Here is a 57,671-nt window from a genome sequence, read left to right as displayed (position 1 = left end):
ACAATTGCCTGTCCTGCATCACCGACACGGTCGCGTTTGACCAGCACGCCATCAAACCGCAACAGATCGCCGGACACGGCCATGACGGCGGCGCCTGCGTCAAGCACGCCGACGGGTTCATGCCCGAGAGCGGCCAGCATTTCCTCGATGCGCTCGAGTTCTGCCGGCTCATCGCACAGCACCAGCCAGGTCGCATGTCGCGAGCGCAACGCATGCAGGGCCGTGGGCTGCGGTGCAGTGTGGTTGATCGAGGAAACAGGCAGCTCGACTACAAACGTGGTGCCTACGCCCAAGGTACTTTCCACAACGATCCGTCCATCATGGTTGTCGACGATCTTCCTGACCGTTGCCAACCCCAGCCCGGTGCCGCCAGTGCGCGTGGTGAAGAACAGATCGAAGATCCGATCCAGATGGTCGGGAGCAATACCGATGCCCTGGTCGCTCACGCGCAGCTTTGCGACGCGGCGGGGGATGCCATCTGCGCCGTGCTCCTGCACAGCGGACAGATGGATTGCGATCGTTCCGCACATGTCCATGGCCTGTGCAGCATTGGTAGCCAGATTCAGGATCACCTGTTGCAGTTGCGCCGGATTGCCCAGTGTCTGCATGGGCACCGGTTCCTGTCGAAGGTCGATTGCAATCGTCGACGGCAGCGACACCGACAACAGCGAGGCAGCTCCTTGCAGCAAGGCGTTAAGTTCGACCGGCTGCATGTGGTAATTCTGCACGCGCCCAAAACTGAGGATCGATTCGATGAGCTCGTAGGCATGCGCAGCCGTCGCGCTGATCTCAAGCAGATGTTCCAGTGCCGGCGACTGCAGGTCCAGCTTGGCAATTGCGATCTCGGCATTGCCCCGGATTGCACCGACGATGTTATTGAAATTGTGCGAGATGCCACTGGCCATCGCACCGATGGTTTCCATGCGTCGGGCCAACTCCAGCCGATGCTCCAACGCCTGCGCTTCTTCTTCCAGGCGCCGCAGCTCGAGTGCGTCGAAATAAGTGTCAAGGGCGATGTGCAATTGCGGCAGATACTCAATCAGCGCTCTCACCCTGGATGACCTGCGCCGTGGTGCCAACGGCAAGCGGAAGCAGAGCAGGGCGACGATGCCGGTTTCTGTGTGCTTTCGCAGGCATATCCACTTCGCCGGGCAGGCATCTACAGGCTCGCGCAGCGCATGAATGGAGTCATCGACATCAACAACCATCAGGTCGCTTGCTGCCCCGTGGTTGGCGCGCGCCACTGTGGCAACGGTGGTCCGGAATGCGTCGTCCTGCACGTCGGGCCAGATGCGTATGGCGCCGCTGGCAAGTACCAGGCCAAGTCTGGCGCTCGGCACTTGCATCCAGTCGGTCAAACGCGCCAACCCATGCTCGATTCCTACATCCAGGCGCCGGCGATCGCTGACCACAAGGCTGCGTGACACCGCGACCATCAACCGATCGAACTTCGACCGCCGACGCAGTACGCGCGCGCGACGTCTCAGCAACTTGCCCAGGTAAAGCAGGGCAATCAGCATAACGATGGATAAGCCAAACAGGACGATCCGCACTTGGCGTGCGGTGTCCTGCAGAACCGTCTGGTGCATCTGCAGGTAGCGCTTGGTGTGAATGTGTGATGCCAATGACGACATCGGACGCATGCGCCGAATCGTGGCATCGGTGTCAGGCAGCAGCTTCAGCAACATGCGACCGTGCGGGAGCAACGGTGCGCCGGCGTTGCGCTGTGCTGCTTCATCCAGGCGCCTGCGTGCCTGTTCGACAGCATCACCAGTGGTATCCAGGCTCAAACGGTTGACCGCGCTTGCCAGCATGCTCGCTACGCGGGCTGCGCCGGGATCCTTGCTTTGCCGGATTTGCGCGCTACTTTCGCTCCAGAAATACGCCAGCGAATTGGACAGCAGCGAATTCTGGGACTTGAACAATTCCAGCTGGACGGACTTCGCGGTGTAGTCAGCCGCCAATGCGGCGATGGCCTGCTGCAACGGACGCTCGTCTCCGGCCAGTTGCTGCAGATGTTGCAGCGTGGCGCGTGCGCGAACATCTCCGGCTACCAGCGAGTCGTAATCGCGGACTAGTCCGATGCGTGCCTTCAGCACGTCGTTGTCGATACTGGTGTCGGCTAGTTCCAGTGCGTCCAGTGCATCGAGCGCATTGCCATACCGCTGCGTGTCACGATCGAGCACTCCCATACGCATGCCGAAGAAGATCAGCCCCGCCAGCAATAAGGCGCTGAGGATCGTCGCCCACCTCACGGATCGGGGGCCGTCAGCGGCCGGCCCTGGCTCTTGCCCGTGAGCGTCTGCAGGAACGCTGCAATGTCGGCGATGTCAGCAGGACTCAGCGTCACACCAAGTTGCGACGTGCCCATCGCCTTGATTGCCTGCGGCAGCGTGGCGGCGCTTCCGTCGTGGAAGTAGGGCGCGGTTGTCGCGACGTTACGCAAACTCGGCACGCGCAAGATGGGCGTGCCGTGGCGTGCAGCAGGGGCGAAGATGCCACTGCGCTGGAACAGGTTACCTCCCACGTTGACGCCCTGGTGACACGAGATGCAGCCAGCAGCCTTGAAGGTGCGGTAGCCGCGTAGTTCCTGTGCAGTCAATACAGTGTCGTTGCCCTGCAGCCAGAGATCGAAGCGACTGCCAGGGGTGACCAGCGAACGTTCGTAGCTGGCAATGGCATCGAGCAGCGCCGCGCGATCCGGCGGCTTGCCGTACGCTGTGCGAAAACGCTGGCTGACGACCGGATCTTGCCGCAGTCGTTCCACCACCGTTGCGATATCTGCCTGCATGACGCTGTGGCTTTCGAGCAGTGCTGCAGTCTGTACCTCCAGGCTGCGGACATTGCCACGCCAGCCCAGTCGGAAGTTCGCCGCGGCATTGAACACAGTGGGCGTATTGAAGGCTGGATTGGCGCGTCCTGCTATCCGGGTCATCGCATCGGCGGTCGCGCCGTTGCTGGACATGTCGTGGCAGGACGTACAAGCCAGGCGATGATCGCCCGACAGCCTGCGATCGTTGAACAGCGATGCGCCCAGCGCCACCTTGTTCGCATCCAGGTCCGTAGGTGGACGGATGGCGTGGATGGGCTCGCCGGTACGCGCAAGCGGCGGCGCTGCCAGCCCAGGCGATGGCATGCACAGTGCAAGAACTGCGGTGGCCGCACAAAGCGCAAGTGCCGTCGCTGTCGCGGGCGAACCGGATCGGCAGCCACGGCTGCCCAGGCCGGACTCTGGCCGTCGACTCATCAGGCGTGTTCCACCGACGGCGTGAACACATAGCCTGCGCCGCGCTGAGTCACAATCAACTTCGGATCGCTCGGGTCATGTTCGAGCTTGCGGCGCAGCCGCAGGATCTGCACGTCGATACTCCGGTCGAACACGTCCTCGTGCAGACGCGTGGCACGCATCAGGTGTTCCCGGCTCAGCGGTCGACCGGGTGCGTCAACGAAAGCGCGCAGCAGTCCATATTCGCCCTTGGTCAACGGCACGGCAGACAGACCCGCACGCTCTACCGTGCGCGCCTGCAGATCGAACTCCCAGTCATCAAAGTGCACACGGCCTTCGCCTGCTTCGCGCGTCATGGCAACCCTGGAGGCCGTATGACGGCGCAGCACGGCACGAATCCGCGCAGTCAACTCATGCAAGCCGAAGGGCTTGGGTAGATAGTCATCGGCACCCAATTCCAGCCCGACCACCCGGTCGATCTCGTCGCGGCGATGGCCGGTCATGATGATCACCGGGACGTCGGACTCCTTGCGCAAGGCGCGCAGCAGGTCCAGTCCGTCCTCATGCTTGAGCATCAGGTCCAGCAACAGGATGTCCGGCGCGCGCCGCTGAAGTGCTGCAGCGACCTCGCTGCTGTTGGTCGCAACGAACGCTTCCATGCCCTGCGAGCGGATATGCCCCATGACTACCTGCGCCATGGCGTGGTCGTCGTCCACCACCAAGACTTTAGCTGCCTGGCTCGAACGTTGAGCGCTTGTGGGGAGGGGGGAGGGGGAAATGGAAGGGAACTTCATCATCGACTGTCGATCCTGCATGCCGGCGGTCATCGCCCCGTTCCAGTAGCTGACGACATGGAATGACTGATTTTCCGGCTAAAAAAACCATCGCATCCATGCGTCGCGTGCAGCCACGTGCCGTCCAGCGGACCGCACGTGGCATGCATGAGGTTCGATGCTCAACACGCTGTCACGTCGGTATCGACGGTGACGTTGAACCGTTGCTCAAGAGGCTTGTTTCGTGTGGCAGGTACTGGCTCTGCGCAGACGATGGCGTGACTTGCCGCCGGCCATGCCCGTTCGGCTTCCCGATGCGGGGAGCTTTCGCAAGTAGCTGAGCGCTGTCATCGGTCGGCAATCTATCTAGCCTCAGCCCGCTTGCGAACTTGCTTTCGCATTGGCCTTCGCTTTCGATGTCACGCCACGCGCGGCACGATCAATGACCTCGGACACCACCTCCGGCTGCGTCATGAACAGTGCATGGCTTCCCGGCACCGTGGTGATGTCCGCGCCAATCCGCTTGGCCATATGCAACAGCATGGCTTGATCGAACGCCTTGTCCTCGGTAGCGATGACTGCCCAGCTGGGCTTGGTCTTCCAGGCGGCGTGCTGGAGGCGTTCGCCAAACACCGACATCTTGATCGGCACCTGCGAGGCGGCCATGAACGCGGCGTCGGCATCGCTGACATCATGCGCAAAGCCGGCCTTGAACTTCGCAATGCTGATGAAGCCGAAGCCATCGGGCTGGGTCTCGATGACGAACTCTGGCGTGGGTGCAAAGCCCTGATATAGCTGCGCGGTGGTCTCGCCGGCATCGGGCGCCAGTGCCGACACGTAGACCAGACTGACGACCTTGTCGTGCACGCCAGCCTCGCTGATCACCGTGCCGCCCCAGGAGTGCCCAACCAGCACGGTCGGACCGTCCTGACGGTCGAGCGCGCGGCGGGTGGCGGCAACATCGTCGGCGAGCGAGGTGAGCGGGTTCTGCACGATAGTGACGCGGTAGCCACGCTTGACCAGCCGATCGTACACGGCGCGCCAACCGGAACCGTCAGCGAAGGCGCCATGCACCAACACCACGTTGCGTGCTGCATTGGCCGGAACGGTCTTGCCGGGAGCCGCATTAGCCGTGCCGATGGCAGCGATGGCCATGGTGGCGGTCAACAGGAACGGAAGCGAGAGGTGCATGTGAATCTCCTTTGGTGGGCGGATGAAGCGTCTTAGATGCGATGGGCCGCTTTGATGATGTCGGCGGCGCGTTCGCCGATGACCACGCAGGGCGCCATCGTGTTGCCGCTGGTGACGTTGGACATGATTGAGGCATCGGCGATACGCAGGCGGTCGATCCCGTGCACACGCAGCTGGCCATCGACCACCGACATCGCATCGCGCCCCATCTTGGCGGTGCAGGCCTGGTGCCAGAACGTGATGGCCGAGTTGCGCAAGTACTCCTCCATGGCAGCGCCGGACAGCACGCCAGGCAGCGCTTCACGCTTGAGCAGGTGCGCACCGGCGGGTGCGTGAGCAAGCTCCCGGGCAAGCGCCACCGTGGCATGTGCAGCACGTAGGTCGTCGGGATGGGACAAGGTGTTGGCCTGGATGCGGAGCGGGGCGCCAGGATCGGCACCGGTCAGATGCAGGCTGCCGCGGCTCTTTGGATGCGACAGACCTGCAAACACCATCCAGCCATTTTCTGGAACACCCATGTGCGTGGTTTCCGGTGTCGCAACCGGAAACTCGAGTTGGCAATGAAAGAGATCGGGCGCGGGTAGGGACGGGTCGGTCTTCCAATAGAGCGTCGCCTCCGAGCCACCATGGCCCACCTCCACCGGCGCGGTGGATTCGAAAATGCATCCGAATGCCACATGGTCCTGGTGGTTGCGTCCCACGCCAGGCAGGTGCTCAATCATCTGGATGCCATGCGGACGCAGTTCTGACTCAGGACCAATCCCGGATTGCATCAGCACCTTCGGCGTATTGATTGCGCCAAGCGACAGCACAACCTCGCGCTCGGCCATGAATTTTTCTGCACGGCCAGCGACGATGGCCTCGACGCCAATCACAGCCTTGCCTTCGAACAACAGCCGGGTCACTGGTGTCTGCAGCAGTACCGTCAGGTTAGGCTGGTGGCAGCGGGGCCAAACATAGGCGCGGAAGATCGATGCGCGGCGACCGTCCTGGACAATCAAGTCGGTCAAGGCGGCGCCGCCATCGCCTTCCATCATCTGTCCATTGGGGCTGTCGAACGTTGGTATGCCGCTCGCTGCTGCGGCCTCGACCATGGCGGTCGCGACCGGGTGCGGATTACGTGCGGGTGCAACGTGGACTGGGCCACCGCTGCCGCGGCGCTGCGGATCTGCAATGCCCTGCCAATCTTCGATGCGACGGTAGACATCGAGCACCGAACGGTAGCTCCAGCCATCGTCGCCCGCTTCCTGCGCAAAAGCGTCCCAATCCGACTGGTGGCCGCGTGCCCAGACCATGACATTGATGGCTGAGCCGCCGCCCGCGACCTTGCCCATGTTGAGCGGGATCGCACGATTGTTCAGATGCGGATTAGGCTCTGCCACGAATTGCCAATCCCGCTCAGAACCTAGATTGAGCGGCCATTGCCCCGGCATCAGCACCTCCGGAACGTCGTCGCTACCGCCTGCCTCGATCAGCAGCACACGGACGTGTGGATTTTCTGCCAGGCGTCCAGCCAGGGCGCTACCTGCAGGGCCGGCACCACACACGATAAAATCGTAGCGATGCGTGAGATTGGGCGTGTCGCCCACCGTGCGGAGCGAATTTGAAAGAATCGGCATTCAAGAATCCAAGGTGATCAGCAGCAGGACACACGTTCGTGCGCGGGAAGAGGGAAGCAGTGCATGCATAAACGTCGGCACACACGTGCCGTGCGGGTGTCATAGCGTGTGGCGATCGAGCGTTCGCACGTGCGTGATCAATACGTCTTGACCGTAGAAAAAACACTTGCCGACATCGCAAGCGACCGCCACTGGTACAGCTACTTCAGACGCACTGCGATAGGTCTGCTGCATCAGTATCAAGCGGAAGAAACAACTGCCATATTCGATATTCATCGTACAAATGCGCTACCGAACGACATAGCCGCGGTTACTCCAAAGGGATAAACGCCTCGATCAACTTCGGAGCGATGCCTGGTGTGTTGTGCGCATGTAAAGTGCGCGTCCGCTGCATCGCCGTGACATGCCGTGTGCAGGCAGCGACAGAACATTCTTGCGCGCAAAGGGTAGGACGACCCGCATGGCCGCGCCCGCTTGGCGCCGCCAGCGCGCTGCTGCCGTCTTATTTGCTGGACATCTGCACTGTCGACGGATACAGCGCAACCAACACTCACTTCTAGCTCCCGCAATCCCTGCCAGAGATCTCCAATGCAGCACCCATTGATATGCAATAGCGCCGAACTGCAGACCAGCCCCCATGCCGTTTTCAAGCATTTCCGCCCGCTGACGCCGCTGCTGCAACGTGAGGACGGGCTCTACATCGCGATCCGCGCCCTGGATGTGCAACAGCTGCTCACCGACCCGCGAACCAGACAGATGGAAACCGAAATCGCGGCCGCGCGCGGCGTGACCGATGGGCCCTTGCTCGCGTTCCTGACGCACACCATGGTGCTGAGCAACGGGCAGGCGCACCGCCACCGGCGCCTTCCGTTTGTCCAGGCGTTTGCATCGCGCTTCGTCCAGGACGTGCGGCCTTATGCGCGCATCGTTGCCGAGCAATTGATAGACGCGCGGTATGACGCAGGCGCGATGGACGTCATTGGCGACTTCGCCAATTGGCTTCCTGCGCATGTCATCTGCCACATCCTGGGCCTGCCCGAGACGGACATCCCCGACTTCACTCGTTGCGTGTACAGCCTGTCGCGCGCTTTCAATTCGACGTTCACGTCCGACGAGGTACCGGAGCTGCAGCAGGCGGCAGCAGAGCTTACTGCCTATGTGGAAGGCTTGATCGCACACCGGAGGCGGCGTCCGTGCCAGGACTTCATCACCAGCTGCATCGCTGCAAGCGATACATCCGGTCAGCTCTCTTCCACCGAGCTTGTCGTCCAGCTGATGTCGATCCTGCTTGCGGGAAGCGACACCACGCGCAGTGCCCTAGCGATCCAGGCCTCGTTACTGCTGCAACATCCTGCGCAGTGGCAGGCGGTGTGCAGCGACCCTGCACTGATTCCCGGTGCGGTGCGCGAATGTTTGCGGTTCCAACCAGCGGTCGCATCGGTGCCGCGCGTCACGCTCGAAGACATCGTGCTAGATGACACTTTGTTGCCGGCCGGAAGAATTCTGTCCCTGTCCACACTATCGGCGCTGCGCGACCCGGCGCTCTATACGGATCCAGAGCGTCTTGATATTCGACGTGCCGACGTGCCCAAACGCCAACTCGTGTTCGGCGGTGGCGTACATCGCTGCCTCGGTGAGGCATTGGCCATGATCGAGCTCGAAGAAGGCCTGGCAGCACTGACGCAGCGACTTCCGGACATGCAATTCGAAGGAGATCCGGTCGTGGTCCAGGGAGGCTTCGGCATCCGTACTGCGTTGGACTTTCGTGTCCGCTGGAACGCGGGCTAGATCAGCCGCTGCAGCGTGTTGCGCGCGGTGCAGACAATCACCTGCCTGCGTGATCCAGCGCCGTTACCCTAAAGTGTAAGACGATCGCTCGACTTGGGAGCATTGTGGAGGCAGGGCACCCGCCGGTACGTTAGTGCACGCACTAGATTGGGACTCATCCACATGCCGCATGCTCCCATGATGTTTGTCCTGGTAGACGTCAGCCACTGGCAGACACAAGCGCAGGCGCCATCGCACGATGGCGTTGCGGACCGCAGCGCTGCGCTGTCAGGCAATGCAACGCTGGTGATGGGCGATGGCATGCAGTCTGCCTGTGTCCTGTTGCGCCCTAACGATCTCGACAGTATCGATGCGCAGCTTGACGCGTGGATTACGGCGACAGCTGCCAGGCTTATCGATGTGCGAACGCGTTATGCCGCATTGACGCCGCGCGAGCGGCAGGCGCTACCGCTGGTCACCGATGGCCTGCTCAATAAGCAAGCCGCCGCGGCCATGGGCATCAGCGAGGCGACACTGCAGATCCATCGCAAACGTGTCATGGCCAAGATGGGCGCGCGTTCGTTTGCCGATCTGGTGCGCATCGCTGATCTGCTAGGTCTGTCGCGCCACGCATGCCAAGCCCCCATGGCTCGCCCAGGGCATAACAAAGTGCCGAGCCCACGTCCACACAGGCTCGGTGCGCACGCGGCGTGAGCGTGGCTCGCATCATCATGTGGGCACTGTGGTGTGTAATGGCGTTGGTCGGATGCCTACCTGCATCCGCTCAGCCGGCGGAGGTGCCGGTCTCGCAGTTACACCATATGCAGTGGACGGTCCAAAACGGCGCACCCAGTGGCATGGCCGGCCTGGTACAAACTCGCGATGGCTATCTCTGGGTGATGGCCAACGGAGGCGTGTTCCGATTCGATGGGGTGGAGTTCGAGCACATCCGACGGGTAGCAGGTACAGCCCTGCCGGTTTCCCCTGTCTATGCGTTATGGGCACGGCCGGCCGGCGGTCTGTGGATCGGATATCTGTTCGGGGGCGCAACCTTCATTGGCCAAGATGGGACAGCGCATCACTACTCCATCAAGGACGGCTTGCCGCCCAACACAGTGATGAGCTTTGCCGAAGACGGTGATGGTCGTATGTGGGCCGGCACCACCGTTGGGCTGTTCCGACTCGATGGCCGGCGCTGGACGCAGGCGGAAACAACGTGGCAGTTTCCCAAATCGAGAGTCGAAGAGTTGGAACTCGATGAAGAAGGGACTCTTTGGGCCTACACCCACGGTGCGCTGTACTTCCATCGACGTGGCGAACTGCATTTCGGACTAGCGCTGAAGGCAGATCGCGAACTCGCATGGGGCAACTTGCTGAAGGCACCGGATGGGCGGGTCTGGCTGTCGCGGCAGTGGTCAGGGCTCACCGAGCTGCGAGCCCCGCACCTGGGTGCCAGCCTGAAAACAGATTGGCTCGACTTTCCGGGCGCCGACGAGAGCATGTTGCAATTGATGATTGGCCGAGATCGGACGCTATGGCACTTCTCTTCAAGCGGACTCAAGCGTTTTTCGCTAGATAGGACCAATCGCGCTACGTCGCCGAACATTGGTCGGGACAATGACTCCTCGCCACCGCTTCGCCTGTTGGGTGAGACTCCGGTCTCACTGATGCACGATCGCGAAGACAATGTCTGGGCCATCTCCAATGGTGGTCTGTCACGCTTGCGTGCAGCCGCGTTCTTGCGGGTTGGACTGGAACGAGCTGCGCGTGGCGCGGCAGCGATTGCCGGAGGAGACGGGGCGGTCTGGGTCAGCGATTCGGACCATGGGTTGCACCGGCTGCAGGACGGGTTCAAGCGCGAATCGTCGCTGTCCATGCACGATGATTATTCGGTTCTGCACCGAGATCGCCGCGGTAATTTGTGGCTGGGCGGGCGCGGCAATTCGATTTATCGCAGCAGCGGCAACAAGCTCATCGAGTGGCGTCCCGCCGAGGCACAGCCCAACACTGGCATTCAAGCGATCACAAGCCAGCAAGACGGCGCGCTGTGGGTGTCGGTCGTCAGGGCCGGGGTATACCGGGTCGTCAAGAACCGGTGGACATTATGGGGAGGCCTGAGTGCGCTGCCACGTGAGCCGGCGACATCGATGACGGTGGATGCGGCAGACCGCCTCTGGCTTGGCTATGTGCAAAATCGCCTCGCCATCGTCGATGGCGGCCAGGTAAGCGTGTACAGCCCGGCGGATGGATTGGCTGTAGGCGCGGTGCAGGTCATGTCTGTGTCAGGTCGCAATGTCTGGATCGGAGGGGAGAAGGGCTTGGCGCGCTTCGATGGCAGGCGGTTTCATTCGGTGCTCAACAGCGAGGGGCTCCCGTTCGGAAGCGTCACCGGGCTAATTCAACAGGCTGGAGGAGCGCTGTGGTTGAACACCAGCGACGGCGCCGTATTGATCGATGCAGGCCAAGTCCGCAACGTCGTATCCAAGCCTGCACATCTGGCACGCTTCCGCCTGTTCGACCACCTCGATGGCTTTCCCGGTGCCACCCCGTCTCTTGGCCCTTGGCCGACGGCTGTGGAGAGCACCGACGGGCGTCTGTGGTTCACGACCTCCAACGGCGTGGTCACGCTTGCACCACATCTGCCGCCACCCAATACGGTGGTGCCGGATGTGTACATCAAATCGCTCACGGTGGATGGAAAGCGCACCAGTGTCGAAGGAACCAAGCACGCGGTGCTACAGCTTCCCACTACGCCATTGGTGATACAGATCGCCTACACCGCACCAAGTTTTACCATGCCCGAGCGTGTGCATTTCAGGTACCGCCTGCAGGGATCAGCGATGGGATGGGAGGATGTCGGGACGCGGCGTGAAGCGTTCTTTACCAGCCTTCGTCCAGGGAATTATCGCTTCCAAGTGATCGCGGCAAACGAGTCGGGAGTATGGAACGACACCGGTGCAAACGTGGACTTCGTCGTCCCGCCTACCTTCCTGCAATCACGTACCTTCCTGCTCTTGTGCGCGCTCGCGATCGGGGGCGCCTTCTGGTTGTTGTTCGTCCTGCGAATGCGCCAGGTCAAGGCCACACTGCAATGGCGGAGCGAGGCGCGACTGCTGGAGCGTGAGCGCATCGCGCGCGATCTGCACGACACGTTTCTGCAAGGCGTTCAAGGATTGATGTTGAGATTTCAATCCGCCGCCGAGCGGATCCCGGACGGGGAGCGCGCCAGACAACTCATGGAGGATGCGCTGGATCGAGCGGACCGGATTCTGGCAGACGGGCGCGACAAGGTGGCGGAGTTGCGAACGTCGGTTAGCCTGGAGCTGCCGGATGCGCTGGCAATGTCGGGCAACGAACTGGCTCGCGATTATGGCGTAGCCTTCCATGCATCGGTCGAGGGTAGCCGACGCGAGCTGGATCCGCTGGTGCTGGAGGAAGCTTTCCGCATCGGGACCGAGGCACTGACCAATGCTTTCCGTCACGCGTGTGCCACGAGGATTACTGTGGTAACGGTGTTCGGACGACGGCACTTGGAGGTCCGTGTCAGCGATGATGGATCCGGCTTTGATCTGTTGGGAGTCAAGGACGGGCGCTGGGGTTTGAAGGGCCTGCATGAGCGCGCCAACAGGGTCAAGGGCAAGCTCGTCGTTATGAGCAAGTCCGGCGTTGGGACCACCGTCGGATTGCAGCTGCCGGCCAGCTGGGCGTATAAGAAAGCCCGACGCCGCCGCTGGAACTGGCGCAGGCTCTTTGGCAAGCACCAGGAGAAAAATACGTGAAACGGGCTGAAGACATGCCACCGGCCCTGATTACCGTCTTGGCTGTCGACGATCATCCGCTGCTGCTCGACGGCATCAAGGCCGCGTTGAGCGAGCAGCCGGACATGGCATTGATCGCCGAGGCCATGAACGGCCGCGAGGCGATCGAACAGTTTCGCGTGCATCGACCGGATGTCACCCTGATGGATTTGCAGATGCCCGGTATGGGCGGGCTGGAAGCGCTGCGCGGCATCCTCAGCGAATGGCCGGAAGCGCGCATTGTGGTGCTGACCACCTACCGCGGCGATGCGCAAGCGATGAGCGCGCTCAAGAGCGGAGCCAGGGGCTTTATGCTCAAGGGCATGATGCGCAAGGAGCTGCGCGAGACCATCCGCGCAGTCCACGCCGGTCGTCGTGTGGTACCAGCAGAAATCGCCATGGAACTGGCACAGCACGCCGGCGAAGACGACCTCTCGCCACGCGAGATGGAAGTGTTGAGGGAACTTGCGCGCGGCAACGCGAACCGGGAAATCGGCGACGCACTCAACTTCACCGAAGGGACGGTCAAGGCCCACATGAAACATATCCTTGCCAAGCTTGGGGCCAAGGACCGCACACATGCGGTGCTACTCGCACTCAAGCGCGGCATTCTCGAGGTGTGAACGGCAGCAGGCTCGCGTCGCCTGCAACCCATTGATCGCCGGTAAGGGGAGAGACGACGCATGGCGCCCGTGCTCTGCAATACGAACGTAGCGGGGCTGCAGGCTGCGGGCTGCACATTACGGTCAATGGCATAAGGGAAAATCATGGCACTGCGTTGGTTCTTGCTGGTTCCCACCGTCCTGGGCGGCTTTCTCATTGCCGGCATCCTCGGCAGTCTGGCGACCGCAGCGGTTGGCGCCTGGCATCTTCCAGGTGCAGGCTTCAGCGCAGCGCTGGCGGTCGTCATTCTTGCCTATGTCGCTGCGCCTGCCGTCAAGTTGCAGACTGCGCTCTGCATGCTGATCCTCGGCTGTGGCATTGCCTGGTGGTTGCTGGAGCCCTCGTTCTATCCAGAAAGCTACCGCGATCGCGGTGCCTATATGCCGACGCATCTGCCACTGGTGGCGACCTATCTGGGCGGACTGCTTGGGCTGTGCGCTGTGCTTGTCGATCACCGGCGACGCCGTGCCGCTCATCGAAAGCCAGGCTGATCGGCGCCTTCCAGTCGTCCCCATGTCGACCGGAGCGAGGAGGGCATGCCTGTAGCAGCCGCTGACTCACGCATGCTTTGCTCGGAAAACACAGCGCATCTGACACTGCTTTGTCAATCTTAAGGCGGTGAACAACCCATATGCCAAGCGATGAACGACAGAGCTGGAGGTGGCCGACCATGACGGACTCACTGGTTGCACGGTAACCCTTGCAATCTTGCACTGCGTTGAGCTTGCAATCTTGTGGCGCGCTTGAGCCTGCCATCCACAGAAAGGCTCTCGGCGATATCACGTAATCCGGCTGCATGAGATACAGTCATGCGGCCCTTAACGCACTGAAGCGCTTTGGCCAAACCGCGATTGACGCGAGAGGCCAGAACTGCAGAACGCTCTCCGATTCGGAGTGGGCCTTGTCTACCCACCCTGAAACAAAAGGAGATGACGGCGTTGCGTCGTCTGACACCCCCCCTATGGATGCGCCTCATCCTCCAGTGCGGCATCGCAGGCGCAGTCTGGCTGCTTGCGGCAAATGCGCTTGCGCTCGACCGCGAGCGTAGCCTCGCGCAGTTGCATCACACCTCCTGGACCGCGCGCGACGGCGCGCCCAGCCAGGTATATGCGCTTGCCCAGACCAGTGATGGCTACCTGTGGATCGGTGGATCAACCGGTTTGTTCCGCTTCGATGGCGTGACCTTCGAACGCTACGAAACTATTGGCGGAACGCAGCTGCCGTCGATCCAAGTCAGCGCGCTGCTGGCGACCCGAGAGGGCGGTCTATGGATCGGCTTTCGCAGTGGCGCAGTCGCGCTTCTCCGAGACAAGACGTTGCAGGTGTATTCGAGCAAAGATGAGCTCCCACCCGACAAAGTGCTCGGCTTCGCCCAAGATCACGACGGGGCCATCTGGGTCGGCACCGCGTCTGGCCTGGCTGTCCGCAAAGGCAATCGCTGGAAGACGGTAGGCGCGGCACAGGGCTTCCCCGAAGGGGAGCGAGCGAGTTTACTCGGCGTCGATCGAACGGGCACGCTGTGGGCCGCCGGTATCGAGAAGCTGCTGTTCCTGCCGCGTGGCGAGCACGTCTTCCGCGACACTGGCCAGCGATTGAATGATGGCGTTCAAATCGCTCAGGACGCGACGGGCCGCCACTGGATCGCCGAAACAACGCGCGCGGTGCGGCCGCTCGCACTGGCAAGCGATGGCCGAGTCGGTAAGAACGAAGAAATCTGGGTAGGTGCGTCGGCGATCACATTCGATGACGACGGCGGGCTGTGGATCACCACCGTGGGTGACGGCCTGCGCAGGATCAGCCACCCGGAAAAATCCAGCCCGGCTTCCAGGGCTGAGGCGTTTACGCAGGCGGACGGACTCAGTTCGGACTACATGATTGCCGTCCTGGAGGATCGCGAAGGCAATCTTTGGTTCGGCAGCGATAAGGGAATCGATCGTTTCCGACATGGCGATGTCGTTCCGGTGAACTTACCCGCAGCACACACCGGGTTCACTCTGATGGCGGGCATAGGCGGTGATATCTTGGCCGCCAGCGCCTCGAACAAGCCCCTGTTGCAAATCCGCGGCAGCACATTGATTCCTCATGCGCAGGTCGAAATTATCGACGGTGTCTATCGGGATCCCGTAGGTACCATCTGGTGGTACGGATACACTGGTCTTTGGCGCCATTACCAGGGCGGTTTCGCGCTAATGCCTTGGCCTCCTGGTGTGCGTCTAGGGGACTGGATCTTGCTCACGCTCCACGGTGATGGCAACGGAGGACTATGGGCTAACATCCTAGGCCATGGCTTCAAACACTTCCGTGATGGCAAATGGGAAGACACGTCGCCGAGCCACTATCCGGCAGGCACGACAAGCGCGGTATTCGAAGATGCTCAGGGTCGCGTCTGGTTGGGTACGCTGCCCGATCGCTTGCACCGCATCGAAGGCGGTAAGACCCATACCTACACGGCCGAAGATGGGCCACACGTTGGCCGGGTGATGGCGATTGGCGGCCGCGGACCGCATCTTTGGGTTTCGGGCGAACTCGGACTGGGGCTGTACCACAACGGGCGCTTTTCCAAGATTAGTACCGTAGGGAATGACGCATTAGGTAGTATTTCCGGCCTGGTCGAAACGACTTCAGGAGACTTGTGGCTCAACGCCGTGCAAGGGGCGATTCGCATCCCGGCTGCCGAGGTCGCACAGGTCCTTGCTGACCCGGCACATCCGGTGCGTTACCGCAGGTTTGACTATCTCGACGGCTTACCCGGTGCCCCGCAGATGACACCGACCAACTTCACGGTAGCCGAAGCCAGCGATGGTCGGGTGTGGTTCGCCACCGACAATGGCCTTGCCTGGATCGATCCCGACCGCTTTCATCACAATCCGGTGCCACCGCCGGTACGCGTGCGCGCAGTGGATGTCGATGGTCATCCGTTTTCGCTGGACCCGCTGTTGCAATTGCCGGTTGGTGCGCAACAGTTACGCATCGCCTACACCGCCTTGAGCCTGTCGATTCCGGAACGTGTGCAATTCCGCTATCAGCTCGAAGGCGTCGATCAAGGTTGGCAGGACGCAGGTACGCGTCGCGAGGCGGCCTATACCAATCTGCGTCCCGGTCACTACCGATTCCGCGTCCTCGCCGCCAACGAGGATGGGGTCTGGAACGAGCAGGGGGCAACGTTGGAGATCCAGATTCCACCGCCGTTCTATCTGACGACCTGGTTCCAGACTTTGTGCGTGCTCGTCGTAGCCGGACTGCTCTGGCTCATCTACTTGCGCCGTCTGCGCGTCATGGAGGAACGCCTACAGGCACGGCTGGCGGAGCGCCATCTTGAGCGCGAAAGGATCGCACGCGAACTGCACGATACCTTGCTGCAGGGCATCCAGGGCCTGATTCTGCGCTTCCAGTCGGCGATCGAAAAACTTCCGGCGCAGGAGCCTGCACGCGTTGCGATGGAAGGCGCACTGGAGCGTGCCGATGATGTGCTGAGCGAAGGACGCGATCGCGTGCAGGGACTGCGTACGGCAACCGTGCCCGTGAGCGACCTCCCACAGTCGCTGGCTAGCACAGCAGCCGAACTGATGGATGATTGCGCACCTGACTTCCAGCTACATGTGGAAGGAAACCCGACGCCGCTTGACCCGCTGGCGCGCGATGAGATCTTCAGCATCGCCCGCGAGGCCCTGGTCAATGCGTTCAACCATGCACGGGCCAGCAAGGTCACCGTGGAACTGGACTACGGTGCTAGGGCGCTGCGCCTGCGTGTCAGTGACGATGGTTGCGGCATCGCACCCGACGTCCTTGCCGTGGGCGTGCGTCCCGGCCACTGGGGGTTGTCCGGAATGCGCGAACGCGCCGCCCGCATCGGCGCCGAGCTTACGTTGCGCCAACGCGCTGTCGCCGGCACCGAAGTGGAACTATGCGTACCCGCTAGAGTCGTCTACCGACCGGCTCTGGCAGGATGGAGGCGTTGGTTTGGACGCGCGCCAAACAAGGGGGCTAGGTCAGCGAGGGAATAGCGACAGGCAACGTTATTCTCCATCTGACCTGTCGCAAAGGTGGACGGGACGAGTGTTTGCCAACAGCAGACCATTGGCGGGCGGTGAGGGTGCTCAACGACTCAGCGCCTCACCGGGATCACTCGCACCAGTGCAGGAGGTGTTGTCGGCCGTGTAGTAACTCTGCAGCGCGGGTAAGGCGCCGACCATCGCAAAATTGCCGCCTGTAAAGACCAGCATGACGAGTTCTTCGGCACCACGGACATCTATCAGGGCGACAGCCTGAGAATCAACATTTCCGTCAATATGCCGGGAAAACTGCATCGGCGGGAGAGCTCTGCCGAGCCTAGAATCCGCCAGTCTTCACAGGCGGCGGTCAACCAGTAGGGAGTAGCAGCCATTGAGGCCGCCGAACCGATGGGCACGATTGCGGATTTGCCGGCTCTCTTAGGCCAAGTGATTGCAAGGCATCAACGGACTCGTCGGCCGCCTGGTCCGCGCCTGAAGCCAGCGACGCCGATCAACGAACTGCGGGCTGCCGGTAGCGCATACGTCGCCACTGGCAGCCCGTGCGGTTTTTACATTCCGCGCGCGCGATTCTGTTCCTGTTCGCGCTGCTGGTGCTGCTGATCCTGCGTCTGCGGATTGGTTTGTTGCGCTTGGCGGGTGCTGGCCTCCACGGTCTGCGAGATGGCCTGGCTGTGTTCGACGAGCGCGCGGCGTGCGGCCGGGTCGGTCATCTCACCCTGCACCGCGAACACGCCTGAGCCGTCCAGACGCGCAACTGCCGAGTCGATTCGGTCCATGCCGGCGGCCTTGCTTGCCACCACAAGCTGCCCCGCCGCGCGCTCGATTTGCTCGGCGTCGGTGAACACCGGACGCATGCCGACCTGCGCACGCTGCTTTTCCATCTCTTGCAACTTACCGACCGCCTGCTCGAAACGTGCGTTGTCTGGGTTCGATGCGTCGCGCATGCTCGGCTCGGCCCTGGGCTGCCGCTTCTCCGCCGCCGCTGCATCCAGGGCGGTAAGCGTCTTGTCGCCTGCCTTGCCGTCGTCCTTCAGTCCATTAGCGCGCTGGAATGCCTGTACCGCCGCCAAGGTGTCATCGCCGAAGTAGCCGGTGGTGGCGAGCGGCTTGCCATCTTTGCCCTGGTAGCCCAGGCCGGCCAACTTTTCCTGCATCGCCTTGACCTCGTCGCTGCGCTCGGTCTTGGTGAGCATGCCGTCGGCCATGGTTTTTTGCGCGGGCGCTGTCCGTGTGGGCGCATTCTGGTCCAGGGTCAGACGATCGTTGAGCATATCGCCCAGGTACTTGCGGTATTGGTCCGGCTCCAGCTCGATATGGGCATGCCCCGCGCCCGGCGAACCAGCATCGGACTGCTTGATCAGCGGGTTACCGTACTCGACGTAGTCGCCGGTCTTGTAAGGCGAACTGCCGCGCTCACCGTGCAGCACCTGGCCGAGCAGTTCGCGGTTCGGGTGACCCGCTGGTTGGCTCCAGATGCTGATGGAGTTCCACTTGTTCTCATTGACCTCCACATAGCCGGCGACCGGATTGGGGATCATCACGTCACGTAAGCCTTCTTGATCGGTGAGGATCAGGTCCTTGTGAACCAATGGAATGCCATTGCGGTCGCCGCGGGTGCGGACGGTTTCCAACTCCCCTTCAACCATTTCCGAAGAGCGGTCGGCCAGCGCAGCATTTCCAGTGCGTACGGCCTCGCGGTTGGCCTTGGGGTGGTGGATCTGCATGTCGCGGAACGCGTCTTCGCCCGAAGTGCCATGTGGGATGGTCCGATTGGCGTTGTTGTCAGCGGCTCGATCACCTAGATGCGCTCGCCTGACGAAAGGTCACGGACCGGTGCGGCTTGTTCCTGCACGGGTGCGGACGGTGCCGCAGGCGCGAGAGCGGGGCGGTCAGCAGGTGTAACGAGGACCGGCCCGGCATTTTTCTGTGCTCCTTTGCGATGGGGTTACTTCGAAATCAACGCTTCCAGTGCGTCGACACGGTTGGCGTAGCGATTGATGCGGCAGGACTGCGCGTCCAGCATTTGACCCTGGCCCTGGGTGGCTGGGTCAAAGCGGCAGTAGCGGTTTGTGTCGCGCATATAAGCGGCCTGCTCGTCGCCCAGCTTGTCCTTGAATTCGCTATCCGGACCCGCATCGATGGTCGCGAGCGCAGCGCGCATGCGCTTCTGCTGCCACAAGAACTCTTCGTCTGCGCACGCCTGCATCGCAGACGTCACCGCATCGCTGGCGGCCGCGCACTTCTTGAACTCCGGGCGCAGGTTGGCCCGGTTGTACGAGTCATCCGGCCGATAAGGATTTCCTTCCTCGTCGGTGGTAGGTGCGTCGGCTGCCGTCTTCGAAGACGCGTCCTGTTCGACGGCAGGCATTTCCGTCTGGGACGACGGCGTCTGGGGTGCCGGTGGCTGCGCAGTGGCAGCGGTTGTCGTGGTAGCGACTGGTGCAATCGCTGGTGCTTGCTCCGTCTTTGCGGCAGATTCCGCCTGTGGGGCCTGGCACGCCGCCAGCACCAAACACAGGGCAAACATGGACCCGCAGGCCTTGCCACCAGTGACGCGATTGAAAAGGGTTTGTGCTTTCAATTCCTGCATCTTTCTTTCTCCTTGAAATTCGTTGCGGATTGACGCGGGACACGCTGCGTCCCACGCGGCCACGTCACTGCGTGCGCTCGCTGATGATGCCAGCCATGTCAGCCAGCGCTTCCAACGCGTTACCCCGGTTTGGCGTAGCGATTGACGATGCACGACTGCGCTCCATTATCGCGCACTGTTCATGCTCGTCGCTGCAATGGGTAACGACAGGGTGTATTGCACGGCCACCGCCCGGAGGCTGCGCCGAAAGAATGTTACGAAATCGGCGTCCCATCTGACGTCCGCTCTGGGAGGGAAGCAGACATTGGCGGGGAGCGGATAAGCGATCGTTATCGAGGATAGGGTGGTTACTACTCCGGCCACGCCTGCTCTCTGAACTCTGCCCAAGAACAGGGCAGGGCGGCCGTCTGTACGCGCTGTTTCATACACCGGACCATCTTGCTTAAACTGTGAGATGGGTTGCCGTGATGCTGTAAGTCAATCAGCAGGTGGGGAGCCAGATCGTTAACGTGCATAAAAAAACGGCGGGCATTGCTGCCCGCCGCCAATCGCTGCGTATTACATCTGCGGCAGTCGTTACTGCACGCAGGTCGCCACGGTGTTCTGTACCGAGGTACGGAACGCGGCGACGCCATCGAGGTAGGCAAAGCCGGCTGGTAATGCCGGACGCGTGGTGGTGTTGTAGAAGATACCGAACAGATCCTTCACTGCCTGCACGTGCGCGGCGCTGCCATTGCCGCTGGTATAGCCGGCAACGTAGGTGATGGCCGCGATCGGATACGCATTGGTGATCGATGCGGCCGGATTGACCAGGCGGACGCAATTCTTGACGGCCTGCGTTCCGGTACCCGGTGCTGCGTTGACGGTGGCACCGTCCAGCACGCGACCACTCAGCAGGGCCGCCGCTGCCAGCGACACCGGGGTTCCGTTCTGGCCAAACAGCGCCGGATCGAATCCGTTGACCTTGGCGTACTTGGCAGACTGCAGCAGCACTTCGCCAATGTCGGCATACCCCAGCGCATTGGTGTTGGCCGTTGCGCGCACCGCGGTGACCACACCGTTGTTGCCACTGGCGCCGATACCGCGCGAGCCGTACACCGTGCTCACACCGCCCGGTAGTGCCGAGTTGAAGGTCTGGTTGGGGGTGAAGACAAAGCCCGACGGCACATTGGCCGTGCCATTGCAGGTACGCGCCAGATAGCTGGTGAAGGCGAAGCTGGTGCCGCTGCCATCGGTACGGTAGACGATCTTGATCGGGCCGGTTGCGCCGCTGCCGGAGACCAGCGACCAGTCACTGACCTGGCCGGAATATATCTGGCAGACCTGTGCGGAGGTCAACGCCAGCGCGGTGGTGGCGGTGCTCTGCGACAACGCGATGGCACCGGCGATGGTCGGAATCTGCACCACGCCGACGCGTGCTGCGGCATTGCTGCCGCTCAGAAATGCCTGGTAGTCGGCGGTGCTGTACGGTGCATCGGTGCCGATGAAATCCGGCGTGGCGGTGGCTGCGCTCAGGCCAGCGGGGGCGACGCTGAAATCGTTACACGCTTGGTTGGCAGCGACGGTACCTGCAAGCGTGTTCTTGCCCGTGCCGCTGCCGGTCTGGCAGTACGACACCTTGTTGCTGTTGGCGCCCGCGCTGAACGTGGCGAAGATCGAGCCTGCGCTGATCCCGGCAACGGTGCTGCTGCCGCCGGCGGTGTTGCCGGCATTGGTGGACAGACGCGCATCGGGGTTCGGCGTCAGGTAGGCATTGCCCACATAAGGCTGCGCCGGGAAGGTCGCGCCGCCACCGTACAGATTTTCGGCAGCCATGGCCGGGGTGGCCAGGACAACAAGAGCGGCCGCGACGGCGGTGGCGAGCGAGACGGGGGATATAATGGAAGTGCGCACTGCTTTTCTCCTTCATTGGAAAACAGCGGATCGGATGGGTTTATCCGTGCGAGTTGAATGCGATTAACTATCGCAAACCCAGGCTGCGCTTCTTGCATTATGGTTGCGCGACAAAATTAAATTTCTTTTGTGACTTTGGTTAATTGCGACGAAATGCAACATTCATATTTCGACCGCATACGGATTTATGCGGGAATGTCAGATTTACTGCATTCGCACGGGGCAATATCTCCATTCGATGACGAGCGCAAGCGCTGACAGCATCACGGGGTTTTCCGGCAATTGGCATCGTTTTCAGGGCAGTCACCGAATCCCACCACCTGGACGGTGATGATCGATGGCGTGTCGGTGACAGTTGCCGGACGCTTGGCGACCTCGCTGGCGGCATCAGCCACTGCAGAGGCTGCATTGGATGCACTGCTGAGCGCACTGGTATTGACGCTGCGCGTACTACCAACTCCGACCGCATCGCCCTGGACCTGGATATTGTCTGCATTGGCAACGAACTGCGAGGCCACCACCAGATTGCCGGCGGCGCGAATACCTGCATCACCCGCGTCGACGGTGCCGCGCGGCGCAACCAGTACAGCATTTCCACGCGGATCGCGGGGATTGAGTTGCAGCGTGGCGATGCCGGCACCGCTCACCTGTCCACTGGCGTCCAGCATGCAGAACTGGTCCTGGTCGCACAGATAGCGGGCGCGAGCGCGCTCGGCACTGGTCTTGCTTCCCTTGCCGGCGTTGATGTCGCCGTTGGAGCTCCACACGGTCAGGTTGCCGCCGCGCTGGGTGAAGATTCGGCTCTGCGCGAGCAGCACGTTGGCATCGGTAAACAGGCCGATCTCCCCCTGGCCGACGGCCAGAATGCCTTGTTGCGCCGGGCCGATCAGCACATTGCCCTGTCCATCGACCACGCTCGGCGGGGCCAGCACGCTACCGATCTGCAGATCGCCGCCTGGGCCGAGCACACGGATGTCGCCGCCACGTTCGGTCTGCAAGGTCGAACCACGCATGTCCAACGCGCCGGTGCGCACGCGCTCACTGGCACCGTTGGCGCCGCCTTCCAGGTTGTTGCGCGTGTAGCCCAGGCTGGCCGGGAACAGCAGATCGATCGCGGCATAGCCGCGTGCGTACTTCTGGAAATCGGCACTGGCAGGATTGGCGTAGCCTTCGCCCACCTGTTTAAGCACGTCCAGAAAAACGCGCTCGGTCAGCAGCCTGCGGGTGCTGGCCGGCAACCGGTTGAAGGTCTGCCAGGCATCTGTTGCGGTCGCTGCCGCGGCCGGCCCGGTGTTGGCCTGCAACGCGGGGGATGGCTCGGTTCCGACACTGTCAGCCGAATGCAGGCGACTGAACGCGAGTAACCATTGCTGATACGTGGCGTTGCTATGTGCGCTGGACGGGTCCAGGTATTGCGCGGCGAAGGCATCGGCTTGTTCGCCATTGGCAATGCCGTAGCGCACCACCAAGTCCGCGCCTTCGCTGGGCAATCCGGTGTTGCTGCGGTTGCCGGTGGTACGGATGCCGCCGGCATTACGGTCGTTGAGCAATGCCGCGCTCAGCGCCTCGTTGGCCGAGGTGAGCGGACCAAGATTGCGCCCGGCCTGTACCTCGAAGGTGCCCTGGCCTGCAAGTTCCATCCAGCCCCAGCGCACCGCCTCGGTACTGGTGCTTTGATTGGCACCGCCCTGCACCGGGGTGTAGTAAATATCGCGGCCCGCTTGCACGCGGGTTATATCGCTCAGCCGGTAATTTTGCGCACGCAGATCCAGATTGACGATATCGCCGCCGGCACGCAGATCGGCGGGTTTGGGCAGCTTGATGGTCAGCGGATTGACCATGAAGCCATCCACCGCGTAGCCGCCGACCAGATCGCCATCGCGGCTGTACAGGAGCACCGGCTGGGTGTCTTGGCGATGCAGGTTGAGTTTGTCGGTTGCCGCTGCAGCGCTGTCGTCGCCGGCATAGGCGCCGGTTTCATCCAGCATCGCCAGTTCGAATTTGCGTCTGCCGCCGCTCAAGGTGTCGTCGAACAAGCGGATATCGTCCTGGGCCAGGATCTCCAGTTGCCCCTGCGCGGACGGATACAGCCGGCCGCTGGTTTCGATCTGGATGGCGCCACCATGCGCGCTTGCAGACAGCTGTGCGGGCAGAACGCTGTCGAATACGCTGTCGGTGAGGATGGCGCTGTCGGTGCCGCGACTCGGGTCGCGTTGCCCGTTGAAGAACAGCACGCCTGGCAATTTGAGCGTTCCCAATCGCACATCGCCATTGAGTGCATCGATCCCGACCGAGGAGGTCTGGCCGTAGTCGGTGGTCGCACGCGCGCTAGCGCCCAACAGCGGACCGATGCTGCCGGTGGCAGTGAGATAGGCGGGATTGACGATGGCGCCAAGCGCGACATCGCCACCGGCGTGCACGGCCCATTGGCCGTCCTGCACCGCCAGCACCGGGTCGACCGCGCTGCTCACGGTACGTGACGTGCCATTGATATCGAAGCCTTGCGCGCTCAGAGCAAATGCGCTGCCCAGACTGCCGCCGGCGCTCAGGTTGCCTTGTCCACGCGCGACGAAATAATCGCCGCCCAGCACATCGCGCCCGGCTTGGACATCGAGATCACCGCCGCCGTACGTCTGCCGGCCATCGGCCACCAGCTGGTAACTGGTCGGCAGGGAGACCGACAGTTCGCGGATATCGCGACCGGCCTGCACCGCCACGTCGCCACCGCTGGCCAGCACCCCCTGAGCGAAGCCGCCATAGTTGATGAGTCCGGCGCGTGGGGTGGTGCCATCGGTGTCCAACGGATTACCCACTTGCAACCAGGGCCACCAATACTGACCGACATAATTGCCGGTCACTCCGGTTCTGCTGCCGTCGCGATCGTAGATTTGGCGGTTGCCCAGAATGTCGCGCCCGGCCTGCAGCTGGATGTTGCCAGCAGCGTCGGCGTTGGCCTGCGCGCTGACGATCTGATCGGCCGCGCTGCCGTCATTGCGCACAACCCGGACATCGGTGCCGATCTCGCCATCGCCAGCGGGCCGGCCGGCGGTGTAGATGCTGGCCGGTGCATCGACGTCGGCAAAACGCAGATCGCGTGCGGCGGCGATCTGGATGCTGCCGGTTCCGGTACGCACTACGGTGGGAAGCAGCAGATCTTTCAGGCCGTCTTCCTGGTAGCGCTGGTGACCATCCAGCACCACGTCCGCAGTGCTGTCGGCGCGCAGCGCATCGGGACGAATGCCGGAAAAATCTGCGCCGGCGATGAGGCGGTAACTGCTGCTGTCGCCACCGATCAGGCTGGTGGTCGCCATCGGCAGCGGATTGTTGGCGTTGGCCTGCAGGGACGGCGTGTTCTGGGTGGCCGCCGGAAGCAGCGCTCCCAGCACTGGCAGCGCTGGTGCGGTGAAAGTGGGCAACGCGAACTCCCCTAGCGCGTTGTAGAACGCAGCCAGATCCAGCACGTAGCGCTCGTAATTGTTGAGGTATTGCGGGTAATCGGCGGGCGAGCTCGGCGCCGGTGGTGCCACCGGCTGACCGGGATAGTCCTGCACCGGGTAGCCCAGTTCGGGCGCGTAGTTGGCGATGAAACCGCCCAGCAACGTGTCGTAAGGCGGGAAGGTGCCTGCCCATTCCGGCTGCGATTTCTGCAGCATGGCCAGTAACTGCATGTACTGGCCGTAGTACTGCAGGGCCTGTTCCTGGTCGCCCCCCAGGCTGGACGGCGGCGCGGGAACCAGGCCGTCCAGGGTGGCGAACAGCTGGTCCTGCCCGAACGCGAGCACCGCCTGATAGCCGGAGTTCGCCGTGGGATAGCTGGCCTGCGGCCCGCCACCGCCAAAGGGGTTGCTGAGTTGATAGAACCCGTCGCTGAGGCTGGCCTTGACGATCACGGCCGATTCGGCGCGCAGGCTGACCGTGGGTGCGTTGCCGTTGTAGCGGAAATCCAGTTGATTGCGGTTGGCGCCGGCGCCAAGGTTCCAGTTGCTCAGCACGCGGATTTCGCCGCCGTTGAGGGTAGGGTCGGGGTTACGCAGTTCGATGCCCGGGCGGGCGTGCAGATTCGGCACATTCGCCAGACGCTGCTCGAACGTAAAGCCGGGGCGCTGCACAAAGCCCATCAAGGTGCCGGGTGTGCGCGCCGTATCGTCGGCATAGCCATAGAACTGCCGATGCGCGAGATTGGCGTTGTCGGGGGTAAAAAGATAACGGCTCAGGTAATCGGCGATCTGTTCCGGAGTGCTCGGCGCCACTGCGATCGGCGTGCCGGTCATGTCCGACCAACTCCCTGCTACCAGGCTGCCTTGTGCATCGTACCAGCCGGCCGGGTCGACGATGCCATCGAAATGCTTGGCCGTATCGGTGCTGGCGTCGGTGGTGCTCCACACCGCATACGCTTCAAGATCCACGCTACGCGCGCCGCGGATGCTGGCGCCATCGGCGACGGTGACGTTGACCTCGCCATCGTTCAACAGCGGCGTGCGGATCTGCACATCGCCACCGGACAGGCCACCGGCACTGCCGCCGGAGACATCCAGCACGGCAGCAGCACCGATGGCGATGGTGCCCGCCGCTGCGGCCTGCACATTCTGATAGCCGAACGCTGGATTCAACGAGCCATCGGCCACGCCGCTGCTGCCGAGCTGGATGCTGCCGCCGCGTTTGTCGGCGGCACTGCCACGCGCCAACAGCTGGCCGTCGATGGCAATGCCGTGGCGTCCCCACAAAGCGATGCTGCCGCCTTGCGTCCCGGAGGCATCGATGCGGCCGTCGATGCGCAGATTGCCATTGTCCGCATCGCGGCCGGCGACGGACGCGCCGCCGTCGGCGGTGAGGCTGACGCTGCCCGCACGCAGGCTGCGATCGGCCGACAGCCACAGGTTGCCGCTGCGCGCATGTACGTCGATTGCGCCATCGAAGCCGCCTGCGGCCAGTTGCGCGGCCAACGGATCCAGCGCGACCGGGCTGCCCGAATCCAGCACGAAACGCCCGCCGCGTCCCTGTGCGGCGGTGCCGTCGATGCGGCCGGGCAGGGTGACGCTGCCTTGCGCCGCTATCAGCGTCAGCGTGCCGGCGTCGGCCTGTGCTGGGGCGCTCACGTCGAGCCGGGTGGAAGCATCGGCAGACACATCGCCATGCGTGGCAGCGAGCGTGATGCTGCCGCCGGGCGTGGCCTGTACGCGGTCGAAGAACGTGTCCACAACGCCGGCCGCGTCCAGGGAAGCGCCATCGTGCAGGTGCACTGCGCCCTGGCTGCTGCGCAGCTGGATCGCCCCCGAGTTGGCGCGGATCAGCGCGGTGCTGTCAACACTGCCGCCTTGCAAGGTGATCCGGCCGCCCAACGGGCGAGCGGTGTCGCTGCTGCCTTCACTGCGCGCGAGCCGTAGTGCGCCGGTGGTGATCAATGCATGGTCGGCACCGGCGTCGGCCAGCAGCAACGGCGCGCGCAGGTCGACATCCACGGCGCCGAAATCGAATTCGCCACGGTCGCGCACCACCAACTTCTGGGTAGCCTCGATCGCGACCGCCGCAAAACCGGCCAGTTGCTTGTCGCCGCCTGCAAACGCCACCTCGCGCCCTTGCAGTCGCAGCAGACCGCTGCCTGCGACCACGCCGGCAGGATCGGCTGCAGCGCCCAGGTTGGACAGGGTCAGCCGATCGGCCTGCAGGCTGACCGAGCGACCATCGCCGATGAAGCGACCGGCGCTGAGGGTGAGTGCGTTGTCCACGCGCAGGTCCAGGCCACCGGCAAACGCCATGTCGCCATAGCTGTGCAGGCTGATCTGCCTGGCCTGCCCGAACTGGGCCAGGCTGGCCAGACCGAACACCAGCCCATCGGCATCGCTGCTGACCGCTTGTGTATCCAGGCGCACCCGGCCGGCGCTTGCATCGATCTGCTCGCCGCGCAGCACGGCGCCAGCGGCAATGGCGCTGGCGCCGGTGGAATCCAGCGTGAGCGCCGCACCACCCTCCAGGCGTGCTCCATCGCCGATCTGCAGCAACGCCTTCGACTGCGCGGCATCGGGCACATTGGCGCGCTGCAGCGCAACGGGACCCACGCCGGACAGGCGCAGCAGCGCACCGTCGCCGCTCTCTCCAGACGCCTCGCCCAGCAACAGCGGTGTGGCGACCCGCGCGTCACTGCCGGCCTGCGCCTGCAGCACGCTACCGGCATCGATGTAGACGCCGCTGCCACTGCTGTCGCCGCCAGCGGCCAGCAACAGCTCCGGTGCGCGCAACGCGGTATCGGCAGTGTTGCTGACCCGCACACGTTGCGATGTCACATGCACGCGCGTGCCCGCCGTGGTCTGCTCGCGCACGCCGCCCAGCAACAGGCTGCCGGCGTTCAGCGCATTGAGCGCACCGGCGTCGATCCCGACGTAGCCATCGCTGGCAACCTGCCCGCTACCAAGCACCTGCAGCGCACGTGCGGCAATGTCCACCTGCGCGGCGCTGCCGCCGTTGGCGGCCGCGGTGGAGAGCGTGGCGCCCAAGCCGAGCCGCTGCGTGGCTGCCAGAATCAGCTGCCCACCATCGCGTGGCAATTGGGCTGCCGCTTGCTGGCTGAGGCTGGCCTGCGCGTCGAAGAAGGCGCTGGCACGGGTGCTGGTGTACTCCGAATAGCGGCCCCAGGTCGCTGCCGACTGCACCTCGAACAAGTGCGCGCGCGCATTGCGCGTGCCGCTCAAGGTGTCGACCAAATGACCGGCCACCACAGCGGTGCCGTCGGGTGCCAGCAGGTTCTGCGCCGCCGTGGCATCGCTGCTGTCGGGCCGCATCACCACCCGGAAGGCGCCGGGCAGGGTGGCGTACCGGGCCGGCAGCAGGGTGTAGGTGCCGCTGGCCAGGCCAGGCACACCGTCCAGGTACACCGCACTGCCGGGTGCGGGTGCGCCCTCCAGGCGTTCGAACGGCGCATCGCTGGCGGCCAACAGCGATTGCGGGCCGGGCACGATGGCATACACGCGGCGTCCATCGGGGTACAGCGGCACCTGCGTGGCCGCGCCGCTGGCATAGCTGGTGTTGCTGGAGGCCAGCAGATCGCGACTGCCGCCGGTGCCCGATACCCACTCGCTGGCCAACAGATCGCCGCCGCCAGACAGGTCCACGCGCGCGCCGGGGGCCAAGGCCACCGCGTCGCCCGCAAGACGGATCTGTTTCTGTGGCGGGGCGGTCAGCGCAGCCGAGGTGCCTTGCACGGTGCCGTCGTAGCGCCACTGGCTGCCATCCACGGTGGTGCCATACGGCAACACTGCGCCTTCCAACGACACCGAGGTCAGGCTGCCGGGCTCCAGGCGAACCTCGCGCGTGGGCGTGGTGGCGCGGGTGCCGAAGACGGCATCGGCCGCGCCGTCTTCGGCGGCCTGGACGCCGAGTATCAGCCGGCCGTTGGGTGCGCGCAGGCGGCCCTCCTGCACGATGGTGGTGGCGTCCATGGCCAGCGTACCGCCGGCCGACAATGGCAGCACCGGCACATCACCGACTGCTTGCAGATGGATCTGGGTGTCGGCGCGGGTGCCGCTGGCATCCACCGCGCCCAGGGCACGCACCAGGAAGGTTTCGCCGCTACCCGGATACACCTGCGCGGCGCGCAGGGTCAGATTGCCGGAGGTCAGCAGGTCGCCGGCACGCGGGGTGGCACCGCCGGTGGCGTTCTGCGCATAGGCGTAGGCCACCGGGGTATGGAAGCGCAGCGCGCCGCTGCTGGACAGCAGCGTATTGCCAATTCCGTCGAGCGTGAACTGGCCGCCCACATCGATCTGCTGCGCCTGCACCGCCAGGGTGGTATCGCTGCCGGCTCGCGGCTGCGCCAGCGTGATCTCGCCGGCGCGCTGCAGGCGGTAGCCAGACAGGCCCACGTAGGCAGCGCCAAGATCGACCCGGCTGCTGTCGGCCAGTGACGAGAAGTCGGTTGCATTGCTGCGCAACAGCGCATAGGACGGCGCGTTGAACAGCAGCGCCCGCGACAACTGCAACGACACATCGCCGGCAAACCCGACCGGCACCAGCGGCCGCGCTTCGGTAGGCGCCAGGTCGCCAACCTGCAAGGTATCGATGCCGGCGCCGGTAAGACGGTCGGCGGCGAAATACAGCGGGCCCGGCGTGGCGGTTGCCAATGGCAGCGGCGCACCGGGTTGTGCGCCTTGCGGCAGGCGGCTGTCGTGCTGGGTGAAGATCACCCCGTTGGGTCCGGGCAGCAGCAGCCCGTTACCGGATTGCAGTTGCAGCGGCAGCAGCGACAAGCTGCCGTCGCGTTGTTGCGACGTGCCGCCGGCAGCCTGGATGCGTCCGTCGAAGAACAGGCCGGTGGCGGCGGCCAATGCCAACTGGCCGCCCGCACTGCCCACCGTCTGCGCCTGCAGCGGGTCGCCTGCGCCAATCAGCGCGCTGCCGCTGGGTAGATCCAGCGTGGCGGCGGCGCCGCGCAGATCCAGTTGGGCGCCAGCAGCGACGACAACCGCGCCGCTGTCGTTGCTGAGCGTGATGCTGCCACCATCGAGCACGCGGCCGCTGCGTGGCTGCACCAGCCCGCGCGCGCCAGGCCGCCATGCCGCCTGCGGGTCGAGCACCGCGACGCCGGACACATCCAGACGGCTGCTTTCGCCAAGCCAGACCGATTTGCCCGGCAGTGCATAGGCCTGGCCTTCGTCGATATCCGGCGGTGCGGACAGGCCCGAACTGGCCGAGGTGTCGCCGGAAAGCAGGATGTGGCCGCCCTGGGTCTGGATGCCGCCGAGCACCGTGACCTGGCCGCGCCCACCCAGCCGAACCGTCGCACCCGGGTCCAGCAGCAGCTGTGCGTCGCGCTCCATCCGCACCTGCCCGGTGCCGTCGTCCAGCGTCGGATTGCCGGCGACCCGGCCCAGATAATCGCCACCACGCAACGCGAAATCGGTGCTGGGACGATAGAACGGATCCAGCTGGCCCAGCGAGACGTAGCCATTGCCGCCGGCCTGCGCGGCACCGGCGAACACCGCGCTGTCGCTGGGCGCCGTGGGCAGTGTCTGCAAGTTAGCAAGCAGGCTGCGCTGGCTCACCCGCACCTGGCTGCCGGCGGCGATGCTGGCATCGTGCTCGGCGGCCAGATCGTAGCGACCAAAGCTGCCTTGCTCGAAGAATCCCGCATCCAGGTGCAGCACTCGCGGATCGGACGGCGCCTGGCCACCGATCTGCACACCGAACGCACGCAGGCTCAGGGTGCCGCCACCGGCAAAACTGTCTGCGCGCAGGCTGGCCGGATCGAACTGCAGCCGGCCGGCATTGTCGGCGCGCTGCAGGTCTGCGGTGTAGGTGGGCGAACCTGCGTTCTCGCCGGCCGGGCGTTGATAGGTTCGCAACGCGATGTCGCCGCCGTGTCCAAGCGGGCGGCCATCGCTGAGCGGCAGGCTGCCATCCGGTGCGACATAGCCGCCACCGGATGCATCCAGCACTGCGCCGGGTGCGATCAGCAGCGAGGCACTGACGTCGCGTCCGGTCGCCGAACCCGCATCGCCGATGGCCTGCTGCAGCGCGTCTAGCGTGATGCTGCCGGCATCGATAAATGCGCGGCCCTGTGGTTCCAGCGTGAGCCGGCGATCGTCGTTGACCCAACGTCCGCTCACGTCCAGGCGCGCGCCAGCGCCCAGCAGCAGGTCGCCGCGCTCCTGCGCGTCCACTGCATCCGGCCGCCAGTCCTGCGGCTTGACCAGCCCGCCACTGCTTTGCAGCGCAATGGTGCCGGCCCGCGCAATCAGCGCACCATCCACCTCGACACGCTGCGCCTGCAACGCAATGCGTCCGCCATCGCTTACCTGAAACTGCGCATCCGCATCCACTGCAATCACCGGCGCATTGCCGATCGCCACGCCGTGCAGGCCGCTGTCCTTGAGCATGCTGCTGGACAGCTGTGACCAGAACAGCGGGTTGTCGCGTTGCTGGGCATTGCCCTGGCTGCCGGGCAACGTCGAGGTTTGCGTGCCGATCTGCAGACCCTGCGGCATCTGCACGGCGGCGTCGACGATCTGCCAGCTGCGTGGATCGCGCGGCGCAACGCCAGACTGCCCAAGCGTGGTGTTGTACAAGGCCGCATCGCTGTTGATACCGAGCGTGCCGCCCTGCGGCATTGCACCGCTGGCGCGTTGATACCGCCCAGACACCGCGTGCGCCGAGATCTCGCCGGCCAGCACCGCCACGCCGGAGGTGCCCAGTGGCCGCCCGAGCGCGATATTCAACGCACCGCCATTGCCGCCCTGCAGATACTCGCTTTCGTAAAAACGGCGCGTCCCCAGCAGCGGATTGCCGAACTGTTCGCTCACGCCCCAGCGGGTGTGTTCGACCGTTTGCGATCCGGCGACGCCCAGATACTGCCGTGTGGGATCGGCGCTGGCCAGATCGTACAGGCGTCCATCGGCACCCAGCAGGCGCGCTGTTTCCACCATGCCGCCTTCGGTACGCAGATAACCGCCATCCAGCTGCACCTGCGCACGCGGGGCGATCACCAGATCGCGTGCCACGATGTTGACGGTGCCGCCATCGAGCAGGAGTTCATCGATGCTGCGCGGCACCTGGTCCACATACCCTTGTGCATTGAGCAGCGGGCTACCGACCCACGCCTGGCCATCGCTGCGAACGCCAGTTGCACGTCGATCGAACTGCAGCGACTGGCGGAACAGCACGCCGTCGCGTTGCAACGGCGCATCGGCCAATTCGTTCAAGCCCACGCGCGGGATGCGCACCAGATTGTCCTGCATGGCCTGCTGCACGTTGGCGATACCGGAGACATCGACCCGCGCACCGCTGTCGATCAGCAGGCGGTTGGTGAGGGCAGTGCGGCCACGCAGTTGCGCATTGCTGCTCTCGGCGGCCAGGCTGACAATGTCCACGGTGCCACCAGGCGCGAACGTCAGCGATTGCGGCTGCAGATGCATCTGCGCGCCGGCCAGCACCATGCGCGGGCCGACAAACGCCAGGTCCGAAGCAGCGCTGGAGGTGGTGGTTTCACCGTCGTGCTCGGGCAGTGTCGCGGTGACCGAACCGGGTGCCAGCACCAGCGAACCGCCCTTGTAACCGGCCAGGCTGTCGCCGAGTTGATTGTCCTGACTGAGCGCCAGCAGCATCACGCTGCCGGGGCGGCTGATGCTGGTGGTGGCCTGCACCAGGCCGCGTTGCTGCAACGAGTAACCGACCAGAGTGGCATTCCCGCGCGTCGCCGACACGATGCCGCTGTTGTCCAACTGACCAATGCCCGAAAGGTCGTTGCCGATCGGCGACAGAAAATTGCCAAAGCCCAGCGGCGCGCTCGTCCCGCTGCTGCCGAGCAGTTGTTGCAACTCCTGCGATTGCCGCAGGCCCAGCACCGCAGCCAGCAACGCCTGGCCGTCCTGCACGGTGACGCTGCCGGCATTGCTGACATTGGGCGCGGCGATCACGGTGTAGCCCTGGCTGCCAGTGGCCAGACGGGCACCGGCTTCGATGCGGATATCGCCCGGCATGCGGTCGGCGGCGGCCTCGCTACCGGTCAACACGACTCCGGTCTGGCCGGTGGGACCAAACAGGCCGCGATTGATGAACGTCTGGTCGCTGAGGGCACGGTTGGGGTCGAACAGATCCAGCGACGACACCAGCAACGAATGGGCATTGACCTGGCTGCCCGCACCGAACAGCACGCCGTTGCGGTTGAGCAGATACACCTGACCCTGCGCCTGGATGCTGCCAAGGATGCTGCTCGGCGCTGCGCCCGGATCGTTGACCCGATTCAGGACGATCCACTGCGCGGCTTCGCTGCCACCGGCCGACTGGTCGAAGCGCAACTGCGTGCGGCTGCCGACATTGAAGGTTTCCCAATTGAGGATGGCCTTCTTCTGGGTCTGGGTCACGGTCACCTGGGTGGTGCCATCGCTGACCTGTTGCGTCGGTGCCCTGGCGCCCAGCCAAACGTTGCGCTGGCCCAGCCGTGGGTCGCTCGCCAGCACCGTGCCGGGATCGATCTGCACGTTGTCCGGCACCTGCAAACCGCCACGTACCAGACCGTCGGGAACCGCTGCCTGCGCTGCAGCTGCCGCAGCACGCGCCGCAGCCTGCGTGGCGTCCAGGGCCTGGCGCGCTTGCGCGGCGCGTTGAAACGCCTGCAACGATTTCTGTGCCAGCGTCCCCGCTGCGGCGGCCTGCACGCCCTGCTGTTGCGCCGCCTGCGCGGCCTGCACAGACGGGTCGGCTCCACGTCGCACGAACGGGCTGGATTGTGCATGCGCCTGATCGAACAGCGCCGTCGAGATCGCCGCGCTCAACAGGAACACGCGCAGGGGACGGGAGCGACGTTTGCGGGTCATGACAAATCCTTGAAAGCGCGCGTGTCAGCGCACTGGCGCGAAGAGAGTGGGATAGCGTGGTGGCGCAGGACGCTGCGGCTGCGCGGACCTGCCGTAGGCCTGCCCGAGCCGCTGACGCAGTGCAGCCGGAGTGGGCTGGCCGAGGTGAATCGGCGACCCTGTCGCCGGTGTGACCGCTGCCAGGGGCGCGCCGGTCGCACGCGCCGTCGTCTCACGCAGCAGCTGATTCAGGCACGACAGACGGCCGGTGCTGGTCTGCCCGATCTGCACCTCCACACAAGGCGCTGCCGGCGAATCGGGGTCTGGCGTGACGGCTGCTTGCGATGCAGCGGCAGCCGGAGCGGCTGCGATCACCGTCATCAACACAACGCTGATCCACAGGGAAGGCGTCATGGCGCAGCGGTCGTTGGCGCTGTTTGCAGGGCACCACCATCCAGGCAGGTGCGCAGCTGCGCGTGGCGCGCATCGATCGTGGATTGCAGGGCATGCACCCGGTTTTCATGCGCCACCCGCGCCATACCAAACAGCTCGCGCCCGCGTCCCCGCACAAACCGCACGAACGCCGGGTCGCGATACAGCACCGCCAGTTCCTGCGCACTGGCGTAGAGCGCATCGCCCTCTGCGTTGCAGCGGCTTAGCCGCTCGCGCGTCTGCGTGCGTTCGGCCAGCAATGCCTGTTGCTGCTGGTGTTGCTGTTGCGTCAGCGCCTGCTGCTGTGCGGCACTGGTCTGTGCACGCTGCGCGCGTTCGGCGGCCAGCGCCTGCCGTTGCTGTTCCAGCTCACGTTGCAGCGCCGCCAGGCGTACGCCGTTTTCCGCTGGCGCTGCCGCCGGGGTAGGCCGCTGCGCGGCGTCGCGCTCGCGTTGTGCCGCAGCGGTGGCCAATTGCTGTTGCGCCAGATCGGCTTCCACCTGGCGCAGCCTGGCGCTGGTTTGACGCAAGGCATCGCGCAAACGCGTTTCGGTCTGTGCCTGCGCCCACGCAGGCAGCGCTCCAACCCACAGCACCGTACCCACCAGCAGAAGCAGCCATGCGCGCATGCTCAAAACTCCGCGCTCAGGTCCAGCTGCAACACATCCACCGCGTACGGCGGGCCGGAGATTTCATTGGCACTGAGCCAGCGCAACGACAGCCAGGTATTGCGGGCCAGGCCGTAGGCGCCACCCAGGATCATGCCGCGCGCATTGGTGCCGCCCATGTGGAAATCCGAGTCGGCGAATGCATCGGGCACCGCATCGGATTCGAGATAGCGATAACCGATCGACGCATTCCATTGCCCGGCCTCAGTCACGCGTGGCTGGCCGACCAGCAGATTGAGCAGATAACCGTGGTCGCCGCCGTCGAAGGCGCCACCATTGCCAAGGTTGTTGACCGGGCCCAGCGAGCGCACGCGCTCTGCGTTGTAGCGAGTGTTCTTGACCAGATCCGCTTCGATCAGCAGCTTGACCGGATCGAATTGCGCCAATTCAAGCTGCGCGTGCAGATTGGCAATGCCGAACTTGCTGGCGTAACCGTAGTACTGCAGCTGCGGGCCGGCCGGATTGGCCGGATCGGCGACGATGTTGCGAAGGGGCACCAGCGTATTGCCGAACTGCTGAAACTGCGGGCGCGAGCCGTCCGTATCGCAGTTGTCATTGGCGGTGGGTGCAAGGCAGGCACCGGAGCGCTTGCCCTCGAACTGGTCGTACTGGAAATAGCTGAAGGCCATGCGCAGTGCGATGTCGTCGTGCATGCGCCACTGCGCGCCCAGTTCGGCGCCATAGAGCCACTTGTCGCGGCTGCGGGTCTTGAGCGTGTTGGTCGAGCCGAAATCCAGGTCGGTGTTGTACACCGGGAACACGCCTGCACTGACATACGGTGCGAAGTCATTTTGTGGCGCAAACGCGTAGCGGCCGGCGATGCCATCGAAGTTGATGTCTTCGTCGAACACCAGCTCGCTGCTCCAGAACGGATTGGCAAAGCGCCCGAACGACAGGTCGAGATCGCGCATGGGCTGCAGAACCAGCGCCGCACGGTCCAGCCAGATCGGCTCCTTGGCCAGGTTGCCGCCGCCGCCCAGGGTCTGGTTGGTCGACACCGGGCCGCGATCGGCACCGGTGACCAGGCGGATATCGCCGGTGATCCAGTCGGCGATCTGCGCTTGCACGCCGAGCCGCGCACGGATGCGCATGCGGCTGCGATTGCGCGAGGTATTGAGAAACGGCGCGTTGCCGGTACCGACTACATCGAAGCCGTTGCCCGCATTGATCTCGGTGAAGTCGGGGAAGAACCCGTAGTTATCGTCGGGATAAAAAATGCCTTCACCGCGCAGACGCAGATCGCCATACAGGCGCAGGCGCTGGGTCCATTCCGGCAATGCGCCCGGTGTGGCCCAACCTTCGCGCTTGGCCTGCGCAGTCACTTCGCTGCGCAGCTCGTCCTTGATCTGCGCGCGCACCGGTTCGGGCACATACGGCACGACGATCGCGCCCGGCTGGGTCTGGTACGGCAAGCCGGTGGGCGGCGGCGTGACATCGGCCGTCATCGAGATGGCCGCCTCCTGGATCAACGCATCGGCTTGGTCGCGTGTCATCACGCCCTTGGCCACCAGCAGATCGATCAGGCGCAGCGTCACCTGCGGGCTGATGCGCGTAGGATCCACCGCGCTTGCGCCTTGCGCCATGCACACGACGGGAGCGGCGATCATCGCGAGCAGACACAACGCAAGGCGGGTAACGCGACGTGGCGGGAACGGGGCAGTCATGCACGAGCTTCCTGAAAGAGGGGAACGTCAACCGGGTGCGAGCGCGCCAATCCGCAACTGGATGGGCTGCGGGAGATCGGCGGGTGGGGGCTGGGGCAAGGGCTTGTTCTGCAACGCCTGGGCGATGGCCGCGTCCAGTTCGGGCGTGCCTGCAGATGCGATCACGCGGGTGCGCGCAATGCTGCCGTCGCTGTTGAGCCACACCGCCACGGTGGCGCGGTAGCGGCCCTTGCGCGTCTTCTCGTCGCGCTGCAACAGCATCTGCACAGCGCGCTGCACCGATGCCGCATAGGCCGCGAAAGGGCTACCACTGCCGCCACCGCCACCGCCAATCCGGGTGCCGCCGCCATTGCCGGCCTGCAGGCCGAACGGGTTGTCGCCTGGTCCGGCGGCGGCGGTCAGCGGATCGCCGGGGGGCGCTTCCGCCGGCTTGGGCGGTGACGGATCCGGCGCGGCCATCGGCTTGTCCAGCATGCGCGGCTGCGGCTTGGGCGGCTCCAACTCGGGTTTGGGTGGCGGCGGGGGCGGAGGAGGGGGCGGCAGCGTCACATGGGTGATGCGCGGCGGTGCCGCGCGCGGTGGTGGCGCGGTAGAAGGGCGCAGTGCCAGCGAGACCAGCCACCCCAACAGTGCAAGCACTGCCAGCACGATGGCCAGCTTGCGCCAGCGCCCGACGCCGGTGGTTTCCAGCAACGGTTGTGTGGGGTCCAGGGCATCCATCGCCGCGTGCTCAGCCCGCAGGCTGGCGTTGTGACGCCAGACCGATCGAGCCGATGCCCAGCTTGCTGCACAGATCCAGCACCGCCATGATTTTTTCGTACTGCACGGTGCGGTCGCCGCGCAGCATCACCGGCAGCTCGGCATCGTTGGCCACAGCGTTGCGTAGCTGCTGCTCCAGCTCGTCCATGCTGACCGGCACCGCGTCCAGGCTGACCTGGCCGTTGCTGTCGATCGCTATCACCTTGGTCTTCGGTTCGGACAAAGGCTTGGCCGCGCTGGCCTTCGGCAGGTCCACCTTGATGCCTTGCACCGCTGCGGTCGTCATGATGATGAAGATCACCAACAGCACGTAGGCCAGATCGAGCATCGGCGTGATGTTGATGTCGTCGTACGGCTTGCGACCCTGGACCTTCATCGCGCTCAGCCTCCCTGCACGCGTGCGGGTGCATCGCCGGCGTAATCTTCGGCAATGCGTTTTTCGAGTTCGTCGACGAACACCTGCATGTCCGCCGCGACCGCATCGGCCTGGCTGAGCAGGTAGTTGTAGCCAAACAGGGCAGGGATGGCCACGGCCAACCCTGCCACCGTGGCCAACAATGCCGCCGCGATTCCGGGCGCGATGGCATTGATGTTGACGTCGCCAGCGGCAGCCACCGCGGCAAAGGTAATCATCACCCCCACCACGGTACCCAGCAGACCGAGAAACGGGCCGCCGGAAATAGCGATGGTCAGCAACACCATACCTTTGTGGATGCGTTGTCCTTCGCGCACCACTGCTGCATCCAGTGCCGAGCGAATGGCCGCAATCGACTGTGTGCGCACCACCGAGGTACCGCTGGCGGCAAGACGCCCGCGCAGCTCTTCCAATCCGATATTCAATAACCGCGCCAGATTGGATCGAGCGCCATTCAACGGGCCGCTTGCATGTAGCTGTTGCCAGCTGGGCGCATGCAACGGATGCTGCGCCAACTGCTGCCGGAAAGCGCCTAAAAAACGTGCATTCGCAGAGGCAGTGGCATTGAGGTACAGCCCCTTGCGCACCATCACCCACCAGCTGATCAATGCCATGACCCCCAGAATGCAGATCACCGCCCAGGCATCGGGTGTCAGCGCATTGAGCAGGATGCCGAAGTAGCCATGTCCGCCTTCACCGGCGCGCTGCTCCACCGGCTCGAACGTCAACAGACGCGCATCCACGCCCTGGCTGCGTGCCGCCGCCTCGATTGCGCCGACAGGGCGCGCAACCTTGCTCAGTTCGACCTCGTCCAGCAAACCGATAAAGTTGGGCCGCGTCGTGCCCGGCTCTCCTCCGAGCATCAGCCCGGCGGTCGTCGCCGGAACCGTCGCCGCGGTTTCGCCCACGTTCTTCCCATTGAGGTACAGCGCTAGTTGCTTGCCATCGGCACGCACCGCCAGATGCGCCCATGCATCGCCCACCAACGGCGCGGCGCTTGCCAGCCGTGCGCCGCTGCGCGACTCCACTACCACGGTGCCTTTTTCCAGCAACACGTTCAGTGCACCCGGCAGCGCCAGCAGCACCCCGGACGCGTCAGGCGTGGCCGGCTTGATCCAGGCAGAGAGCGTGAATGCAGCGTTGGCAGGCAACGTCAGCGATGTGGAGGCCGGCGCCGACACCGGAGCGGTGCCATCCAGGCGCAGGCCCGAGCCGATGAGCGCCGTGTCGGCCAGTGCCAACGGTGCAGCAATGTTGTTGGCATAAGCGGTGGTGTCCTGACCGGCGCCTTGCGCATCGGCAAAGTGGTACACCGCCAGGGTGTCGGCGTCGTAAGACTTCTTTGCATCCGCGCCGGTACTCGCCTCTGGATTGCCGAAGTACACAAACAGCGGCGTCATCGCATTGGCGGGCAGGGCAGGCAGGTCCACCCATGCCAGCGCAACCTGATCGACCAGACCATCGTATTTCTCGAAGTGGTACTTCAGTGGCGTGCGGTCATCGCCTGCAACAAACCGGATATCGCTGCCGTCCGGCTTGGCATCGGTGAAATTGAAATTTCCCGAATGCAGCCGTACCAGCACCTGCACGCGGCCAGGTGCCTGCTCGACCGCCGCGCCGGTCGATGTGGTGTTGAGCGAAACCTTGGCGCGGTAACTCCATTTCGCGTCCCACCACGTTTCTGCCATGGCAGGCAGTGCCGTCAACATCAAACCGACGAATACATACAGCCGTAATCTGCTCACGCGTTACCCCACTGAAAAGTTGATTGCGTCCGGCTTAAAACTCGCCCCACAGCCGAAACAGCACATTGAGTTCGTCCGGCTTGCGTCCATCCGGGCGCGACAGCGGCGCGGCGAGATCCACCGCGCCGTTGAGATGCGACACGGCCTTGAAGGTGAATCCCAAACCAGTGCTGATCAGGGTCTCGCTAACCCGTTGCTCAGGCAGCGGATCGCGGATGCGTGCGTAGCCCCCATCGACGAACGCATACACGCGTGCCTCCTGCACTAGCTTTGCTGCAGCCGATGCGAACGAGGGGCTGCGCAGCTCCAACTGGCCGATTGCGCCAAAATCGCCCAAGGCCTGGCTCTCGTCGTAGCCGCGTACGCTGTCAAGACCGCCCAGGCTGAATTGCTCGTTGCTGATCAATGGTTCTGACGCGAGCTGCGTCTGCACATGCACGTAGAGCTGAATGTCTTCGCCCAGCGTCCGGGTCTGCGACCCATCTGCGCGCAGATGCATGAAGTTTGGGCGTGCGCGGTAGCGCTTGGCATCGAACTGGCGCGCATCGTCGCCCACCCCGCGGAGATTGGCGGTGGCGGTGAAGGTCAGCGCACTGGCGCTGCGCGCGCGCACCCAGCTCGCGTTGTAGGCTGCGCTCAACGGCGCATACCGGATCGGTGCCGAGCTACGGTCGCTGCCGAACACCGTGTCTTCCTTGAAGTCCTTGTAGTCCACTCCCAGGCTCAACGAATGGAAGAATCCAGTGCCATTGGGGAGCGCGCGGATCAGGCGTAACCCGGACAGCGACCCGTTGCCGATCACGTTGTAGCTGTTGATCGCGGCGACCTCACTATCGCTGCGTACGCTGTAGCCCAGCAACGAGAACGGCGAGTCTGAAAAGCGCGCCAGATAAGAGGCGGAATACACCCGCGCATCGTCAGGATTCTGCGGCGCGGTCTGCGCAGAAACATTCAGGCTATGACCGCGCTGCCACAAATTGTCGTAGTGCACTGCCGCACTGAGCCGCAGTTCAGAGGTGTTGGCACTCTTGCGGTTATTGAGTTCAAGCGAACCGTGCAGCGGCAATGCGTCGTCGACAGCCAGATCCACATCGACCGTATTCGGCTGCGCACCCGCCTGGACCTGTGGCGTCACACGCCGGTCGGGCAACTGATTCAACGCGACGATATCGCGCTGCACGTCCTTGAAGTTGGGCACGCTGCCTTCGGCAAGCGATGGCGCACCACGGATGACGTCGTCCGGCGAATAGTAGTCCGCGCCCACTACACGCACCCGCCCGACGCGTTGCTCGGTGACCTGCAGCGTGACCAAACCGCTGGCCGCATCCTGCTCGGGAACGCTGACCGCAACCGTTGCCAGTCCTGCGGCCTCGTAAACGCCTTGGAGTGCAGCACGCGCTTGTTCGACGTCGGCGGCGGTGCGCTGTGGACCCAAAAACGGATAGACCGCACGCTCGACTTGCACGTTCTGTAACTGAGTATTGCCGACAACCTGGTAAGCCAGGATGTCGAAATGCGCATCTTCCACCGGCTCCATGGCAGTAGCGTCCGGTGCGCTGACAGCCAGCACACTGAGCATCGCCATACCTCGCAAGTCCATATGAAAGGCGCCCCCAAGATGCGGCGAGGACCTCGCCGCTGGTGCGACCTTAAGCGCGGCAAATGACGATTTTGAAATGCTTTTATGACGGCGCTGTATTGCTGCGTTGACGCGGGCAACGAATCAAGCAAGCGCTAGCAATGCTCTCTGTATGCAGCGTCTACTCGTCAACCGGCGTGTGGACGCTTGAGCGACAGACTGCTCTTGCCCGAAAGTTGGGGCGCGTGACATAGAGGTTTTTGTACGGATGGAGCGCGAGAGTGATGAGGACTGAAACGAACAGCTACTGATCTAGTCGCTTCGCTTGGTGTTTCGTTTGACAGAGTGAAGCGCGAACATGCAAATGGTAGGGCAGGGCAGCAAGAAGTAGATTATGGATTGCCATAGGCCCCACTGAATTTGGCTTTCATGGCGCTGCCAAATCGACATGTATGGACATACCGACACGTCAACTACAGTTGTCATCATAGTCGTGCCTTTTGCATTTCAAAGATCAAAGTTGGTTGTTCTAGACTGCTAACTTGCAAACACCAAGCTAGAGAATAAAGATATCGCTGAAGTAAAAAATCAAGCCATATCGGCGGCCAGCGCAGGCCAACCAGGTGTGGCCGATGGACTTCGTGTTCGATCGCACTGCCGAGGGTCGGGTGATCAAGTGTCTGGGGATCGTGGACGACGCGACACACGAAACAGTGGTCATCGAGGTGGAGCGTGCAATTTCGGGCCGTGGCGTGACGCGTGCGCTGAACCGGCTGGCGCACGGTCGTGGTCATCCGTACCGACAACGGCAAGGAGTTTTGCGGCAAGGCCATGGTCGTCTGGGCGCATGCCTGTGGCGTGCAGGTGCGACTGATCCAACCAGGCAAATCGAACCAGAACGCCTACGTCGAATCCTTCAAACGCCGGCTACGCGACGACTGCCTCAACGAACAAGGGTTCCCAACACTGCTGCATGCGCGCACCGAGATCAAACGCTGGCGATGCGAATGCAACGAGCACCGACCCAAGAAGGCAATCGGCGGCATGACGCCGGCCGCTTATGCCCAACATTTAGCAAACACCGATATCATCAACTCCAGACTCTAAACCCGACCACTACTTAGGGCGGGGCACGTCGTCGGTGGGTCACTGGAGGTCGCTGAACAATTGTGTTTCAGCGACACACCCAACTTCATCAGGTTGTTCCAGCGCAAGGTGGGCCGTACACCTGCAACGTTCCGTCAACGTCAGGCGCACGCGCGGGTTGCGTAGAGGCTACAGAGGCGTCACTACAGTGCTCGCATGCTCGCTACTGCTAGGCGCCTGCCTTCCACAGGCGCCCCGGCACACATCAGACTACGTTGCAGCGCCCGGCCAGTCCGGAGAGCGCGATACCGCTGATCACCGCGGTCGGCGCAGCGCAGCCCGCGCCGATGATCGTGACGTCAAAGCCCGCTGCGTCCGGCGACAGTGCCGTATGCGTGATGCAGTGCTGGGTCATCATCCCTACCAGTCGAATGGCCGAGACATCCCGGGCCGCGAGTGTTTCGCCCAGCGTAGTGCCAAGGAAGCTGTCGGCTTGATGCTTTTCGATCACCGGGCAGCCCTCCAGCGCCTCCGCAATGGCGGGATGCAGCTCGGCACCTTGGGTGTCTCTCGCCATGAACGGACCATCGCTAGGCGCGATGTGCTGGATCCCCACGACTACGTCACCAGCCTGTTTGGCCTTCGCGATTGCGTCTAGCGCTGCGATCAGGGCCTGTTCGCTGTTTTCCAGCGTGAAGCGGCCGCCCGCGAAGTAGTCGTTCTGGATATCGACAACGATCAGTGCAGTGTTCATGTTGTACTCGTTCAAAAGTTCAGGGTTTCGCCATCTTCAGGGATCAGCACGCTGTCCTGGATGGCTTTCTCACTTACGTAGCGGCGCAGGTCTGCGCGGGAGACGGTCATGTGATTCACCGCATCCATATGCACGGCGACGATCTTCGCCTTCGGTGCCAGCGCATGGACACGCGAGGTGTCAGCCACCCCCATGATGATGCCGGCATCAAAGCCCTTGATCCGCGCATCGCCCGTGTTGAGCACGATGACATCCGGGGTATAGCGCTTGATCGCGTCCTGTACGTCGTCGGTCCACACGGTATCGCCGGCGAGGTAGATGGTCGGCTCACCGGCCTTCTCGAACACAAAGCCGGTCACGCTGCCGAGCAGCTTTGCTAGCGGCTCCACCTGGAACATGGCTGCCGTGCCGTGTTGGTCGGCGATGCGCGAAATTTTTACCCCGCCAAAGGTGGCGTGCGCGGGGAGGATACGGACATCAGCGAACCCTTTGCCGCGCAGCAGGGCGGCGTCCGCCTCATGCTGGACGAACATCGGCATCTGCCGTGGGATCAGCGTTTCGGCGGCGGGGTCCCAGTGATCAAGATGGGTGTGGGTCAGCAGGACGGCATCCACATCTTTGAGCACCTGGCCCACATCGAAGGGGAGGTCGACGGTTGGATTGCGCAGTTCGCTGCGATACGTGTCCGGGAAGCCGGGATAGGCGCCCTTGGCCGCCAGCATCGGGTCCACCAGCAGCACGGTGTCGCCATAGGTGATCTTGGCCGTGGCATTGCGGATCTGCTGGATCGAGGTGGTAGGGGATGCCGGGGCTGCCGCGTTTGCGCTGGTCTGGATACCCAGAGCCAACACCGTGGCAAGTGCAAGGGACGGAAGTTTCATGTGGTTCTCTCAAGGTGAGCGGATGGCGCCCAGATTGAGGCGGACGCGAAGCTGTGTATAGTGGCCCGAAAGACCAACATAGATGATATCGGGCCATGGCCAGCCACTGTTCATCCCAGCAACGCAGCGGGCCCATCCGGGTCGTCGTAGTAGCGCCCGAAGGCGTCAGCACCTTCCAACTGTCCGTCCCGCTGACGATCTTCGACGTGCATTCGGATGACCCGCCGCTGTTCCAGCTGCGGATTGCCGCGGAGCGGAGAGGGGTCACGTTATCGGGTGGGCAGGTGGCGGTGATACCTCACGGCGGACTGGAACTGCTTGACCAGGCCGAGGTGGTGATCATCCCCGGCTGGGCCGATCTGGATCACGCACCGAGTGCCGCGCTGAGCGCCAAGCTGATCGCGGCCCATCAGCGTGGCGCCCACGTCGTGGGCCTGTGTTACGGCGCCTATGCGCTTGCTTACGCAGGCTTGCTTGACGGACATGCCGCGTCAACGCACTGGCTCGCCGAAGCGGATTTCCACGCGCGCTTTCCGGCAGTCACGCTCGACATGAATGCCCTGTACGTCGACGAAGACCGTGTTGTGACGTCGGCAGGCAGCGGGGCGGCATTGGATTGCTGCATGTATCTGGTCAGGAAGCTCTGCGGTGCGCGCGAGGCAAACCGTATCGCCCGCATGATGGTCCTGCCGCCGCACCGCGAAGGCGGCCAATCCCAATACATCGACCAGCCGATACCAGCCTCGCCGCAGGATGCACTGCTCAGCCGATTGCTGGACTACATGCGCGAAAACCTGCAGCGCGATCATTCGCTGGATGAACTCGCCGAACGTGTCGCCATGAGCCGGAGATCGTTTACCCGTCGCTTCCTCAAGACGACCGGCATGACGGTCGGCAGCTGGCTGGATGCCGAGCGCCTGCGCAGGGCGAAGGATCTGCTCGAGTCCACCTCGCTGTCCATCGATCAGGTGGCGGAACGATCGGGGTACCGCACGGCCGTATCGTTCCGCCAAAGCTTCAACCGGGCGTTCCAGGTGAGCCCGCGCGACTGGCGTCGCGCGTTCTCGCTGGACGGGTAGCGAGCGGGGGAGGCGAACCGTCAACTAGTAGACGTGAGCTGAAATGTCACGCTCAAGCCACTAAGGGGCTCGCATGTCTATGCGCGAAGACCTCACCGTGCTGGTGCAGACACTGGTGTCGAACTGATCTGTATGTGCACTGATTGGTATCGGGATTGTGCATAGAAGCGGTGCCCGGCTTCTGTAAGCGAAAGTCTGCACGTGCTGACTCGCCCAACAGTGAGCGCGCCAGGTTTGCCAAACTTACGCAGCCAGGCGAAGACGCTGCGCGTGGTGACACCCAGTCGCTCGGCGACTTCTGCCACCTTGAATCCACGATCGGACACTTGCCGGACCGCTTCGATCTTGAACTCACCCGTATACCGCTTGCTGCTCATGGACACCTCCGAATCAGCCATTTCCCATGGCCTTGAGATGTCTGGGAAACCCTGGGCGTATCAGATGAAGGTGGACAAGGCGGGCAAGTTTGCCGGCAGAGCGATGGATAGTTGGGCGTATGAAAACGGAGTGGAGCTGGACTTCTTCTGGCGTAGCACAGCCACTGATAACACCTTGGCGAAAAGCTTCAACGGACGGGGTAGGTCAGATGCTTTAAATGACAGCCACGCGTTTTCAAAGTTCATAACACGCTTCAAGACGGCTATGGAAATTCTTTGCGCTGCATAAGCATTGCGTAGACTCGGATTACAGGGGTGGTGCTAGCTGATAAATGGCGCAGCCTCAGCTCTCGGTCATGCCAACGCATTGATTGATCCGCAACGCGTTTGAAATCGCCGAACCAGACGTCATGGTCGCGCTGGTAGTGCGCTCCGTCGAGTAGTCCATCGAGTAACGCAAAGCCACGCTCACGCGAGCCCCCGGCGGGTGCGTACTCAAGGTATCTGAGAGTCTCTATCAGTTGTGCACGTTGTATACGGCCGGTGCCATCGGAGGCCGCCGCCTCGCGCAGCGGGCCGGTCTCGATTTGATCAAGGAATTCCTTGGAAGCAGCGGCTAGCGCGGTGTCACGTAGTGGTTCCTGCCCGACATACCCGAGCAGCTGGGTCCGGACGTTATAACCCGCTTGCCGGATGAGAGACACCGCTGCATCCACTTCCGGCTCTTTCGATGGAGCTGGAGATGCGGGCTCGCTTATCCGATCATTGGGTAGCTCCGCGACGAAACGCTGTTCAAGCAGCCGATGATTGCCAGCCAGGCTCGCTGCGCAACGAGGTGCCGACAAGTGCGCCTCCACATAGTCGCGATAGCTTGACCGCAGCTGCGAGTGGACCCCAGGGATGCTTTCAACGCGTTGAAGTGCCAGTTGGATGTCCGACGCGACGCTCAGCTCGGTTGCAGTGAAACTGGCGTCATCGCCCCGCGCACGCAGCAGCATCTTCGTCAGGCGCTGCGCAATCGCGGCTTCAGTCGCCGTGGATCTCGGAGGTAATGCAATCACGGACTTCAGCGCAGGTGCGATTTCAGCTTCGCTCCGGGCGCGATCAACCTGCCCAAGGAGCAGATCGGCGCTCTGGGAGGCATCGTTGACAGAGAGTGTCGGGAGGAGCGTGTAGATCGGCGTCGGGTCGTCTACATCGTCGCTCTCGCAGTTGGCAACAGCAGGCCTGGGCAACCCCGGCAACTCAGCGCCATTAGGGCGGGCAGGGCGATGCTCTGGCGACCGCCCTAGGTGATAAAGCCCGAGCGCAGGCTGTAACCGGCAAAGTCCCCGTTTAACCCCGCCAGCAAAGCGTCTTCGCCAATGCAGCGCAGGTCCTGCCAGTCAGCCGCCGCGATCTCGCTGCGTCGGCGCCCGCCACTGGCAAAACCAAACAACAGCAGTGCCTTATCTCGAAGCCCCTCCAATGAGTCGTCACAGGCGGAAGCAGCGCCTCAAGCTCGGGACGACACGAAGCGGACATTACGGCCTCCACCAAAGGTTGCTGGCCGGCACCCACTGCGCTTGGAGGTCGACCGGAATCAGTTGTGGGCTGTAATCAACGTGACGGTAGCGGGCCATAACATTCCCTTGCCGTGATGGATCGGGTGTAGCAGCATGGGCGAAGGTCTTCTTCAGCTTCGTTTGGCGCAATCCTCCCAATTTAGTCGGCCCTGGGAGTTCTGCCAGCGCTCAGCCAAAGAAGGCCGCGTAGCCGGCGCGGCTGTGAGGTAGATTGACGGCATCCCAGTATCCGGGTCTTGTCGACGCCGGCGGCCGCTGCGACGCGCTCATGGCGCTGAATCCGCCCACACACCACCCCGCCGACAGGCGCAAAAAACGCGGCGCTAATGCCGCGACGCGGCATCACCCACGCTACCGGCTTCGGGCCTGTTCAGCCTCCGCCCCGGCCGCTGCGAGCGCCGGTGGGCGCTGGCGAATGCCGCCGTAGCTCAATCGCCGCCACAGCCACTCCACCGGGCCGATGCTGAAGCGCGCCAACCACCAGCGGCTGCTGATCACCTGCATAGCGAACAGGAGCACGCCCAGCGCCAGCGCCAGGTCGAGCGGCATCCGCCCGTACTGGCCCAGACCGAAGCCGTAGAAGATCCATGTGCAGACCAGCGACTGCAGCAGGTATTGGGTCAGCGCCATGCGACCGAGCGGCGCGAACACACCCAGCCACACGCACCAGCGTGATCGCTGCAGCAGCAACAGGATGCCGGCCGCGTAGCCCAGGGTCAGCGCGAACTTGGCGAAGAAGAAGGTCGCCTTAATCAAGACCCGCAGCGGCTGCAGCGCAAGCTGATTCACCCAGGCATGCAGCGCCTCCTGCGGCACCGCGTTGGCCACCAGCCCGAAGCTGAAGCAGAGCACGAAGACCTGCCGCAGCCGGCGCCGATGCGCGTCCGGCGCCGAAAGCCATCCGCCCTTCCAGGCCGCAACGCCGACGATGAAGAACGGCGCCAGGATGACGAAGCGATTGGCGATACGCATCGGGCCGACCACATGCAGCGTTTCCCACCATCGGTATTGCAGGGCGTCGAGCCACCCACCTTGCCCGTAGTGCTGGAGACCAAGGATGTAGGTTTGCGCCGACGGCAGATCCGTTGCAAGCGCCTGCATCGGACCGGCAATCACCGCTGAGACGATCAGCACTACCGGGATCGCCCACAACACCCGGCCGGCCGACAGCCGCAAGAAGGGCAGAACCATCAAGCTGATCAGTGCGTAGTCGAGCAGGATGTCGACGTTCCACAACAAGAACGTGTGCACGCTTCCCAGCAGGGCGAGCACCGCGCTGCGACGCAGCGCAAACGGCCAGCGCGACTGACCATTTTCGGACGCACGATCGGCTTGGATGGCGAGGCCAGCACCGAACAGGATCGACAGCAGCGCCGCCGCCTTGTTCTCCAACAGAACCCTAACGAGGTCGCCGGCCAAGCCACCGAAGTCTCCCAGCGGATAGGCGACCCCGGCTTCCCGCGCCAAATCGGCACCGCAGAAGTAACCGATATTGACCAGCAGCACGCCGAACAAGGCCAGACCGCGCAGCACATCCAACTGCAACAACCGTTCGCCGCGAGCGACCGGGTCTTGCGACACAACTTCCGCAGACATAACTACTCTCTCAGTAAGACACTGACTCAGTTCGCCGGAGCGATGCCGAGCACCCGCGCCGCCATGTTTTTTGCCCGCGTGGCGGGAGTCGGGTTTCCTTCGCGAACCGCGGTGACCACGGCACCGTCGAACAGCAGCATGAGATCGCCGGCCGCGCTTTCGTCCAGACCGGCCGCTCGCAACAAACGGGCGAAGTAGGCCTCGAAGCGGTGCTTGTGCGCAGCCGCAGCCCGGTGCAGTGCGTGGCTGGGCGGCGGCGTCTCGGCGATGGTGTTGAGGAAGGCGCAACCGCGGTAGTCGGGACTGGCCAGGCGCATCGCCAAGGCGTCGAACACTGCCAGCGGCCGCAGATTTGCATCGGGCGCCAAGCGCTCGACCTCCTGCTCGAACCATGCGCAGAGTCGTTCGTCGCGCCGCTCCAGCACTGCCAACGCCAGACCTTCCTTCGACCGAAAGTGCCGATAGAAGCTCATGCGGGCGACTTCCGCGGTGCTGATGATGGCGTCCACGCCGACCGCCTGAATCCCCTGCCGATAGAAGAGATTGGTGGCGACATCCAGGATGCGCTCGCGAACCTTGCTCATGATCACTCCGGCAGTGGATTCGCCGCGGATGATATAGACCGATCTGTATCATTTCAAGTAGAGCGCAGACCCACGACATCGCCGGGAGCAGACGTGGCATCGCGTTTGGCTTGGCTGGCTCGGCGCTTGAACTCAGGCGTGTTCGGTGCTGGCGGCAAAGGTCCAGGCCTTGGCGTGGATCGTGCTGATCCTAGCCATCACGGAGTACGCGGGGCGGGGCCAAACGTTCGATCGATGTGCTACTCCCCATAGTGGCCGGAAGGGATGCTCAGGGTTGCGAAGCGATCAGCAGGAACCTCCTGAAGTTCCTTCTTTCGGGCGAGGTCTCGCAGCACTTTCTGAACTTCTTCTTCTGGCCGCTCCTCGACCTTGCCGGTCGAGGAGTGGCCTCTTGGGCTTAGACATCCGTTTGCTCGGCGATCTCTAGGGCGTCGTCGACCTCGATGCCTAGGTAGCGCACGGTGCTTTCTAGCTTCGTATGCCCAAGCAATAGCTGGACCGCCCTGAGGTTTCGTCTCCTGCGGTAGATCAGCGAAGCGTTGTTGGTCCTGCGCATCTTGTGGGTGCCGTAGGAGCCGGAATCGAAGCCGGCTTCTTCCACTCAGCGGTGGAAAATTCTGGCGTACTGCCTCGTTGATAGGTGAGGTGAGTCCGATACTCGGCTGCTGAAAAGAAAATCCGAGGCTTTGAGGTCAACATGGGTGATCCAAGCCTGATGGGAGGCGGTGAGAAGGAGCAAGCCAGCACGCCGGGCACGGGCGCTTCAGCGCTCGGGTCTGGCGTGCTGAGCGGCGACAACAACGGCCAGGTCATATATGCCGGCAAGAGTGATTATGCCGCCAAGCACCTACCGCGTTTTGAAACGATGCCGTGGACTGCTGAGGTGTTCGATCAGCGTCCGGTTGCCGCTGATCCGCAGGTGTTCTGCATGTCCAGCGTGCCCACCGCCTCAGATCCGCGCGAGGCGTCTTGTACCTGTCTGACAGAGCAGGGCACGCGGTACGATCTTCCCCAGCCCATGTGCCGCACGCTTGCGCGCAATGGCGCTCCTCACAACCCGTACAAGGACGTGCGCCAGCAGCAGCGCAACAACAGCAGCAGGCGCAAACCGGGCAGGTGGGTCATCAGAATCAGCCTTTGCAGCTCGCAGGATCTGTCATTGCAAGGGGCACACGTGACGTCGGCACCTTCCCCGAGTCGAAGTCTTACGCTTCTGCTACTAGCGTTCCTTCGACCACGGCTGATCTGTAGACCATCAGCAGGGATCGTGCGTCAGCTGCACCCAGCCGTTTGACACGCGTTTGAAACGGCGGCCTTGTAAGCAGCGCTCGCCGTCGCTTAACGGTCTTGGTGGGTCATATTCCCGCACCTCAGGCGCGTTCCTGGGTGTCTGGACGTCCTGTCTAAGTACGCGCTGCATCTGCTGCGTCGCTAGTTTCGATTCTTTTTCAAGCTGCGCCATCGCTTGGCGCGTCTCGTATCTGGTGTACAGCCCAACGACGATGCTATGCGCTAGTAGTGCGATGAAGCCGCCAAGCGCAATCTGCCACCATAGGTCTGATGAGTCTGCTTGCTGATATCTGCGTTCCATGCCGCCCCCGATCTTGTGAGCTGGCATTGTAGGCCGGGGGTGTAGGGGCATAGCCCCTACGGATAACGCCTCGCCCGAAGTGGCGGTCTCGCCATTCGCCAAGATCCACGACGACGACCTTGCCCATCGACTGCTGAACCGCTTTGCGGTTGGCGTTTCGACGGCGGACCGAATCCCGAATGTCGCCAGCATTGGCATGCCACAGCGAGCCACGCAGCCGGCGTTCTGGTATCAGTTCGCCACTGGGCGCAATCAGGTCGCGCCCGGCCAACCGCCAACCAGCCCACGGGCCGGTGAGTTCGGCATGGTTCGTCACCATGCGCCGATGCAGATCATGTGCGCAGCTGTTCGGGCAAGGCGTTCCCACTGGCCAGCAAGGCGGGCGTCGGTCAAAGTTGTAGGTGCCTGTCATGCGGAGAGTTCCGTTTCGCTAGGAGAACCGTTCGGCAGGCAAGTCTTGATCCAAAGCCAGATCCAGCGGAGCCGCGCCCGTAAGGCCATCAGATCTGATTTCGCATAATGTATATTATGTAAGATCTCGGGTTGCTTGGTCAGGGAGAGACACGATCTCGGAAATTTCCTGACGGTTTTCTCAGCCCTTTCAGCATCTTACATTCGATTGGTTTCGGTCTGTTCGCCGGTCTCTTTTGAGGTCTGGTTGACAGTTGATGACAGTAATACGTGCTTATTGTTCGATCTCGGAGCCTGCGTTACGCGAGCGGTTCGTGTGGTTCCTCCAGATCACTGGGCGATCGCCTGAAACCACGAAGTCGTATCTGCGTGCGCTTGCGCGGTTTGACCGCTTTGCCACCGACAATCCTGTAGATCGCAGCGGTATCGATGTGGTCCATCGTTTCGTTGGATTGCGACGTGACCAGGTGCGGCCGGCCACCGTCAACATTGAGGTCAACGCGCTGCGTTGCTGGTTCCGATGGCTTGCGCAGAACCAGCCGGATGCGTGGAAGCCAGCCAGCTTGCCGCGCTGCTGCCGCGTTCCCGTGCGCCGCGTCTGGGCGCTCACCGATGCCGAGGTCGGCATGCTGCTGGCAGCGCCCGATCTGACCACGTATGTCGGCTTCCGCGACCACGTCATCATGGCCACGCTGTACCAATGCGGTCTGCGTGCGGGTGAACTGGCAAAGCTGCAGGTTGGTAGCATCCTTCCCGATGGCTTCTTGATCGTGTTTGGCAAAGGCAACAAGGAGCGGCTGGTGCCCATCGGCGAACACTGCGTTGGGCTGCTCCATACGTACTTGCGCGAACGCGGGAAACTCCGGCCGGGAAAGAAGAATGCGCTCTTTTTGACCGTACACGGCCATGCGCTGCGCGATGCACGCAGCGTGTGGGTGATTGTGCGTAAGTATGCAAATGCGCTGGGCTACGGGCACGGCGGTGCCGTGGCGGCGCTCGACGCGACGATCTCTACCAGGCCGTGGACCGGCCATTATCCGCACAGGCTGCGCACTGCATTTGCCACCGAGTTGCACCGGCGCGGCGTGAACCTCATGGCTTTGTCGCAGTTGCTGGGCCATGCCAGCGTGGTGACCACTGCACTGTATTTGGGCATCGACATGGCGCAGCTGCGCGAGGCAGTCGCCCACCACCCGCGAGCCAAACGCGTGAGCGAGTGAATCAAAACGGCAAGTCATCGCCCCGCTCCTCTTCGCCAGGAAATGCTGGTGCTTTGGCTGCGGCACGGCCTTGGTGTTCCGGCTTCGTCTGCGCGTGTTCTCGCTCGGCGTGCAACGTCAATCCTGCTGCGTTGACATGCACGAACACCTTGCTGCGCGGCCGGCCGTCGTCGCTCCATCGCTCGGTGTGTTTGCGCCCCTGGATCGTGATCATTCGGCCCTTGCGTAACTGGCGCTCGGCGGTTTCTGCCGCAGCGCCGAACAGCTTGATGGCAAACCACTCGGTGTGCTCGCAGCGCTCGCCGCTGCGGTCGGTGTAGGTCTCGGTGACGGGGATCGACAGCTCGGCAACGAGCTTGCCTCCGGCCATCGCGCGAATAGTTGGATCTGCACCGATAGTCCCGGTCACGATCACACTTTGGAAACCTCGATTCATCATCCCCCTCCAGTAAGACGTGCCTTGGCCGTTTATTCAGAGATCCCAAAAAACCTATCTATAAGAGCTAAGGTCGAAAAATGACAGATGCCGTTGCTGAGAGCGCAAAGCCCAAGGAGAAATCCAAAAAGGAGAAGAACCAGCGTCTTGAGGGCATTCTGGAACTTGGACGCAATTGGGCTTTGGCTGTCGCCATAGCTGGTGCCGGCATCGCGGCAAGCAAAGCGGAGATTGTCGACAGTCCCGGCGAATGGCAAAAAGTCGTTTTTTTGACATGTACGTTTGCTTCTTTGATCTGGATAGCTCTCGCTGTTCTTCGCTTTGACGACGTGCTCACCCTCGAGAGCATGGCCCCACGCAGCCACTGGATCAGCTTCGCGCTTATCCTCACCCTGCTGCCGCTCGGCGCCGTAATCGTCTATGGCGTCGCGAGGTTCTCTGACAACGCAGCTATCGTCAAAATATGCGAATCGGTGCCAGATACGGTGGAAAGTAAGATCCATGAGTACGACGAGTGTGTCCGGCTGAAAAAAAAGCGCGATGCGTTGAGAGCCACACTGGAGGGAAACACGCAGACGACTCATGCTACTGAGGACCCAGCAGAAAGGCCTAGATAAGCTTCGGCTTCGTGCTGATTGATTTGGCAATTGCTCATTAGCTTTGAAACGTCTGTCTGTAGAGCGAGCGCATCGTTTCGCAGCTGCGTGGCTACCGAGATAGGCGTGCGCAACGCAGCTGCAAGGGCGTAGGGCGAGAAAAGAACTGGGTTTGGCGCTATAGCAAGCAGATCAGCTACTGTTGGTTGCTTCATGCTGCCCTCCCCTGCGCCTTGCGCGGCGCGTCAGGGAGCGCACGCAGGCGCTCCAACAGCGCTGTGTGCTGGTTGCGACTCAGGTCCAGCGTGCTGGTGGCACCAACCGCCTGGAGGTGCAGGCGGTACGTCGGCTCGTCGAGCCCTTTGGTGCCATGCGCGTAGCGGCGCAACGCCTTGACCAGCGGCTTGCTGATCTGGAAGTCACGGTCAGCCATTGCGCACCTCCGGCTTGGCCTGATGGTCGATGATCTTGCTCACCGCCCAGGCGCGCATGCGCTCCCAGCGCGCCTCGGGTGGTTCGTGCTGTCCGTGGGGGTAGCGCCATTCACCAGCTTCATCGTTCTCGAACACGACTTCTTGCACCAACTGGTGGGCGATGTTCAGGCGTCTGGCCGCCCGGTTGGCCTCAAAGTCGTAGTCGGTGCCGCCGTGTTCGCCCTGATCTAGATCGGTTCCCCGGAAGTGAGCAAGCGCCCCCAGTGCGCAGAAACAACCATCCTGTTCGACGATGCCTGCGATCAGCTCCTTCTCCGGAAGCGCGTCGAGTGCGGCGATCAGATCGCGCAACATGGACTGTCCTCGCTTGCCGCGCAGGGCCGATGCGACCTGCGCGCGCCAACGACCGAATGCCAATGCGTCATCCATATCATCGGTATATCCGCTGCGGCTGATAAGGCCTCCTGCGACTTCGACTGTTTGTTCTGCTGGTCGATGAAGTCGATCTGCGCCGCAATTAGCGCTCCAGCACGCACCAGGTCCCTGTGGGCATCGCGCGGCTTCCACCATGCCGCATCCCAAGGCCAGCAAGCCGGCGGCGATCCGGTGGCGATGTGTTGCCGCCCACCGGCCTGCAGATCCATCGCTGTGAGCTGCACATAAGCGACTGCCGCCCATGCCAACTGTCCATAGCGATAACCGGCGTCGCCCTCGGGTGTCATGCCTTCCACCAGCACCTGACGCGCGCGCTCTGTGGCGATTGCCTGCACACCAGTGATCGGGACCGCCGCTGCCGGCTGAGGGTGTCCGGCATTTCCAGGCAGTGGAGTATCAAAGTGCAGCGCGTTCTTTGCCTCCTGCTTGCGTCGGATCTTTGTCATCACTTCTGGCTGCATGATCCGAACCAACTCGCGGGCACCCTCGGCATGCATGTCCAGCCCGGCCACCATGCAGTAGCCCGCCAGCGTGACCATGACGCCGCCGACCTCCTGCGCCGGCTCACCGACCGGGCGGCCGTAGACGTAATCGACCAGCGTCGCCACACGCGTCTGGTCATAGCCATTCGACTGCAGCAGCTCTAGCACCTCTTCCAGCAGGCGGTCGCCGCGCTCGGTCATGTCGGCATAAAGCGATGGCAGGAAGCACTCGCCCATCCAGGTGGACACGCCAGCTTGAAAGGCATCTTCTGGCGCAGGAGCAGATGCTGACGCGGTGCCCCGTATTGCGGGCGAAGATCCATCCAAGAGGATGCAACCTTCCTCCTCCGCGTCTACACACTCGCAGTAGAGACCTGCTCCGCTGTGGCCTTTCTCGCTGTAGAAGATTCGCACGCGGGATCGGTCGTCGAATTCCCGATCGAACTCTGGATCACCCGCCATCATCAGTGCTTCGTGGAGCTGGCACGCGGTCAGATCCAAGCAGTTAGCGTTGCATGTATTATTCATGGCACGAACTCCGCTGTTTTTGCCCGCGTTGAGCAATAGCCGCGGCGTCCTGCACGCTGACAGTCACGAGTGTATCTGCGCCGATTGCGCGAAGGTCGCTCAGCTGGATGGCATTGATGCACGTCAGGTGTTCGGCGGCGGCGGTGCGTAACCGGCGTGCCCACTGCTTGAGCAGGCGGGCTTCAGCGAGCGTGCCCGCTCGGAACGCTTGGTTTGCAACTTCCGTGGACAGGGCGGCCAGATCCATGCCCGCCGCGTCGGCGCGCTCGGCCAGTTCGTGCAGGCTGGGGTGTAACGCATTGCGCCCGATGGCGTGGCCGGCAAGGAAGCCGATGCCACCGGTGAAGACGGCCGTGATCAAGATGCTGATGATGGTGATCATGCGGCCATGACTCCCCTACCGGGCAACTCCGGCAGCAACGTGCGTTGCTGATCGGTGAGCCGGTATTGCGCCACGCGGCAGTCCTCGCCTTCGCGGTTCGGTACCGTGATGGGCGTGCTGGCGATGTTGAAGCCCTGATTGCGCAGGTCGTGGACACGCGCGCTTGCGCGCGCAATGCCCAGTTCCATCCAGATCTCTACCGCGGTCATCGGCTTTTGCTTCAGTGCGGCGAGCAGCTTGGTGTTCTGATCCTCGTGCATGGCGGCGACCTCAAAGAGTGAAAGGCATGACGACGTGGGCGATCTCGTCGGGCGACACGTCGAGGGGCTGGACCAAGGCCGCGCCCTTGACCTCGCGTGCGAGGTGCAGCACTACCTGGTCAGTACGGATGGCGCTTAGGATCTGCTGCAGCTGGCGCGGGTGCAGGCCGACGCGGATCGTGCCCGAGTGCTCAAGCGCAGCACCGGCTTCGGTCAGGTGTTCCACGTTCTCGCCGGCCTTGTCGGTCATCACCACCGCGTCGGGCAGCAGCTCCAGCGCGATGCAGTGATTGATGCCCTTCTCACCGCCCCAGGCGGAGAAAGGAACGAAACGTCTCAGGGCTTCGATCATGGCCTTGCGGTCAAAACGCACGCGTGCCGCTGCAGCTGCCGGATCTGGCACCAGCTTCTCGATGTCCAGAACCACCTGGGCTTCTACCATGCGAACGATCAGGCACATCGCAGCGCTCTCGATGCGCAACGCCAACACATGTGCCACGCCCGCCGCTCGCCCCACACTGATGACCGCTTCCGGCTGCCCGAGCGCATCGGTGATGCGCCCGAGCTGGTACACCGGCAAGCAAAACTTGGGTCCCGTATAGGCGATCGCGCGGCGCGCCATCAGTTTGCCGTCGGTCGCCCAGACCTTGCCGGTTTCGACGAAGACGACGCGGCAGTAGGCACGCACGTCCTTGTCATCCGGCGCGTGCTGCACGTGCGACACGGCCTCTGCCAGCATCGTTGCCGGCAGCTCGATCGGCTCCCACTTCATCCGCTCGGCGTCCGGTAGTGCAGACGGGTCGGGATGGGTGCCCACGCGATAGCGCGAACGGCCGCGGACCACTTGCCCGTCGGCGCGCAGGTCCAGTTTTCCGCCGCCGGCCGCAATGGTACGCAGGGTGCTTTCGTGCAACAGCAGCTGGCCGTCGTCCTGCACGTCTGCAGCGATGGTCATACGCGTGTAGACCTGGGTATCGGTGGTCTCGATCTGCAGCTCACCATTGCCTGCCGTGATACGGGCAAACTGCAGCAGTTCCATGGTGCTTTTTGCCGGCGCTGCGCTGTGCTTGAGCGCATCCGCCAGCTGGTTCGAATTGACGGTGGCACGCATCAGACAGTCTCCGGAATCAAGGGGGCCTGCGTCGGTGCAGGCAAGGTGGCGAGGTATTCGGACAGGATGGAATTGGCCCAAAGCCGCGTGCGCTCCACGGAACTCAGCAAGCTGCTATCCAGTTCGTGATCGATCTCGGCGCGCTGCAGAACGTTGCCGTTGAGATCGACGATGAGGCGGACGCTGTCGTTGACGAATTGCATGTCCGCGTCGTCGTCGCACGCCTCTCCATAGGCAAAGCGCCGAAGCCGGCCGCCTTCCCAGATGCCGAACAACAACGCGTAGGCGCCGTTAAACGTCATGCGTTCCAGGCACGCCAGTTCCATCGCATCGGCCAGTTCCCAATCGCCGCGTTGCGCACGCGCGATCGCATCGCGCTGCATGGTGGTCATCATCGTGCGGTCCTCCGGAGACGGGTGACGTTGTCGATCGGTAGCTGCTGCTGTGGATTGGTCTTTGGTGTCGGCCGGCCTTGCTGCCGGCACCACTCACGCAGTGCGTCGTCGAACGCGCCATGCTTGCTGCTGGCACTGCAGGCGCATTCCACGAGGTGACCGCCACCGGCCTGCAGCGAGCGCTGGTCGTGGATATGGCGGGCTGTGTGGCCGATACGGCACAGGGGCAACGGTGTGGCGTGGCTGATCATGCGTTGCATGGCAGTTCCCCCAGTGGCGCCAGCGTGCGGATGGCAGCGCGCTGCACCTCTGCTGCGTGGGCACCGTAGACGTTGACCGTGGTGGACTTGTGCTTGTGGCGTGCGTGCGCGGCGCCGGCGTCCAGGCCTG

General features: G+C 63.3%; 44 protein-coding genes and 3 pseudogenes (2 of these 47 only partly in view). 12 read left to right on the top strand and 35 right to left on the bottom strand.

What is annotated here, in order from left to right:
- The 6 genes from RQH86_RS04330 to RQH86_RS04305 form a co-directional block, all read right to left on the bottom strand.
- A protein-coding gene (locus RQH86_RS04330; protein WP_311239963.1) for a two-component system VirA-like sensor kinase crosses the window boundary here: on the bottom strand, positions 1-2,255 show its 5' portion. It extends 187 nt beyond the left edge of the window; the window shows 2,255 of its 2,442 coding nt (coding positions 1-2,255); the start codon lies at positions 2,253-2,255; its stop codon lies off the left edge, out of view.
- Positions 2,252-3,136, bottom strand: a complete 885-nt coding sequence (locus RQH86_RS04325) for a cytochrome c peroxidase (protein ID WP_311239962.1) — start codon at positions 3,134-3,136, stop codon at positions 2,252-2,254. The genes RQH86_RS04330 and RQH86_RS04325 overlap by 4 nt, the downstream gene beginning before the upstream one ends.
- A gap of 110 nt (positions 3,137-3,246) precedes the next feature.
- Positions 3,247-4,023, bottom strand: coding sequence for a response regulator transcription factor (locus tag RQH86_RS04320; protein ID WP_311239976.1), 777 nt, complete (start codon positions 4,021-4,023; stop codon positions 3,247-3,249).
- 348 nt (positions 4,024-4,371) lie between these two features.
- Entirely contained in the window at positions 4,372-5,190 is an 819-nt protein-coding gene (locus RQH86_RS04315) for an alpha/beta hydrolase (RefSeq protein WP_311239961.1), read from the bottom strand.
- A 32-nt stretch (positions 5,191-5,222) separates the two neighbouring features.
- Positions 5,223-6,779: a GMC family oxidoreductase N-terminal domain-containing protein gene (locus RQH86_RS04310; protein ID WP_311239960.1), complete on the bottom strand. Its 1,557-nt coding sequence runs from the start codon at positions 6,777-6,779 to the stop codon at positions 5,223-5,225.
- A 129-nt stretch (positions 6,780-6,908) separates the two neighbouring features.
- Complete coding sequence (locus RQH86_RS04305) at positions 6,909-7,085, bottom strand: hypothetical protein (RefSeq protein WP_311239959.1); 177 nt, start codon at positions 7,083-7,085, stop codon at positions 6,909-6,911.
- Between the two features lie 312 nt (positions 7,086-7,397).
- Here RQH86_RS04305 and RQH86_RS04300 point away from each other — a divergent pair, with 312 nt between their 5' ends.
- From RQH86_RS04300 to RQH86_RS04275, 6 genes are all read left to right on the top strand, one after another.
- Complete coding sequence (locus RQH86_RS04300; protein WP_311239958.1) at positions 7,398-8,597, top strand: cytochrome P450; 1,200 nt, start codon at positions 7,398-7,400, stop codon at positions 8,595-8,597.
- Between the two features lie 288 nt (positions 8,598-8,885).
- Positions 8,886-9,290: a LuxR C-terminal-related transcriptional regulator gene (locus tag RQH86_RS04295; RefSeq protein WP_311239957.1), complete on the top strand. Its 405-nt coding sequence runs from the start codon at positions 8,886-8,888 to the stop codon at positions 9,288-9,290.
- Between the two features lie 143 nt (positions 9,291-9,433).
- Positions 9,434-12,355: a two-component regulator propeller domain-containing protein gene (locus tag RQH86_RS04290; RefSeq protein WP_311239956.1), complete on the top strand. Its 2,922-nt coding sequence runs from the start codon at positions 9,434-9,436 to the stop codon at positions 12,353-12,355.
- Between the two features lie 14 nt (positions 12,356-12,369).
- On the top strand, positions 12,370-12,996 hold the full coding sequence (locus tag RQH86_RS04285) for a response regulator transcription factor (RefSeq protein ID WP_311239955.1): 627 nt from the start codon (positions 12,370-12,372) through the stop codon (positions 12,994-12,996).
- A gap of 144 nt (positions 12,997-13,140) precedes the next feature.
- A complete protein-coding gene (locus RQH86_RS04280) occupies positions 13,141-13,527 on the top strand; it encodes a hypothetical protein (RefSeq protein WP_115527815.1) in 387 nt (128 codons plus the stop codon).
- 438 nt (positions 13,528-13,965) lie between these two features.
- Positions 13,966-17,040 carry a two-component regulator propeller domain-containing protein gene (locus tag RQH86_RS04275; RefSeq protein ID WP_311239954.1) on the top strand — a complete coding sequence of 1,025 codons (3,075 nt, stop codon included), beginning with the start codon at positions 13,966-13,968 and terminating at the stop codon, positions 17,038-17,040.
- A gap of 93 nt (positions 17,041-17,133) precedes the next feature.
- Here the strand turns inward: RQH86_RS04275 and RQH86_RS04270 are convergent, their stop codons facing one another.
- The 12 genes from RQH86_RS04270 to RQH86_RS04215 all read right to left on the bottom strand — a co-directional run bounded on the left by RQH86_RS04270 (position 17,134) and on the right by RQH86_RS04215 (position 41,084).
- The gene (locus RQH86_RS04270) at positions 17,134-17,343 is read right to left on the bottom strand and encodes a hypothetical protein (protein ID WP_311239953.1); all 210 of its coding nucleotides are present in this window, start codon (positions 17,341-17,343) and stop codon (positions 17,134-17,136) included.
- A 254-nt stretch (positions 17,344-17,597) separates the two neighbouring features.
- Positions 17,598-18,773 (bottom strand): peptidoglycan-binding domain-containing protein, encoded by a 1,176-nt coding sequence (locus RQH86_RS04265; protein WP_311239952.1) that lies wholly within the window; start codon positions 18,771-18,773, stop codon positions 17,598-17,600.
- Between the two features lie 221 nt (positions 18,774-18,994).
- Positions 18,995-19,792 (bottom strand): lysozyme inhibitor LprI family protein, encoded by a 798-nt coding sequence (locus tag RQH86_RS04260; RefSeq protein WP_311239951.1) that lies wholly within the window; start codon positions 19,790-19,792, stop codon positions 18,995-18,997.
- 423 nt (positions 19,793-20,215) lie between these two features.
- Positions 20,216-21,532: a substrate-binding domain-containing protein gene (locus RQH86_RS04255; protein WP_311239950.1), complete on the bottom strand. Its 1,317-nt coding sequence runs from the start codon at positions 21,530-21,532 to the stop codon at positions 20,216-20,218.
- A gap of 263 nt (positions 21,533-21,795) precedes the next feature.
- Positions 21,796-33,837: a filamentous haemagglutinin family protein gene (locus RQH86_RS04250; protein WP_311260560.1), complete on the bottom strand. Its 12,042-nt coding sequence runs from the start codon at positions 33,835-33,837 to the stop codon at positions 21,796-21,798.
- A gap of 24 nt (positions 33,838-33,861) precedes the next feature.
- Entirely contained in the window at positions 33,862-34,230 is a 369-nt protein-coding gene (locus tag RQH86_RS04245) for a hypothetical protein (RefSeq protein ID WP_311238296.1), read from the bottom strand.
- Positions 34,227-34,877, bottom strand: a complete 651-nt coding sequence (locus RQH86_RS04240; RefSeq protein WP_311238295.1) for a hypothetical protein — start codon at positions 34,875-34,877, stop codon at positions 34,227-34,229. The genes RQH86_RS04245 and RQH86_RS04240 overlap by 4 nt, the downstream gene beginning before the upstream one ends.
- Positions 34,878-34,879: 2 nt before the next feature.
- Positions 34,880-36,580: a putative porin gene (locus RQH86_RS04235; protein ID WP_311238294.1), complete on the bottom strand. Its 1,701-nt coding sequence runs from the start codon at positions 36,578-36,580 to the stop codon at positions 34,880-34,882.
- A 27-nt stretch (positions 36,581-36,607) separates the two neighbouring features.
- Positions 36,608-37,300 (bottom strand): TonB family protein, encoded by a 693-nt coding sequence (locus RQH86_RS04230; protein WP_115512998.1) that lies wholly within the window; start codon positions 37,298-37,300, stop codon positions 36,608-36,610.
- 10 nt (positions 37,301-37,310) lie between these two features.
- Positions 37,311-37,715 (bottom strand): biopolymer transporter ExbD, encoded by a 405-nt coding sequence (locus RQH86_RS04225; protein WP_115527826.1) that lies wholly within the window; start codon positions 37,713-37,715, stop codon positions 37,311-37,313.
- A 5-nt stretch (positions 37,716-37,720) separates the two neighbouring features.
- Positions 37,721-39,499, bottom strand: coding sequence for a DUF2341 domain-containing protein (locus tag RQH86_RS04220; RefSeq protein ID WP_311238293.1), 1,779 nt, complete (start codon positions 39,497-39,499; stop codon positions 37,721-37,723).
- Positions 39,500-39,533: 34 nt separating this feature from the next.
- Positions 39,534-41,084 (bottom strand): ShlB/FhaC/HecB family hemolysin secretion/activation protein, encoded by a 1,551-nt coding sequence (locus tag RQH86_RS04215; RefSeq protein WP_311238292.1) that lies wholly within the window; start codon positions 41,082-41,084, stop codon positions 39,534-39,536.
- A gap of 596 nt (positions 41,085-41,680) precedes the next feature.
- Here RQH86_RS04215 and RQH86_RS04210 point away from each other — a divergent pair.
- A pseudogene (locus RQH86_RS04210) lies at positions 41,681-42,185 on the top strand (integrase core domain-containing protein); the annotation flags it as partial.
- Between the two features lie 244 nt (positions 42,186-42,429).
- Here RQH86_RS04210 and RQH86_RS04205 read toward each other — a convergent pair.
- Positions 42,430-42,918 carry an isochorismatase family protein gene (locus tag RQH86_RS04205; RefSeq protein ID WP_311238291.1) on the bottom strand — a complete coding sequence of 163 codons (489 nt, stop codon included), beginning with the start codon at positions 42,916-42,918 and terminating at the stop codon, positions 42,430-42,432.
- A gap of 11 nt (positions 42,919-42,929) precedes the next feature.
- Positions 42,930-43,799, bottom strand: coding sequence for an MBL fold metallo-hydrolase (locus RQH86_RS04200; protein WP_115513001.1), 870 nt, complete (start codon positions 43,797-43,799; stop codon positions 42,930-42,932).
- 95 nt (positions 43,800-43,894) lie between these two features.
- Here RQH86_RS04200 and RQH86_RS04195 point away from each other — a divergent pair, with 95 nt between their 5' ends.
- Positions 43,895-44,878 (top strand): helix-turn-helix domain-containing protein, encoded by a 984-nt coding sequence (locus RQH86_RS04195; protein WP_311238290.1) that lies wholly within the window; start codon positions 43,895-43,897, stop codon positions 44,876-44,878.
- A gap of 233 nt (positions 44,879-45,111) precedes the next feature.
- Here the strand turns inward: RQH86_RS04195 and RQH86_RS04190 are convergent.
- Positions 45,112-45,255: pseudogene (locus RQH86_RS04190) on the bottom strand (transposase); the annotation flags it as partial.
- On the opposite strand from RQH86_RS04190, the gene RQH86_RS04185 reads away from it, so the two are divergent.
- Positions 45,254-45,544 carry a hypothetical protein gene (locus tag RQH86_RS04185; RefSeq protein ID WP_153066241.1) on the top strand — a complete coding sequence of 97 codons (291 nt, stop codon included), beginning with the start codon at positions 45,254-45,256 and terminating at the stop codon, positions 45,542-45,544. The pseudogene RQH86_RS04190 and the gene RQH86_RS04185 sit on opposite strands and share 2 nt — an antisense overlap.
- Here RQH86_RS04185 and RQH86_RS04180 read toward each other — a convergent pair.
- The 5 genes and pseudogenes from RQH86_RS04180 to RQH86_RS04160 all read right to left on the bottom strand — a co-directional run bounded on the left by RQH86_RS04180 (position 45,519) and on the right by RQH86_RS04160 (position 49,601).
- A complete protein-coding gene (locus tag RQH86_RS04180) occupies positions 45,519-46,499 on the bottom strand; it encodes a hypothetical protein (protein ID WP_311238289.1) in 981 nt (326 codons plus the stop codon). The two genes, RQH86_RS04185 and RQH86_RS04180, sit on opposite strands and share 26 nt — an antisense overlap.
- Before the next feature lie 47 nt (positions 46,500-46,546).
- Positions 46,547-46,821 (bottom strand): annotated as a pseudogene (locus tag RQH86_RS04175) (hypothetical protein); the annotation flags it as partial.
- A 350-nt stretch (positions 46,822-47,171) separates the two neighbouring features.
- On the bottom strand, positions 47,172-48,401 hold the full coding sequence (locus tag RQH86_RS04170; RefSeq protein ID WP_311238288.1) for a DUF418 domain-containing protein: 1,230 nt from the start codon (positions 48,399-48,401) through the stop codon (positions 47,172-47,174).
- Positions 48,402-48,442: 41 nt separating this feature from the next.
- Positions 48,443-49,000 (bottom strand): TetR/AcrR family transcriptional regulator, encoded by a 558-nt coding sequence (locus RQH86_RS04165; protein ID WP_053069772.1) that lies wholly within the window; start codon positions 48,998-49,000, stop codon positions 48,443-48,445.
- Between the two features lie 397 nt (positions 49,001-49,397).
- Complete coding sequence (locus RQH86_RS04160) at positions 49,398-49,601, bottom strand: hypothetical protein (RefSeq protein WP_311238287.1); 204 nt, start codon at positions 49,599-49,601, stop codon at positions 49,398-49,400.
- A 96-nt stretch (positions 49,602-49,697) separates the two neighbouring features.
- Here RQH86_RS04160 and RQH86_RS04155 point away from each other — a divergent pair, with 96 nt between their 5' ends.
- Both RQH86_RS04155 and RQH86_RS04150 read left to right on the top strand, forming a co-directional pair.
- Entirely contained in the window at positions 49,698-50,294 is a 597-nt protein-coding gene (locus RQH86_RS04155) for a hypothetical protein (RefSeq protein ID WP_311238286.1), read from the top strand.
- Between the two features lie 965 nt (positions 50,295-51,259).
- A complete protein-coding gene (locus tag RQH86_RS04150) occupies positions 51,260-52,222 on the top strand; it encodes a tyrosine-type recombinase/integrase (RefSeq protein WP_311238285.1) in 963 nt (320 codons plus the stop codon).
- A gap of 1 nt (position 52,223) precedes the next feature.
- On the opposite strand, the gene ssb is transcribed toward RQH86_RS04150, so the two are convergent.
- Positions 52,224-52,658, bottom strand: coding sequence for a single-stranded DNA-binding protein (gene ssb, locus RQH86_RS04145; protein ID WP_311238284.1), 435 nt, complete (start codon positions 52,656-52,658; stop codon positions 52,224-52,226).
- 80 nt (positions 52,659-52,738) lie between these two features.
- Between ssb and RQH86_RS04140 the strand changes: the two genes are divergently transcribed.
- The gene (locus RQH86_RS04140) at positions 52,739-53,275 is read left to right on the top strand and encodes a hypothetical protein (RefSeq protein ID WP_311238283.1); all 537 of its coding nucleotides are present in this window, start codon (positions 52,739-52,741) and stop codon (positions 53,273-53,275) included.
- Positions 53,276-53,465: 190 nt separating this feature from the next.
- Here the strand turns inward: RQH86_RS04140 and RQH86_RS04135 are convergent, their stop codons facing one another.
- From RQH86_RS04135 to RQH86_RS04100, 8 genes are all read right to left on the bottom strand, one after another.
- Entirely contained in the window at positions 53,466-53,687 is a 222-nt protein-coding gene (locus RQH86_RS04135) for a hypothetical protein (protein ID WP_311238282.1), read from the bottom strand.
- Entirely contained in the window at positions 53,680-54,042 is a 363-nt protein-coding gene (locus tag RQH86_RS04130; protein WP_311238281.1) for a hypothetical protein, read from the bottom strand. Before RQH86_RS04130 ends, RQH86_RS04135 begins: the two co-directional genes overlap by 8 nt.
- Positions 54,027-55,133: a hypothetical protein gene (locus tag RQH86_RS04125; RefSeq protein ID WP_311238280.1), complete on the bottom strand. Its 1,107-nt coding sequence runs from the start codon at positions 55,131-55,133 to the stop codon at positions 54,027-54,029. Before RQH86_RS04125 ends, RQH86_RS04130 begins: the two co-directional genes overlap by 16 nt.
- A complete protein-coding gene (locus RQH86_RS04120) occupies positions 55,126-55,515 on the bottom strand; it encodes a hypothetical protein (RefSeq protein WP_311238279.1) in 390 nt (129 codons plus the stop codon). Before RQH86_RS04120 ends, RQH86_RS04125 begins: the two co-directional genes overlap by 8 nt.
- Positions 55,512-55,775, bottom strand: a complete 264-nt coding sequence (locus RQH86_RS04115) for a helix-turn-helix domain-containing protein (RefSeq protein WP_311238278.1) — start codon at positions 55,773-55,775, stop codon at positions 55,512-55,514. Before RQH86_RS04115 ends, RQH86_RS04120 begins: the two co-directional genes overlap by 4 nt.
- Positions 55,776-55,785: 10 nt before the next feature.
- Entirely contained in the window at positions 55,786-56,886 is a 1,101-nt protein-coding gene (locus RQH86_RS04110; protein WP_311238277.1) for a hypothetical protein, read from the bottom strand.
- Positions 56,886-57,281, bottom strand: coding sequence for a hypothetical protein (locus RQH86_RS04105; protein WP_311238276.1), 396 nt, complete (start codon positions 57,279-57,281; stop codon positions 56,886-56,888). Before RQH86_RS04105 ends, RQH86_RS04110 begins: the two co-directional genes overlap by 1 nt.
- Positions 57,282-57,528: 247 nt before the next feature.
- On the bottom strand, positions 57,529-57,671 hold the final stretch of the coding sequence (locus tag RQH86_RS04100) for a tyrosine-type recombinase/integrase (RefSeq protein ID WP_311238275.1). It continues 805 nt past the right edge of the window; the window shows 143 of its 948 coding nt (coding positions 806-948); its start codon lies off the right edge, out of view; its stop codon occupies positions 57,529-57,531.

Origin of the sequence: Xanthomonas sp. WCS2018Noco2-27 (genome assembly GCF_031843525.1) — a bacterium.
Taxonomy (GTDB): Bacteria; Pseudomonadota; Gammaproteobacteria; order Xanthomonadales; family Xanthomonadaceae; genus Xanthomonas.
This window is presented reverse-complemented; position numbering and strand designations above follow the sequence as displayed.

Bases quoted from the DNA above. Each gene is read 5' to 3' on its own strand.
- RQH86_RS04325 (WP_311239962.1), bottom strand. From the start codon at position 3,136: ATGCCATCGCCTGGGCTGGCAGCGCCGCCGCTTGCGCGTACCGGCGAG.
- RQH86_RS04320 (WP_311239976.1), bottom strand. From the start codon at position 4,023: ATGATGAAGTTCCCTTCCATTTCCCCCTCCCCCCTCCCCACAAGCGCT.
- RQH86_RS04315 (WP_311239961.1), bottom strand. From the start codon at position 5,190: ATGCACCTCTCGCTTCCGTTCCTGTTGACCGCCACCATGGCCATCGCT.
- RQH86_RS04305 (WP_311239959.1), bottom strand. From the start codon at position 7,085: ATGAATATCGAATATGGCAGTTGTTTCTTCCGCTTGATACTGATGCAG.
- RQH86_RS04300 (WP_311239958.1), top strand. From the start codon at position 7,398: ATGCAGCACCCATTGATATGCAATAGCGCCGAACTGCAGACCAGCCCC.
- RQH86_RS04295 (WP_311239957.1), top strand. From the start codon at position 8,886: ATGGGCGATGGCATGCAGTCTGCCTGTGTCCTGTTGCGCCCTAACGAT.
- RQH86_RS04290 (WP_311239956.1), top strand. From the start codon at position 9,434: ATGGCCGGCCTGGTACAAACTCGCGATGGCTATCTCTGGGTGATGGCC.
- RQH86_RS04285 (WP_311239955.1), top strand. From the start codon at position 12,370: ATGCCACCGGCCCTGATTACCGTCTTGGCTGTCGACGATCATCCGCTG.
- RQH86_RS04280 (WP_115527815.1), top strand. From the start codon at position 13,141: ATGGCACTGCGTTGGTTCTTGCTGGTTCCCACCGTCCTGGGCGGCTTT.
- RQH86_RS04275 (WP_311239954.1), top strand. From the start codon at position 13,966: ATGACGGCGTTGCGTCGTCTGACACCCCCCCTATGGATGCGCCTCATC.
- RQH86_RS04270 (WP_311239953.1), bottom strand. From the start codon at position 17,343: ATGCAGTTTTCCCGGCATATTGACGGAAATGTTGATTCTCAGGCTGTC.
- RQH86_RS04265 (WP_311239952.1), bottom strand. From the start codon at position 18,773: ATGCAGATCCACCACCCCAAGGCCAACCGCGAGGCCGTACGCACTGGA.
- RQH86_RS04250 (WP_311260560.1), bottom strand. From the start codon at position 33,837: ATGACCCGCAAACGTCGCTCCCGTCCCCTGCGCGTGTTCCTGTTGAGC.
- RQH86_RS04245 (WP_311238296.1), bottom strand. From the start codon at position 34,230: ATGACGCCTTCCCTGTGGATCAGCGTTGTGTTGATGACGGTGATCGCA.
- RQH86_RS04240 (WP_311238295.1), bottom strand. From the start codon at position 34,877: ATGCGCGCATGGCTGCTTCTGCTGGTGGGTACGGTGCTGTGGGTTGGA.
- RQH86_RS04235 (WP_311238294.1), bottom strand. From the start codon at position 36,580: ATGACTGCCCCGTTCCCGCCACGTCGCGTTACCCGCCTTGCGTTGTGT.
- RQH86_RS04230 (WP_115512998.1), bottom strand. From the start codon at position 37,300: ATGGATGCCCTGGACCCCACACAACCGTTGCTGGAAACCACCGGCGTC.
- RQH86_RS04225 (WP_115527826.1), bottom strand. From the start codon at position 37,715: ATGAAGGTCCAGGGTCGCAAGCCGTACGACGACATCAACATCACGCCG.
- RQH86_RS04215 (WP_311238292.1), bottom strand. From the start codon at position 41,084: ATGGCGATGCTCAGTGTGCTGGCTGTCAGCGCACCGGACGCTACTGCC.
- RQH86_RS04205 (WP_311238291.1), bottom strand. From the start codon at position 42,918: ATGAACACTGCACTGATCGTTGTCGATATCCAGAACGACTACTTCGCG.
- RQH86_RS04200 (WP_115513001.1), bottom strand. From the start codon at position 43,799: ATGAAACTTCCGTCCCTTGCACTTGCCACGGTGTTGGCTCTGGGTATC.
- RQH86_RS04195 (WP_311238290.1), top strand. From the start codon at position 43,895: ATGGCCAGCCACTGTTCATCCCAGCAACGCAGCGGGCCCATCCGGGTC.
- RQH86_RS04185 (WP_153066241.1), top strand. From the start codon at position 45,254: ATGGACACCTCCGAATCAGCCATTTCCCATGGCCTTGAGATGTCTGGG.
- RQH86_RS04165 (WP_053069772.1), bottom strand. From the start codon at position 49,000: ATGAGCAAGGTTCGCGAGCGCATCCTGGATGTCGCCACCAATCTCTTC.
- RQH86_RS04155 (WP_311238286.1), top strand. From the start codon at position 49,698: ATGGGTGATCCAAGCCTGATGGGAGGCGGTGAGAAGGAGCAAGCCAGC.
- RQH86_RS04150 (WP_311238285.1), top strand. From the start codon at position 51,260: ATGACAGTAATACGTGCTTATTGTTCGATCTCGGAGCCTGCGTTACGC.
- ssb (WP_311238284.1), bottom strand. From the start codon at position 52,658: ATGAATCGAGGTTTCCAAAGTGTGATCGTGACCGGGACTATCGGTGCA.
- RQH86_RS04140 (WP_311238283.1), top strand. From the start codon at position 52,739: ATGACAGATGCCGTTGCTGAGAGCGCAAAGCCCAAGGAGAAATCCAAA.
- RQH86_RS04135 (WP_311238282.1), bottom strand. From the start codon at position 53,687: ATGGCTGACCGTGACTTCCAGATCAGCAAGCCGCTGGTCAAGGCGTTG.
- RQH86_RS04130 (WP_311238281.1), bottom strand. From the start codon at position 54,042: ATGTTGCGCGATCTGATCGCCGCACTCGACGCGCTTCCGGAGAAGGAG.
- RQH86_RS04125 (WP_311238280.1), bottom strand. From the start codon at position 55,133: ATGAATAATACATGCAACGCTAACTGCTTGGATCTGACCGCGTGCCAG.
- RQH86_RS04120 (WP_311238279.1), bottom strand. From the start codon at position 55,515: ATGATCACCATCATCAGCATCTTGATCACGGCCGTCTTCACCGGTGGC.
- RQH86_RS04115 (WP_311238278.1), bottom strand. From the start codon at position 55,775: ATGCACGAGGATCAGAACACCAAGCTGCTCGCCGCACTGAAGCAAAAG.
- RQH86_RS04110 (WP_311238277.1), bottom strand. From the start codon at position 56,886: ATGCGTGCCACCGTCAATTCGAACCAGCTGGCGGATGCGCTCAAGCAC.
- RQH86_RS04105 (WP_311238276.1), bottom strand. From the start codon at position 57,281: ATGATGACCACCATGCAGCGCGATGCGATCGCGCGTGCGCAACGCGGC.